This window comes from Burkholderia pyrrocinia (assembly GCF_001028665.1).
Lineage (GTDB): Bacteria > Pseudomonadota > Gammaproteobacteria > Burkholderiales > Burkholderiaceae > Burkholderia > Burkholderia pyrrocinia.
The window spans coordinates 807,064-864,502 of the sequence record NZ_CP011504.1 but is presented as its reverse complement, the minus strand read 5'-3'; the positions used below and the strand labels follow the sequence as shown (position 1 = coordinate 864,502).

The window sequence follows — 57,439 nt, the reverse complement described above, 5'->3', positions numbered from 1 at the left end:
GCGTGATGGTGGCCGACGATCATCCGGCGTCCGCACTCGGCATGTCGCAGTCGCTGCAAGGCAACAGCACGATCAAGCTTGTGGGCACCGTTTCGAACTCCACGGACCTGGTCGCGGCGCTCGACGCGCAACAGAGCGACGTGCTCGTGCTCGACTACGTGATGCCGGGCGGCAAGTACGGCGACGGGCTCGTGCTGCTGTCGTTCCTGCAGCGCCGCTATCCCGCGCTGCATATCGTGACGATCACGATGATCGACAATCCGAGCGTGCTGCGCGCGATCCACAAGCAGGGCGTGAGCTGCATCCTCAGCAAGTCGGACGCGATCTCGCACCTGATCGGCGCCGTGCATGCCGCATACGTCGGTGCGAACTACATGTCTCCGTACATCAAGCAACTCCTGCAGGACATCGAATCCGAGCCCGTCGCCCGCGCACTGACGACGCGCGAGATCGAGGTTGTCCGGTTGTTCGGCGCGGGCTACACGGTGGGAGAGATCGCCGCACAGCTCCATCGCAGCAAGCAAACCATCAGTTCGCAGAAGTCGAGCGCGATGAAGAAACTCGGGATCGTTCGCGACGCGGATCTGATCCGTTACAACGATGAGCAAAAGCTCGCCGGCGCGTCCGACGACGAGGCTTAGTCGACGTGACGCGCGAGGGCCGGCTGCCGCTCCGGCCGGCTTCGGGGCAGACGCCACCGAAGTGACGCATTGCGTGTGCGCACAGGCACGCCACGCGACACGGCTACCCTGTTTCCCAGGGAGACGATGCGCCGGCATCGGCGAATGATGCGGTATGCCCGGCCACGAGCAACGAGATCGATACGACATGCCCGCAAAGCTGAAAAGACTTGTTTCGCACGCCACGGTGGCCGTTCGCAAGCCATTCGAACCGGGGCGCGTCCGGCGGCAGCAGCAGTTCCTGCTGTACGGAAGCGGCGTGGCGATCTCGGTGTTCATTCTGGTGTGCGCGACGCTCGTTTTGCTGCTTGACGTGCAGGAGTCGCTCGAGCGCTTTCGCGTCGAGTTCACGGGGCGCAGGGCCGAACTCGTTGCCGAGGTGGAGATCATGAGGGCGCTCCGGAATCGCTATGTCGAGGACATGGAGCTGCAGTGGGCCAGCGTCGCCGAAGATTCGCCGGGCCTGCCCGGGTTGCTCGCCGGCAAGCACGGCAAGCAGACGTTCGTAGGGCGCAAAGGGCGAATTGCGATCGCCGCATTCGCCGACATCCCGCCGGCCGCATCGGCGAACAGTCGCTTGCCTTACCTCGCGCGCTATCTCGACGGGGTCGAGGTGACGGGCGTCCTGCCGCCGCCGCAACCGGCCGATCCGGGCGGATCTGCCTATCTGATCGATCCGAACGGCGATTTCATCGTTGCGGCGGGGCATCCGCTGGTAAAGCGAGCGCTTGCACTGCCAGCCGGTTTCGACGTGAGGGCACTGGTCGAGCAACTGCTGCCGACGACGAACGATACGGCCGTATCGACGGCGGATGCGGCTGTATCGACCGCGCCCGCCGTTCGTCGAAACGCGATTGCGCTGGACCGGCGATTCGATCCGGTGCTCGGACGCTCCGTGCTGCGGATGGTGCAATGGGTGCGTGGCGCGAACGGCAGGCCGGTCGTCTGGTTCGTCATCAACAGCCTGCCGCTGATAGAGGGGATACTGCGCTCGCCGGGCGCCGGCAGGGAATACGCGCTCGTCGATTCAGGCGGCAATCTCCTGCTCGGCGGGCAACCCGACAGCGCGATGGTGTCCCGTGCGCTCGAGCATGCGCGCCACGACGCCGGCGAGCGAGCGGCCGCACATCGCGTCGGCATGAACTTCGTCGTCAGCGACCGCGTACCGAGATCGGACGAGGTGGTGATGGCGACCATCTCATGGCGTGCCGTTCTGAGCGACGTAGCCTTGCGCGCGAGCTTGACGGTCGCACCCGCGCTCTTCGCGATCGCGCTGCTGTGGATTGCAATCGTGATGTTCGACAGGCGAGCGCTGCGTCCCGCGAATCGGCGAGCGATTCGCCTGATCGAAAGCGAGGCGCTCAACCGGACGCTGATCCGCACGGCGCCTGCCGGGCTCGTGCTGCTGTCGTTCGCCGACGGCGAAGCGATCGTGCGCAACGACGCGATGATCGCGTATGAGCGGGACGTGGAAGGGGAGCCGCTCGGCAAGCGGCTGTGGCACGCTTACCGGGACGACACGCCCGCCGGCAACGCACGTAAGCGCGTCACGCGAGAGCTGGCCGTCGAGCGCGCGGGGTACGGCACCGTCTATCTCGACGCACACATCGCGCGCACCAAGTATCGCGGCATCGACGTGCTGCTGTGCACGCTGCTCGACATCACGGCCCGCAAGCAGGCGGAGGAGAAACTGCGCGAGGCGCGCGAAGCCGCCGAACTCGCGAACAAGGCGAAGTCGACGTTCCTCGCAACGATGAGCCACGAGATCCGCACGCCGCTCAACGCGATCATCGGTAACCTGGAGCTGATGGAGCGCGCGCAGATGGCGGCGCCGTTGCGGCGCAGGCTGGGGACGATCATGTCGTCGTCCGATGCGCTGCTGCGCGTGATCAATGATGTGCTCGACCTGTCCAAGGCCGAGTCGAACCAGATGGCGCTGGAAAGCATTCCGTTCGACCTGCATCGTGTCGTGAACGACGTGGCCGCGATCTTCCGCCCGCTCGCGGATGCGAAAAACCTCACGCTTGCATGCCGCATTGCCCCGGATCTCGCCGACGGTTACGTGGGCGATTCGACACGGCTGCGGCAACTGGTCTCGAACCTCGTCAGCAATGCGATCAAGTTTACGAAGCGCGGCGGCGTGACGATCGACGTGCGGCTTGCACAGGCGGGCGCGGCCGGACGTGGCGTCGAAATCGCCGTCAGCGATACGGGCATCGGCATTCCCGAAGACAGCATGCCGACCCTGTTCGACGTCTATATCCAGACCGACGCGTCGATCTACCGGCGCTTCGGCGGTACGGGGCTCGGGCTGCCGCTGTGCAGGCGCATCGTGACGCTGATGGGTGGCGAGTTGAGTGTCGACAGCCGTCTGGGCGAAGGCACGGTTTTCGTGGCTGCGTTGCCGCTGCCCGAAGCGCCGGCCGGTTGGCGAGACGATGCGCCGGAACCTGGGGCGTTCGAGGGTACTGCGCGCACGTATGAAGCGGAGGCGGCATCCGAAGTGGGCGCGGAGACCGACGCGCACGCTGAGGCCGACGACGAAGAACCGCTGCAAGTGCTCGTCGCCGAGGATCATCCGGCAAGCCGGGCGTTGCTGCGCGACCAGCTCGACGCGTTGGGCTACGACGCGACGATCGTTTCCAACGGCATCGAGGCGATGCGTGCCTTCTTCGAGCGGCCGTACGACGTCGTGCTGACTGATCTCGGCATGCCGGAACTCGACGGCTTCGCGCTCGCGAACTTCCTGCGCGAGCAGGGTGCCCGCGTGCCCGTGATCGCGATGACGGCACACGCGACCGACGAGGATCGCCGGCGCTGCGAACAGGCCGGCGCGGTGGAGGTCGTGCTCAAGCCGCTGTCGATCGAGACGCTCGACGCGGCGTTGCGGCGGCATGCGGGACGTAATACGGTGTCGTCAGCGCCCGGGCAACCGCCCATCGCGCTCGCGATGACCGACGAGGTGCGGCGCGCGCTGCGTGACGCAACACTGAATTCGCTTGCAGCGATCGGCGACGCACTCGCGAGCGGCGACGCCGATACGCTTCGCATCGAACTGCATTCGATGCGCGGCGGCTTCGCGTTGGCGGGTGACGTCGAGGCGCGCGACGCATGCGCACGCGCCGAGCACGCGATGCGGGATGGCGGTCCGGAAGCATTGGAACGCATCTGGCATTCGATCGAAGATGCCGTCCGGCTTGCACTCGGACGGCTGTCGACGGATGATGAGCCGGGCTCGCGCGTGTGACCGGCCACCAATATGAAAATGTAGAGGTCGCCCCGGGCGTTCACTTCATCCGGTGTGATTTTGGGTTCAGTCTTGACGTATTTCGCGACGAACGGAATAGTTCGGCTTGATCCGCGCGCCGCGTTGCCGGACGGACGCAGTTGTACTGGAGCACGTACGTCAGCGTGGCATCGGTCTTCCCTGCCTTGATCTCACCGCCGCTGGCAATCCAGTCGATTCTTCTGCCCCATCGAGCGCGGGTCGTACGGACCACAAGGCCGAAAAATTGAGCATTGTGACTGCGCCGGGCACCGTATCGACAGCGTCCGTCCGAGCCCTGCGTCCATTCCCGCCCGGCTACTGGTACGAGAAAGTAAACGTGGCGCTGGCGTCGAGCGAGCCCGGTGTGAACGTCTGCGCCGTTTTCACATACCGCGCCACCAGCGGGATAGACAGACTGCCGTCCGTGACCTGACCCGCGAGCCATTGATTCGTATTGCCCTTCACAGCCGAATCCGGCCCGAAGTGGAGCGGCGTCTCGCTACCCTGCTTGTAGATCTGGAGCCCGACGCCACGCGAGGTCGAACCAGGATGCGCACTCAGGATCGTGCCTTCGTTCGCCGGATTCGCCGCATCGGTCAGCGTCGTATAGACATTCACGGCGCCCTGGCAATTGACGCGCAGCGTCACCGGCGCGGATTCGTCCGATACGGCGCCGACCGCCTTCAGCTTGTTGCCGACGAGTTGCGGAAGTTTGACATTCGTCTGCGCGCCCGATGTCAGCGTGCACCCGCTCGCAGTGACCTTGATCGTCATCGCGCCCAGATCGGTGATGGCCGAAAAAGCGACTGCCCCGTTGGGGGCGTAAGCCGTCGTAGTTGCGACTCGACGCTGTGGAATCGTGTAAGTGCCGGTGGCGAGCGAACCGGTAAACACGAGCGCTGCTTGATAACGGACGTAATAGAAATAGGTTATCTGACTTTCCCTGTCGGACACCAGAGTCTCTTCCGGGCGGACGGCTTTCCAATCCGCACCCACAACTGAATGATCCGAAAGAGGAACTGCCATCAGCGCAAATCCGATTCCCGGAACGCCCGTCTCGTAGACAGGAAAAGACTTCCCTTCCGAATCGTAAGTAACGTTGGGGACCAGTGTTCCCATTGCCTTCACGCCAACCTTGCCGACCTTTCCACTAAGACTGCATTGGAAGAGGGACATGCCTCTTTCATTGGCTATGGCACCCGGGCCGATAAGTGTACCGGGTTGCCCTGAATCGCGTGCGCTCGTGATCGTCGCGGGAACGCTCGGGCGGATGATGCCAGCCCAAAACAACATCTGACAGGCATGGGCCGACTCAAACGCCGTCAGCAGCATGATTCCGCTTATTACGATCCGTGCGACGGACCACATCCCTCGTTGCGAGGATCGATTCCATTCCGAATTTCTTTTCACTCAATACTCCTGATTTGGTATGAATTTCATTTTCCGTTCTCCGAGATCGTTGACAGTGCCTGCTCTTTAAAAAACAGTCACGCGAAGCGCTTTCCGGACGCCTGTCACTTGGCGCCGACCACCGTGCCCGCGCGCATGCACATCGCCGCCCGACGCTCGTACGCCAGTTCCTTGTTCAGCGTCGGCAATTGATAGGACACCTTGCAGCTGTTGTTACCCCACTGCACATCGATGCTTCCCTTGTCCTCGATGCCGAACACCAGCAGGCGCGACTGGTTGTCCACCATGCCGAGCAGCTTGCCCTTCGCGTCGTACGCCTGCGCGCCGAACGGCACCTTGCCGCCTGCGTCCTGGCTCAGCTCGAACTGCACGCGCCGGCCCGACTCCGCTTCGAAGCGGGTCTTCACGATCGCTCCGCGCGTGGGCACCACCATCTTCGCGTTGTCGGTGATCTCCGTATGCGTGCCGACGCTCGACGGATCGATGTTCAGCCAATTCTGACGGTACGGCTGCAGATACGGCACGATCGCGTAGCCGCGCCGGTCGGTACGCACCGTCGGCGCTCCACCGAACGTTACGTCGCGCACCTTCGGCACCTGGACCACCGCGAACGTCTCGCCGATCGGCTGGCCGAGCGTGACACCGCCGCCATGCACGACGACCGAGCCCGATGCGCCCGCATCGAAATGCCGGCCCGAGCGGTCCTGCGTGAAGTTGCCGGTCAGCTTCGCGTTCGGCGTATCCCAGCCCGCGCTGACGCCGCCAGAGCCGCCGCCGTCGCGGCTGTAGCCGGCCTGCACGCCGTAGTTGACGGTGTTGCTGTCGTTCAGGTAACCCGACACGCCGGTCTGCACGTTGAAGTCACCGCGTGTCGACGACACCGCGTTCGCGTACAGGCGATGCGAACTCGACGCCTTGCCCAGCGGAATGCTCACGGACACGCTGAACTGCGTGTCCGGGCGCCCGAACGGCCCCGACTCCTGGATGTGCGATGCCGACACGCTGTAGCTGACGTTCCTGTAGCTGTTGCTGTAGCCGACCTGAAAGCGCCGGCTGCGCCCTTCGCCGTTCCAGTAGGTCGTGTCGCCAACGCCGGCGAACATCGAGCCGCTGCCGAGCGGCTGGTTGACGTTCACGTCCAGGCGGCTTTTCTGACGCGCGATGCGCGGCCCGTACTTACTGTCCGTGTCCTCCACGTGCTGACTCAACGTACGGTAGCCGTCCGTCGAATAGCGGTAGCCGACCATCGTGAACGTCGTGTTGGTCGGATACAGCGTCTTCGAATACAGGAACCGCAAGCTCTGCCCTTGCCGGGTGCCCGCCGACGTGCGTGACCGGCTCGTCGTGACGTCCAGCGACATGCCGCCGATACGTGTGTTCATGCCGATACCGAGGGCGGCCGCCACGTAGTTGTCGGCGGCAATAATCCCGCCGTAGCCGGTGAAGTTGTCGGACACGCCGTACACCAGCGTGCCTTGCGTGAACTTCGGGCTCGACTGGCCCTGCACGCGATACTGGCCGGCGGCAAACGCGTACCGCAGGCTGCCGCGCCGCACCATCACCGGCAGGTACGAGTACGGCTGGGTGAACCGGCGCACGCGTCCGTCGGCCTCGGTGATCCTGATTTCGAGGTCGCCGTTCGAGCCGCTCGGATAGATGTCGGTGATCTCGAACGCGCCCGGCGGCACCGGCGTCGAATAGATCACGTAGCCGTTCTGCCGCACTTCCACCACTGCATTGCTCTCGGCAATCCCGCGCACGACTGGCGCGAAGCCGACTTCGCTGTCCGGCAGCATGCCGAGGTCGGTGCCGATCTGCGCACCGACGAAACGCACGCTGTCGAAGATGTCGCCCGACGTATACAGTTCGCCGGCCGCCACCTTGCTGCGCAGGCGGCGGATATCGCGCTCGACGTAAGTGCGGTTGCTGGTGAAGCGGCTGCCCGCACCCGTGGTGCCGGTGAGCGTCGATTCGTTGCGGAAACGCCAGCCGCCGGCATTGAAGCCGTTGCGCAAACCGACGAAGTAGTACTCGTTGTTGTGGCCGTGGCTATCGTTGCGGCTGTAGCTGACCTGATAGTCGCTGTACAGCGCGGGCATGCCGTCGTCCCACAGCGACTGGTCCACGTAACCGCGCGAGGTACGCGACACATACAATTGCGGAAAGCTGATGTTCAGCGACAGCGTATTGGCCTCGAACTCCACCGCAGCACCGTCGGCCACGGCGGGCAGGTCCACGATCGTCGTGTCGTCCGCGCCCGCGGCGATGCGCCCGTCCTTCTCCAGCCGCGCGACGTTGACGCCGGCGGTACGCAACAGCCCGAGGGTCACCGCCGGCTTGACGGCGCCGTCGGCGTCCGCGCGGAACACGACGTCCTGGCGCTTGACGAGGGTGTGGTTCAGGTAGACATCGACGTCATAGCTGCCGGGCAGCACCGAACTGCCCTTCTCGAAGTAGCTCAGCTCGACGGGCCCTTCGCCCTTGCGCAGAAAGGATTCGTTGAATTCGACCGCGTGGCCCTGCGCCGGCAACACCAGGCCGAGCAATGCAAGGCACGGCGCGCCGATCTGCGCGGCCGTCCAGATATCCACTTCCTTTCTGACGTTCTCCATACCCTTTCTCTAAGTTGATTCACCTCCCGCGCGGAATCGCAAGCGCGAACACGCCCCGCCCCGCGGCACGAGCCCGGGGATAACGAAGATGAAGAGGAATACGATGTATCGCGCTGGTCGCGTCAACCAGCGGTGGTGCCGTCGTGCGGTTCGACGGCGCCGTAGTCGTTGATCGACTCGAAGTGAACCTTGACGCCCGCCGCGGCAGCGCCGGCCGGCAGATCCTTGACGGCAAAATGGCGGGTGGCGGACGGCGGCACCATCTCGGCGGCCGCGGCATAGTCCCGGCCGCCAGTTTTCACGTTGACCGACGCCAGCGAGACGAAGTAAGCCGACGGATTGCTGACTTCGAGCTGCGCCTGGCCGTCGCGTTGCACGAGCTTCCAGCGGAGTTGGGCAGGCGCCTCCTCGACCTTGCCGGACAGGCCGGCGGGCCGGTAGAAGAACTTGATGCGCTGACGCACGGCGATCTGCAGCGTGTTGTCACCCTGGGCTTTCTGCGGGATCTCCTGCACGTTGAGCCAGAATACCGACTCGCGATCGACCGGCAGGCCCTGACCGTAGTAGAGGACGCGCAGCGTCTGCTGCTTCTCCGCACCGAGGCGGCCGAGCGCCGGCGTGATCGCGAACGGCACGTCCGCCGTCCCGTCGCTCGCGTCCATCCACGACTGGATCATCACGTCGGCCGGCGCGCGGTTGCGGACCAGAATCGACGCCTCCTTGCTCGGTGCGGCCAGCACGACGCGGGTTCCGTCGAGCGTGACGCCAGCGAGCGAAGCGCCCGAAGACAACAACAGCGAGCCGGCCAGGGCCAGCCCGGCAAAGTGGAATCGTTTCATGTCGAATGTGATCCTGTTGGTCGGGCGGGGGCGCTCCCCCGCCCGGAGGTGGATTACTCGTAGGTCAGCGTGAACGGCAGCGTGCCGTTGGCGGTACCGGCCTCGACGTCGGTGCCTGCCTTCACGTAGCCTGCGCGCAGCGCCAGGTTGGCCGTGTAGGTCGGCGCTGCTTCCGTGCCGCCCTTGACCAGCGGTGCGTCGAACGTCTCGTTGGCGTTCAGGTTCAGCAGCGTGCCCGCGGTGTTGTAGATACCGATGCCCACGCCCTTGGCCGTGCCGGTGGTCTTCAGCAGCTTGTTGTTGGTGCCGTCCACGCCCGAACCGCTGGCCGGGTCGAAACGCACCTTGACCGTGTTCAGGCCGTTGCCGGTCGCACCGCAATCGAGGTTGAGGTTGATCGCCGTACCGGCCGCGATGCCGCCGCCGGCAGTGCTGCCCAGCGCGTCCACGCTGACCTTGCCCATCTTGACGTCGATCGACTGGTCACCCTTGCCGCCGGTCACCGACGTGCCGTTGCCGCCCGTGATGCTGCACGACGCAGCGACGATCTCGCCCGTGAAGTTGATCGTGCCATCCGCGGCGTGGGCAGCGTTCATCGCTGCGAATGCCAACCCGGCTACCGACATCATCATTGCAATTTTTTTCATTTCTAGTTCACTCGTTGAAAGAGAATTTTCAGCGGCGCTCGTCCGGTCGGATTCATGCCGCCACATTTTTTGTACAACTAAACAACTGCGTATCTATGTGTTATGCGAAACCTCTCCAAACTGAAATTAATGGAATCCCCACCAGTTTGGCAGGGCCAAAAAACTCGACTGGACGACTACTTGATATCGAACTTGCGGATCCCTGTCTTGTCTGCCAGATCAAGGCACCCCGAAAACTTGAACGGCTCGATATCGTTCATGATCGCGTTGCCGAGGCGAACACGAGACGATCTCAACTGCGTGCATCTCGATACGTATTTTCCAGATATGCGACATCGCAATAAATGGGACGAACGCTAAATTCGGGTTCTTTTGAGTAGTACAAGTACTAATCTCACGGGGGGCGAGGATTGTTATGCAACCCGCATGATTTGTTAAATTTCGGGGGCGCGACGGGGCGGAAATCGGATTTGACGACGACGGCCTTCGGAGATTGCTGCTCTCGAAGCCGTCCGGAGCTAGCAGCACGTTGGCGCCCATCGTCTGCGACATCCGCATGTTTCAGACGCCGTCGTACACGGCGTCGCAGTCGTTCACCCGGCTTTCCTGCGCTAGTACGCGCGTCATCCCGAAATGCGTGACGATCGTCTTGACCTGCGAGTCTGATTCGACTGGATGTCGCCGGTCGCCACGCGCGTATCCGCGCGCTGAAAATCGCCCCGATGTGTCGAACATCGACGGGTTCAGCATGTATCCGGGCGTGCCGCGTTCGTTGACGGGGCGCGTCGTGAAGAATCCGGGCCAGCTCGCGCGCGTCGGCCGGGCAGATTCGCCGGTGACGGATATCGATCGATAGTTTGAGTATTGGCCCGATCTGTCGCCGCGACAGCCGGGGCGGCAAGCCAGGCCCGGCCTTGTCGCGTCCTGCTTGCGATCGCGGCGCCGATTCAGCCGCGCCGCGCGCGCAGGAATCTCAGGTTCAACGCCTTCAACATCGGTCTCTCGATCCATACGTGACAGACGTAACCGCAGACGCAGGCCACGCCGAGGACCGCACACGCGGCGCCAAGGCCCGCCCCCGTGCGCGGATCGCCGCGCAGTCCGGCGAGCTTGCCGGCCACGCCGATCACGTAGGGATGGATCAGATAGATCGAATAGCTGGCAGCACCGAGCGCGGCCGCTGTGCGGCTCGCGATCGTCCAACCTCGGCTGTCGAGCTTGACCAGCGCGACGATCAGCACGAACGCGGGGCCACCCCACAGCACGACCCGCGCGAACCCATCCGGTGTGCCGTAGTGCATCTGCAGCAACGGAATCGCCGCGATGGCGGCGACGGCGACGGCAGCCCATACGGGCGCGGCGACCCACTTCGCGATGCCGGCTTGCAGCACGCCGTGCGCGACGACACCGAGACCGAATTCCAGCACGAACGGCTGTCCGAGATGGCCGACGACGGTAGTGCCAGACGGGTCGACAGCGGCCACGCATGCGCACAGCAACGCAAGCGTCAGCGCGGCGGACACGGTCGCATGACGCGCGCGCGCGCAGCCGAGCGCGGCCGCGACGACGAGATAGAACAGCATCTCGTATTCGAGCGTCCAGCCGTTGAGATTCAGCGGCCCCCAATGGCCGTTTTCCTTCACGTACGGGATGAACAACAACGACTTGACGAGATAGTCGGGCGCTGCCGTCGTTGTGTTCAGCCAGTGAGGACGCAACAGCGCTTCGCTCGACAAGTGGCGCGTATAACTGCCGAGATCGGGCTCGAACAGCATCGACACGGCGACATGGCCGATGACGAGCGAAGCGAGCACGTCGCGGGCCAGTTGGCCGTCGCCGGGCGCGCGCCGCCATGCGGCGGCCAGCGCGATCCAGACAAAACCCTGCATCATGTCGTCGTCCAATGCGCTGCTGCGCGTGATCAACGACGTGCTCGACCTGTCGAAGGCCGAGTCGAACCAGATGGCGCTGGAAAGCATTCCGTTTGACCTGCATCGTGTCGTGAACGACGTGGCCGCGATCTTTCGCCCGCTCGCGGATGCGAAAAACCTCACGCTTACATGCCGCATCGCCCCGGATCTCGCCGATGGTTACGTGGGCGACCCGACACGGCTGCGGCAACTGGTCTCGAACCTCGCCAGCAACGCGATCAAGTTTACGAATCACTGCTGCGCGACCAGCTCGACGCGTTGGGCTACGACGCCACGATCGTTTCGAACGGCATCGAGGCGATGCGTGCCTTCTTCGAGCGTCCGTACGACGTCGTGCTGACCGATCTCGGCATGCCGGAACTCGACGGCTTCGCGCTCGCGAACTTCCTGCGCGAGCAGGTGATCGCGATGACGGCACACGCGACCGACGAGGATCGCCGGCGCTGCGAACAGGCCGGCGCGGTGGAGGTCGTGCTCAAGCTGCTGTCGATCGAGGCGCTCGACGCGGCGTTGCCCGCGCCGGTGCACGGGCGAGGGCCTGTCGCGCCCGCGATGGCCGACGAAGTGCGGCGCACGCTTCACGAAGCGACGCTGTATTCGCTCGCGGCGATCGGCGACGCGCTCGCGAGCGGCGACGCCGATACGCTTCGCATCGAACTGCATTCGATGCGCGGCGGCTTCGCGCTAGCGGGTGATGTAGATGCACGTGATGCGTGTGCGCGTGCCGAACACGCGATGCGGGACGGTGGTCCGAAAGCATTGAAACGCGTGTGGGATTCGACCGAGGAGGCCGTCCGGCTAGCGCTCGGACGGCTGTCGACGGATGACGGACCGGGCTCGCGCATGGCGGGAAAATAATCCGGAGTATTGATCGTCGGCCGGGGATGATGGCCGCTGTGCCGTGCATAGCTGTTAAACATCCCGATACACGCCTCGCAGACACTGATGCGCTTCTGCCTGCCCATGCCGAAACGAGGTGGATGCCGCGCTGACTCGCGCTGCGCGAGCCCCGCACGCTTTTTTCGTCGATGGCGACCGACTTCATCGACCAGCGCCTGACAGAGCCCTCGCATCCAGCGAACGAAACAGGCTTCGAACTCCAGCGGATCGAGCGCTGCGAATACCCGACCGAACGTATCGTGCGATGAAATCCCGCGCCCCAGCGGCACGTATCGGCGCATCCGGTCGAGCCTTGATTCGCCCTGGTCTGGATGGCGACCCAGCAATCCGCTTCCGACGGTATTCGGCTCTAGCTACATGTATGCCGTCGTATTCCGAGCGTACGTAGCTGGCATAAGAACGCCGGCACGACGCCGGTCATTTGAAACAGGCACGGCAGGTCCGGGCGCAGGGTGATTGGCCCAAAAGGCCTGCACAGGCGGCCTGGCGAGCGGCCGAAGCGAGGGCTTGGTCGCCATCTCGATCGAAAATTGTCATATCCATCTAACAATCAACGGTTTAAAAAGACAGATTTCGTATTTTCGTACAAGTACGAACACATTTAGCCGGTTGATTAAAATTCGTCCTATATCACGCCCGGTACGAGTCATCGAAAATAGCGTTAGTGGAATTGATCTTCCACGCATCGAATTCCGATTAATTCATCGCAATTCGATTCCTGAAACGCAATTTTTAAATAGAGATCATTCGATGAAACTCAGCAAACTCGTTCTGGCACTGGGCGTAACTGGCGCACTGTTCGGCATGGCACATACGGCACAAGCCGATCCCGTGTCGAAGAAAATCACGCTGACCGCGCAGATCAACGACGGCATCTTCGTGTCGAAGCCGGACGGCTCGACCTGGTACAGCACGGAAGAACTCGACGCCAACGACTACACGCAGACGAAGTTCTCGAAGACGCTGCCGGTTCGCGTGTGGACGAAGAACCCTGAATTCAACATTTCGCTGGCGCAGCCGCTGAAGCTGTCGAGCGGCTACTACGAAATGAAGAACGCCAAGGTTCAACTGACCAGCCAGGCAGGCGACTCCGAAGTCAAGTTCGGCGCGCAGCAGAAGATCACGCAAACGACCGCGGGCAACGGCGGCTTCGACGAAATTCACAACCTGAAGATCAACGTCGATTCGCCCACGCAAGTCGGCACCCAGACCACCAACGGCAGCTACAGCGGCGATCTCGTGATGGTGTTCGAGCCGGTCGCGGCAGCGGCTCCGTAAGCCAGGTAAGCGGGCTGATGAGAAGCCCCGTCAGGGGCTTCTTTTTTAACGCCGTGTCAAGAAGAAATCGCGTGTCCATCCTTCCAAATCCGCCATAAGAGATAACGTGTTCGCCGATCAAGTTCCCTTCCGATTCAACAAGCTGTGGCTGGGTGCGTTTCTTTTTGTTTCGTCGCACTCATTCGCAGAACTTAAGGTCTCTTACGGAGTACCTGAAGGGTTCAGCGCGGCTGAAATGGATGACAGCGCGAACTACGTGGCGACGTTCAAAGGACGGACGTTGCCGGGGTTCATTGGCTATTCGCAGGCGGACGGCGTTCTCACGTTCGATGCGAGCAAATATGAGGAAAACGGCGTTTCTGCGGAGGACATCCGCACCTTGACGAACGTCGTTTCACAGCTGGATTACAAGCGTTGCAGCAAGGGCTGCGACGTCGAGGTCGACGGTTACTATGTCACCGTCGACAAGATGAAGCGGTCGATTTCGATTCGCGACAAGCGCGAAGATTATGTCGCGCCGCCGACGAGCCTGGGCATCGTCAACAACCAGTCGCTGGACTTGCGCGCCGCGTCCGATGGCTATCGGGCCGCGAACTTCAACGGCAACACCTGGGTCGGTCTCCCGTCGCAGAGCTTCGGCTACGTGAGCTGGTACGCGAACCAGACGTCGTCGCGCTACGGCAGCGGCGGTACGCGCGGCGTATCGTCGTATTACCTGCAGAAGAACTTTGCCAACACGTATGTGCGGGCAGGCAAGCAGAACAGCATCGACTATGCGTCGGGGTCGGTCAGCACGCTGCTTTCGCCGAGCTTCGACCAGTTCGTGACGGTTGGCAGCCAGACACACCTGCAGGTCAACAACAATGCCGGGTCGCTGATTCTCTATGCGACCGCGGAAGGGAATTACGAGTTTTACCGCAGTGGCCGCCTGATCATGAAGCGGCCGGCGGCGATCGGCCGCAACGAGATCAGCTTCGCTGATCTTCCCGGCGGCTATTACTCGGTGGAAGTGCGTCTCGTCGACCGCAACGGCAATGTGGTCGCCCGCGAAAACCGCGAAATCAACAACCTCAATTTCGGGGCAACGGGCGGCGGCAATTCGTGGCATGTGACGGCCGGCAAGGACATGGACGAAGGCGGGCTTCTGGTCGAGGCCGGCCTGAGCCGAAACCTGAAGCAGTTCTATGTGAACGCGTCGATGCTTGCGGGGCACGACGGGAAATGGGCCGCGGAAGTGAACGTCACGCGCCCGACGCAGATCGCCGGCATCGACGTCGCGCCCACGCTCGGCGTGCTGAGCGGGGAGAGGGGCGTCGGCGGTTACGTGAACATTTCGCTGGCGAGCGAAGCGCTCGGCAGCCTGATGGTGAGCCGTTACCAGAACACCGACGTGTCGCGCTTCTATCGGGGGCAGCCGAGCACGGCCGTGTCCTATAGCCGCACCATCCGCAAGGCGACTGTCGGCTACAACTACCAGAAGTCGAATTCCGGTGCGGCCCATCAGGCGGAAGTGCGCTGGAACTATCGCCCGAACGGCCTGTGGGGCACCTTCGCGCTGGGCGTGCAGAAGGGCGGCTTCCAGCGCGGCAACGGCGGTTATGGCGTGTACTTCAACATGACCATGATGCTGGACAAGGTGCAGGCGAGCTTCAGCGCCGCGCATTCCGGCGGGCAGACGCAGTTGAGCGGCGATGTCCGCAAGGATTTCCAGGACAGCTTCGGCACGTCGTCCGTCGGGTTGAACGCGAACCGCATCGGCAACGACTACGGCGTCAACGTCTACGGCAGCCGTTCCGGCACGCGTGGCGACGCGTCGCTGAACCTCGGCCACAGCAGCGCGGGCAGCAACGTCGACTTCAACTACCGCGGCATGGTGGCGGCGAACAAGGACGGCGTCGCGTTCGGGCGCTACAGCCCGAGCGGCAGCGCGATGTTGCTGAAGACGCCGAAGATCGACGGCATGAAGTACGGCTTCAACGTCGAAGGTGCCCCGGTTGCTGGCGACAGCACCTATGCGGTGCCGCTGAACGCATACAACGATGTCGCGTTCGCCCGCGTGCTGAGCAACAGCCAGGATCTCGACATGAACATCGAGGTGCCGGCGAACATCGTCCGCGCGCATCCGGGGCAGGTGTATTCGGCAAAGGCGCGGGTCGACATCAACATGATCTACAGCGGCTTTCTGACGGACGGCGACGGCAAGCCCATCGACGGGAAAGTGGTGGAAACCGGCGATACGGTCCACCGGAACGGGCTGTTCTCGATCGTCAGCAAGAAGATGCTGAGCATGGTTACCGTGCAGCGCGACGATCGCCGTTATAGCTGCGACTTGAAGGACGCGAAGGGCAGCAATTACAGCTGCAAACTCACGACCGATACGAATGCAGGAGAGGAAACGAAATGAACATGAATGTGCGAACCCTGCTTCCCGCGCTGTGCGGGTTGCTGCTGGCGACGATCCAGCCGGCCCATGCCGAAGGCGAGCTGATGGTGATGCCCGCGACGACCAAGGTGTTCAACGCGCACGAGCAAAAGGTGACGGTCAAGAACATGGGCGATGCGCCGCTCTATCTGAACGTGTCGGTGCAGAAGGTCACTAACCCGGGCATGACACCGGAAAACAAGGTCGCGCTGGGCGATCTCGAGCGCCCCGGCCTGCTGGCCAGCCCGGACAAGTTGACGCTCGGCCCGGGCCAGACGCGCGCAATCGTCCTGAAGTCGCTCGCGGAGCCGGAGCAGGAAGCGCTGTACCGCTTGTACATCCTGCCGGTGCGGTCGCTCAAGGTCGATGACGCGCCGCAAGACAAGATTACGGCGCCGATGTCGGTCGCGATCGGTTATGGCGTGCTCGTGCGGCACATGCCGCCGCCGGGCAAGCAGCAGCCGGGCTGGACGCACCGCTGCGAGGGTGGCGGGATGACGCTGGAGGGCACGGGCAATATTCGCCAGATTTTCAACGACGTGAAGGTCGGCCAGTCGGCTTCCCCGCAGACGATTGCCGTGTTCCCCGGCACGCCGCAGCGTTTTGAGACCAAGCGGATGTCGTTGCGCGTCGACGAAAAGCCGATGACGCTGGAATGCCCGTGATGACGCACAAGCGGCGCTGGGCGCTGGGCATGCTCGTGGCGCTGTGCTGCACCAGCAGCATGGCGGCGGGAATTCTGAAGTTGTCCCGCACGGAACTGACGCTGTCGCCGGACAAGCCGGTGCCTGAACTATGGGCCGAAAACGTCGGGGATACGCCGTTGTACCTCGATGTGACTCAACAACTGGTCACGAATCCGGGAGAAAGCCCGGAACGTTTGTTGCCCGTCGCTGAAGCGCCGAGCCCAACGCTGCTGGTATCTCCAAACCGTCTTACCTTGGCGCCAGGACAGAAATATCGAGTGATGCTGAAAGAGTTCGGCACGCCGACGCAGACGAAAGTATGGCGCGTGACCTTCAGGCCCAGGGAGCGAATCGTCGTCGAAATGAGAGCGGCGGATGGTGCACCGGCGCCGCTGTTCGTCAGTGTGGGTTACGGCGTTGTGATCTATCAACTGGGGAGCCAGGCGCAATAGCGATGTCGTTCTCCGATAGCGACGTAATGCTAACGGCGGTAACGATCCCGGACGGCAACGCGGGGCAGTTGGTCCGGTTGTTCCGAGCCGACACGAATAATTGGAGTATTCAATGGTATTCGAAAACATCGAAAGGCGAATATATCTTCATGGGTTCAGGTGCATGCTGCTGATGCTCGCCATTTTATTTTCAGGCGCGGCATTTTCCCAATCTACAAGTGATCTTAGTAACGGGTACAGCGGATGTAAATGGAGAGACAATGGAAACGGAACCACCACACTCAGTTTGACGATCCACTACAAGGAGGCGTTGGGGCACGTAGGACGCTGGGATTTCTTGACGCGCGGGATAGCGATATATACGTATGATAAAAATGGGAAATTGAAGCCGAGTACTGACGCAGCCTCGGCCGTGTATATGAACGAATATAGGCATTTAAGAGCTTGGTACAATAACGCCTATGTCATGTACTACGGCCCGACCCAAGGGGTGAAATCCCCCTGGTCAATTGCTGATCCATTTTCCGCAAACGTCAATATCTTGCTCAATAACAATTACGTCAGCGATTGGCCTGCCGTAAGCGTTCGGGCGGGGAACTTCACAAATGGGGATGACTTCGTGGAAATCACGGGTGGGGCCTATATCACTCCATACGGCGATGGTGTTTGCCAGGTCGTTGATCCGGAGCGGCCGCCGCCGCCATCGATTGGGATCAACATCGCTGTGCCGGACTGGAACCTCGGTGAATTGCCGCGAGGCGATGGCGAGAAAATCTTCGCCAATAGCGCGGAGCAATTGTGCTTTACCTACGTGGGCGCATTGGTCAGCGGCAGGAGGTTCGTCGTCAATGCCAGCAACGCCAACGGCGTGGTGAACAACCGTTACCTGCTCAAGAACCTGACCGACGTGTCGCAGACGGTGCCGTACAGCGTGACGCTGAACAGCAGCACCGGCGCCATGACTCTGCCGAACTCCGGCAATATCTCGGCTTCCTTCAGCACCACGGGTAAAACCTGTTTCGTGCCGACGTTCAAGACCTCGGTGAGCAACCTCGTGAAGGAAGGCAACTACAGCGACGTGCTGACGTTTACGGTCGTGACCAAGTCCTAGGAGGCGTGATGAAAAAATGCATCGTCGGTTGCTTGTGGGCCGCGTCGGTTTTCCTGCCGACGCTCGCGTCGGCACAAGGCATTATTCTTACCGGCAAGACTACCAGCCGGATCACTGCAACGGTAACGCCGCTGAACAAGTTCGAGGTCACTGACGACAAAGGCGGGTGGTTCGAGCAGGGGCTGACAATGCAGCAGCTCGGCGGCTGGGACACACCCTATGAGGTGAAGGCGCGGTTGCGCGTGTTATCGACCAGCCGCGATTTTCAGGTCCGCCTGGACGAGCCGCTGCAGATTCGTAATCAGACGAATCTCACGCAGGTTTTCCGGCGGCCGGCGGTCAGCCTCGGTGCGGACGATGGCGCATCGAAGCCGCTCGCGGTGGGGCAGAGCACCGGGTTTCAGAATCCCGCAGCGTCGGTGCCCGGGAGCGATTCGGTGGGTTATTACAATCTGACCGTCTCCGCGTATCCGCCGGAAGGCGATTTCAAAAGCACGGTGGGTACATACTCCGGTGTATTGTCGATGACGTTCGAGCCGGTCATCAAGGCGCCTTGACGAACGATCGTCATGCCGGGCATCACCCTCATCTTCCATTGATTGATACATGCACATGAAGCAGCTTTCTTCCGTATTCTTCGGCGTTTGCGCGGCGGCCTGTCTGTCCGTGTCGACGCCATCGCTTTCCGCAATCGACCTGATGCCGAAAGAAGTGAAGGTCGACGCGAAGGCGACGACCGTGCAAGTGGTCAACAACAGCGATCGGCCCGAATACGTGAGCATTTCGCTGTCGCGTCTGCTCAATCCGGGAGTGCCGCTGGAAGACGAGCGGCTCGAGCCGGTCGGCGAATCGACGCATCCGTCCATCTATGCGTATCCGTTCCGCATGACGCTTTCGCCTGGCCAAACGAAGACGATTACGCTCAAGCCATTGCGCGCGGTCGAGACGGAGACCGTTTACCGGCTCGACGTCAAGCCGGTCGTCAAGGTACTGGCGGCAGAGAAAAAGGCGGCGACCGCCAATATCGTCGTCAATCTCAGATTCAGCGGGTTGGTTCGCCAGTTGCCCGAGAAGGAGCGCCAGACGCTTTCCGTCACGTGTGAAGCCGACGGTGCGCGCGTAACCGCGACAGGTACCGTGCGCTACCCCGTAACGGGTGCCGAGGCGGACGGCCATAAGCTCGACGATTTCAATGTCTATCCGGGTGTGCCGCTGCCCGTGCATGGGCGCGTGGTGAAGATTCCGGGATATCCGGTGTGTGACGGCCACGCGGGATAATCCGGCGTTTCGATGCGACATGGACAACCGCTCCATTCGCATATCGCCTGCATTCCCCCGAATGGCTTGGCGTGTACCTTTAGACGCTGATGTGCGAGCCGACCGACAGGCTCGGATCGTTGCCGAGCGTGGTATGGAGATCCGGTTTCCTGACGGTTCAGAAACCTGGTGATACTTCCACGCGTCTCTCCTTTATCGAGTCCCCCTTTCTCTTGCGGCAGCCGCCGAATCCGGCGATGTTGCCCGCTTGTGCTCTCGCAACGGCGTGACGCTGACCGGCGAGGCGAATCCCGGTTCCTGCGATACGCAATACAGCAATTCGAGCGCGACCCATCCCATCTCGCACGGTGCATGCTACCTCCGGCCCGCCATTACGCTGACGGCCCAACCGCACCGCGTGCACGCCGGAACCCTCGGTTCAGCACCGTCAGCATCGGCTTTTCGATCCAGACATGACAGACGTAGCCCGACAGGCAGACCGCGCCCAGGACGGCACACGTGGCGGCGAAGCCCGCCCACGTGTGGAGACTGGCGCGTAGCCCGATGATCTTGCCCGCCACGCCGATGACATAAGGGTGAATCAGATAGATCGAATAGCTGGCAGCACCGAGCGCGGCCGCTGTGCGGCTCGCGATCGTCCAACCTCGGCTGTCGAGCTTGACCAGCGCGACGATCAGCACGAACGCGGGGCCACCCCACAGCACGACCCGCGCGAACCCATCCGGCGTGCCGTAGTGCATCTGCAGCAACGGAATCGCCGCGATGGCGGCGACGGCGACGGCAGCCCATACGGGCGCGGCGACCCACTTCGCGATGCCGGCTTGCAGCACGCCGTGCGCGACGACACCGAGACCGAATTCCAGCACGAACGGCTGTCCGAGATGGCCGACGACGGTAGCGCCAGACGGGTCGACAGCGGCCACGCATGCGCACAGCAACGCAAGCGACAGCGCGGCGGACACGGTCGCATGACGCGCGCACACGCAGCCGAGCGCGGCCGCGACGACGAGATAGAACAGCATCTCGTACTCGAGCGTCCAGCCGTTGAGATTCAGCGGTCCCCAATGGCCGTTTTCCTTCACGTACGGGATGAACAACAACGACTTGACGAGATAGTCGGGCGCCGCCGTCGTCGTGTTCAGCCAGTGGGGACGCAGCAGCGCGATCGCGTAGATGCCGAGCGTCGTCACCCAGTAGAGCGGCACGATCCGGATCAGGCGCTTGACGAGGAACTCGCGCCCCTCGTACGGCGCGACGCACGACATGATGAATCCGCTGATCACGAAGAAGACGTCGACGCCGGCCTGCCCGGACGGCAGCACGTGCAGGTGATAGGCGACAACCGCGAGCGCGGCGAGCGCCCGCGCGGACTGGATGTTCAGGTAGATGGGCTGGTGTCGCGTGTTCGCGCTCATATGCTCCCCCGGATCGCGCGCTGCGAAGGCGGGATTGCGGACGCAGACGCGTGCGCTTCGACGTCGCTTGCGGCGACCGCGTCGGCGCCCGGCATGGACGCCGGGCGACCCGGCCGGCGTACCTGGCGCGCGAAGCCGGCGAACTGCATCGCGCACAGCAGCGACACGCTCGACAAATGGCGCGTGTAACTGCCGAGATCGGGCTCGAACAGCATCGACACGGCGACATGCCCGATGACGAGCGACGCGAGCACGTCGCGGGCCAACTGGCCGTTGCCGGGCGTGCGCCGCCACACGGCGGCCAGCGCGATCCAGACAAACCCCTGCATGGCGATTTCCTTCGGCCCGGGCGAGAACAGCACCGGCAGATTCAGCCGCAGCATCGCGTACAGATAATCGACGCAGAACGCGAAAAACGACGTCGGGGCGACCGGGTTGTGGAAGCTGGTGCGCGCGCCATACGGCGAACCGTATGCGAGGTAGTCCGCGGCCACGTCGCGCGGATGCAGCAGCAGGTAATACACGTCGTTCGGCAACAGCACGAGCACGAGCGGCGCGGCGAGCATCAGCAGCGTCCTGCGGCGCCATGTGCCGCGCCGGAACAGCAGCACGGCGAGCGCGACCCCGATAATCAGCGCGAAATAGCTGCGCACGATTGCCGCGTAGGCGCTGTACAGCACGACGGCCGCCGCGATCGCGACGAGCGCCGGGCGGCGTTGCGCGACCCTGGCCAGCACGATCGCGATCAGCACGACGAGCGTGTCCTTGCTCGCGACGAACAGGTTGAAGAACACGCAGGGCACGAGCAGCACGAGGCTCGCCGCGAGCGAACCGATGCGGCGCCCCTGCGCGATCGTCAGGCAGATGAACAGCGCGCCGACCGCGGCGGTGAACGCGTGGGTGCCGCCGACGCCCAGCATCGAGTAGAACTTCGCGACGGCATCGAACGAGGTGCCGTCGTAGTTGCCCGATCCGCCGATCTGGCTCTGGATCTTCTCCGCGTCGCGGAACACGTATTCCGGCAGGAACGCACCGGCCTTCGCATAGACGATCCAGTAGAGCAACACGGCCAGCGCCGCGATCGCGCGGGTCAATCCGCGGCTGAGGACCGGCCCTGCGCCAATCAGCTTATGCAGCATCGGATACGCTCCTCCGGATCGTGCCGGCCGCGTGGATTCGCTCGCCGCGCAGGACGATCGCCGCCAGCGCGGCGACGATCGCGATGCTGGCCGTCAGATGCGCGAGCGCCGCGCCGGTCGTGCCGAAACCCGCGATCAGGTACCACGCGGCCGGCATGCAAACCAGCGCGACGCCGGCCATCGACAGCGTGACGACGGCGCCGGCCCGCAACGCGATCGCGGCCGCCCACAGCACGTCGGCGGCCGCGCGCAGCACGAACGACGCGAGCAGCACCGCCAGCAACACGACCTCGTGCGCGCCGGGCCGTTCGCTTGCGAGCCGGAAAAGGTCGTCGTGCACGGTGAGGATCGCGACGGAAAGCAATGTCGCCAGCCCCGCGCTTGCCGCCACTGCACGGCGCAGCCGACGACGGAAGTCGGCGGGGTCGTCCGTGAGCACACGCACGAAACCTGGCGCGGCCGTGGCGACGACCGTCGCCAAGGCAACCGCCTGCACGGCGTTGGCGACCGACCACGCGAAAACATAGCGGCCGAGCGAGTCGGCACTTGCGTGGTCATTGGCGATGAAGCGCTCGACGTACTGCAGGATCGACAGCAGCCCGCCTGCTGCGTAGAACGGCAGGCCACGCAGCCAGACCTCGATCATGTCGCGGGCCGCCGGCATGCGCGCGGCCCGCCGCGCGTGGCTGGCCCGGCGCGCAAGCACGCCGATGCGATGCCACGACACGGCCACGACGCACGCATTGCACGCGAACCACAGCGCGAATACGGCTTCGATCGAGCGCACTGCACCGGCGAGCAAGCCGGCGCATGCGATGGCGGCCCATGTACCGGTGCGGACGAACAGCAACAACGAGCCCGCGCGGGGGCGGTGCAGCGAAAACATCCATGCGTTCGTTTCGAATGCCGCATGCTCGGAGAGCGCAACGAGCAGGACGCACCAAAGCATGCGCGTCGACAGGCCGAATTCGTCGACTGAACAACCGGCGAGCGATGCGATCGCGAGCGACGTGCAGATCAGCAGATAAAGCCCGACGAACGCGGTGCCCAGCCTGCGCGCCTCGCCGATCGCGGGCAGCGGGTCGCTCGCGCTCAGCCGGCGGTTGAGTTCCGTGCTGAAGCCGAGCCCGAGCAGCTTCGACGCGACGACGGACGCGGCGACCGCGAGCCCGTAGACGGCGACCGCATCGAAGCCGAGCGTGCGCGCAATGACGATCGTCAGGCCGAATTTCAGGCCGAGCGCGGTGAATCTGAGAGCGAGTCGAATGAGCATCGGTGGCCTCCAGGTCGTCATGCGTATCGAGCCGCGCGCAATGCGTCGATCACGTGTTCGCGTGCTGTGCGAATCCGGTCGAGCCCGGTGCGGGCTGATTGCCAGAACGCGGTTGCCGAGCCGTCGGCGAGGATCCGGTCGGCGACGGCGTCCGGATCGAACGCAGCGCCGTTGACGACCCAGTCGTCGAGATGCAGGTCCGCATACGCGCCGAAGCCCTTGCGCTCGTAGCTGACGTGGAACGCCGGCACACCTTGCAGCACCGATTCCAGCGCGCCGTGCAGGCGTACCGAGACGACCCAGTCGGGCGCATCGTGCGCGAGCAGCGTCTTGAGCGGCACGAGCGCGTCCTGGATGCCCAAGCTGCGGTAGTACGCGGCGTCGTCGTTGCCGCGGCAGGCGCTCTGCACCGCGAATGAGATACGGCAGTGCGGGCGGACACGCTCGATCAGCCGTGCAATCGACGTGCCGTAACGCGCGCGCTGCGAGCGGCTCCATGCCGGCGGGTGACGCAGCACGAATGCGACGTGATGCACGCCGTCGCCGGAGCGTGCGGCCCGCTGCAGGATCGTGCCGCTGCGGCGCTCGAAATCCAGCACGGCGAGATCGGGCGCGCGGCGCGTGTTCGCATTGGCGGCAAGGAACGCGGACGAGCGGTCGTCACGCACGAATACCGTGTCGAACGACGCAAGCAGGCGGCGCAGGTGCGCGCCCGCCGGCCACACCGGCCGCACGGGGCCGATGCTTTGCGGCAGGTACACGGCCGGCTTGCCCGAGGCCTTCGCCGCGCGCATCTGCAGCAGATGGCCGGCCTCCAGCTTCAGGGCCTCGAAGCAATTGAGCGCGCGCAGATAGCCGCCGCCGACGCCGACGATCAGATCGACGCGATCGAGCAGGCGTCGCAAGTCGTGCAGCCGCCCGTTCGCGCGCACGGGCAGCACGAAGCGGGCCGCGCCCGTCACCCGGCTCGCGCCGTGGTCGGCCAGCACGGGCGCCGCGCCGACGTCGTCGTATGCGGGAAACGAAGCCGGATCGGCCGCGACGATCGAGATCCGGGTCGCATCGCCGAATGCGTCGCGCAGCAGCCGGACGGACAGATCGACCAGCAGGCCGTCTCCGGAATTGCGCGCGCTGTACGCATGCAGCAGCGCAACGTGGGTGGTCGGGGTCATTTCGGCTCCTGGTGAACGACATTGCGGTAGAGCGCGAGCGTGTTCCGGACCATCGCGACGGCTGAATAGTGTTCGAGTGCGTGCGCGCAGTTCGCGCGCATGCCGTGCCGCAACGCTGCGTCGTCGGCAAGCGTGACGACGGCGTGCATGAAGTCGGTCGTATCGTCGTCGTTCGGCACCACGAGGCCGATGTCGTGCGAGCGAATCAGTTCGGCTGCACCGGCCACGTTCGATGCGACGATCGGCACGCGCGCGGCCAGTGCCTCGAGGCAGACGTACGGAAAGCCTTCATAGCGGCTCGGCAGCGCAAAGAGGTCGAACGCGGAGAAGTAGCGATTCGCGCTTCCCACGGCGCCGACGACGCGCAGGTTCGGCGGCACGTCGTCGGCGTCGGGGCCGGCTGCCGCATCGAAATCGCCGGGGCCGATCACGACGAACTGCACCGCGTTGCCGCACCGGCGATGGACGCCGCGCGCGATGCGCACGAGCCGGTCGACGCCCTTCTGGTGCTCGAGGCGGCCGACGAAACCGACCACCACTGCATCGCTCGGCAGGCCGAGCGCGCGTCTCGCGTCGTCGCGCGGCATCAGCCGCGGCGGTGTCACGCCGTTGACGATCGTGTCGATGCGGTGGTCCGGAATGCCGAGCGCGTCGTGCAGATGCGCCGCCTCGTCGCGCGAGACCGCGACGATCCGGCTCGAGCGCAGGCAGCCGAGCACGCGTTCGACCGTGCCGTAGAAGCGGCGGCGCCAGCCGCGCAGCGACGGGTTCAGCGTATACACCGCGTGCGGCGTATACACCTGCCGCCACGGGCCGATGCACAGGCGCGCGATCGCGCCGGCCTTCGAACTGTGGCTGTGCACGATGTCGGGACCGATGCGCAGCAGATGCCGGTAGAGCCGCGCGACGGCAAGCGCGTCGCGCCAGCCGACCGCGCGCCGCATCGGCACCGCGTGAACGGACCGGCAATGCGCGAGCACGCTCGCATCGAGAATCGATGCGTCGAAACGCGCGCCTTGCGGAACGATCAGATGCAGCTCGATGCCGTCGTGCGCGCTCAGGCCGCGGATCAGGTCGGCGAGATGAACGGCGACGCCGCCGCCCGCCGCTTCGACGACAAGCGCGATGCGAAGGCGCGGATGCGGGCCGGGCACCGTGCGTGCGGGGTGGAGCGGTGCGGAGAGGGCGCTCGCTCGGGATGTGTCGGTGGCGGGGCGCGCGTTGCGCCCGAGATCGATCGTGTCGCTCATCGCGAGCCTCCTTGGCGAAGCCGTGCCGTCAGCGCACGCAGTGCGCGGCGTGCCGGCGATGAATGGGTGTCGCGACGCGGCGCGTTGCCGTATCGCGTATAGCGGTAGGCGCCGTAGCGGCCGCCGTAACGGCCCGCGCGCGGGATGACGCCGTTGAGCAGCACGCCGGCTGTCGCGATGCCGTTGTGCGTGAGTTGTCGTGCGGCTTCGCCCAGCTCGGCGAGCCGCGTTGCGCCGGCGCGGGCGACCAGCAGCACGGCGCCGGCATGCCGGCCGAGCACGACCGCATCGGCGACCGCGAGAATCGGCGCGGAGTCGATGACCACCGCGTCGTAGCGCGCCGACCATTCGCCGAGCAGCGCGGCGATCCGCTCGTCGGCGAGCAGCGCGTCGGGGTTCGGCTGCAACGCGCCGGTCGCGACGAAGTCGAGGTTCGGCACGACGCTCGCGTGAATCGCGTCGTGCGGCGCGAGGTCGCCCGACACGATCTCGGCGAAGCCGCGCTCGCGCGCGACGCCGAAATAGTCGTGCAGATAACCTTTGCGCAGGTCGCCGTCGACGAGCAGCACGCGTGCGCCATTCGCGGCGAGCAGCGCCGCGAAGTTCGCGGACACGAACGACTTGCCCGCACCCGGCGCCGGGCCGCTCAGCAGCAGCACGTTGTTGCGTGCGCCCTGCATCGCGTAGCGCAGCGCGGTGCGCAGGCTGCGCAGGCTTTCGATCGCCGCATCGTGCGGTTCGCGCACGCTCAGCAGATGCGGGCCCGGCGCGTGGGTGGCCATCCGGCGTGCGACATGCCGCTGCTCCGGCGAATCGGGAATCGTCGCGTAGACGTTGATGCCGAGGTGGCGCTCGATTTCGTCGGCGCTGTCGACGCCGCCGAACAGGAAATCGCGCGCGAACGCGAGCCCGACGCCCAGCACGAGCCCGAACAGCGCGGCCGCGCCGATCACGATGGTCCGCTTCGGGCGGACGGGCTCGTCGGGCACGGTCGGCGCGTCGACGAGCCGCACGCTGCCGGTCCGGCCCGCCTTCACCAGCTCGAGCTGCTGCGCGTTGCCGAGCAGCGCGGTATACAGATCCGTGTCGACCTTCACGTCGAGCATCAGCCGCAACGCGTTCTGCTGGAGATCGGGCAGGCGCTTCACGTGCTGCTCGACGTCCTGCTGCTGGCGTCGCAGCGTGCCGATCTGCGCGTCGATCGCGATCATGTCGGGATGGCCGGGTGCGAAACGCGTGGCCATCTCGTCGCGCTTCTGCTGCAGTTCCAGCAGGCGCGTTTTTGCGTCGGCGGTCTGCTGCAGCACCAGCTTCGCTTCCTCGGTCAGGTCGACTGCGCCGTGCGCGTTGCGCATGTCCGTATAGCGCTGCTCGGCTTGCTGAAGCTGCTTCTTGAGGATCGGCAGTTGAGTGTTGAGGAACGCCAGCGACTGCGCGGCGTCGGCGGACCGGCGCTCGATGTGCTGTCGGACATAGTGGTTCGCGATGGCTTGCAGCGTGGCCTGCACGCGCTGCGGATCGGGGCCGCGCAGCGTCGCGACGATCACGCCCGACTGCTTGACCTTCTCCTGAACGTCGAGCGTGCGGCGCAGCGTGTCGATCGTCTCCGCGCGCGACTGGCGCACGACCGTGAAGCGCGTGCCGGGCTGCGCGTCGACGCGCGTGAGCTCGACGACGAGCGGGCCGTCCGCCGTCCGGAACGTTTCCGTCCGGCCATGCTGCCCGACGACGGGCGCAGACAGGCCCGGCCCCGACAGCCGGTAGCGGCCGCCGTCGAGCACCGTCAGTTCGAAACGGTCGCCTTCGAGCGGTTTCGGCACGTCGAAGCGGGGGAGTTCGGCGCGCTCGTTGCCCCATGCATAACCGCCGATGCCCAGCACGCCGGGGCGCGCCACGTCCGGGTTGAAACGCGAGATGAAATCGCCGACGACCGGAAAGCGCTTCGGCCGCACGTCGATATAGCTGCGCAGATCGTCGACGGCGCGCGTGACGACGAGCCGCGACGCGAGGATCTGCGCTTCGGCCGCAGCAGTCGACTTGACGTCGAACAGCGACGACACGTCGCCGAGCAGGCTCTTCGCGGCGGATGCGTCGCCGCTGTCCTCGATCTGCAGCAGGATGTCGGCCTGGTATTGCGGATGACTGAGGAATGCGTACAGCGTGCCGGCGCCGACGCATGCGGCAGTGACGCACGCGATCAGCCAGCGATGGGAGACGAACGTGTCGATCACGCCGGCCAGCGTGATCTCGTCGGCATGCTCGGGCATGCGCGGAGGGGGAGAGGTTGGCATCATCGGGTCAGTCCGGAAGTCGGGAGGAAGCGGCAGGCGGCTGCGGGGCCGCGTCTGCCGAGGTGATGGGCTGCGTGGCCGGTGCGAGACGCGCGCACCAGTCGTCGACGCCGTGCTCGATGAGCCGCAGGCTCTGCTCGAACAACGGGCGCGTGCCGCAATACGGATCGGGTACGTCGAAGCCCGGACGTGCGTGGCCGGGCGCCGCGCAGAATTCGCCGAGCGTGAACACGCGGCCCAGCAGCGACGGATGACGGCGTTCGAGCGCGCGCTTCTGTTGGCGCTCCATCGTCAGGATCAGGTCGGCTTGCGCGCAGAGCGGCGGCGTGAGCAGACGCGCGCGATGCGCGGCGATGTCGAGGCCGCGTTCGCGCATCAGCGCGACGGCGAAAGGCTCGGCCGGATGCCCGACGAGCGCGCCGAGGCCGGCCGACTGCACGTCGACGCCCGGCAGGCGCGCGCGGAACAGCGCCTGCGCCATCGGGCTGCGGCAGATGTTGCCGACGCACACGACGAGCAAGGTGGCGAGCGCGCTCATTTGATGGCGAGCGCCGCGGCCATGGCGCTGGAGTTGACACCGGGCAGCAGCAGGCTCAGCACGCGGCTGAAGCGCACGAGGCTGTTGCCGTCGACATAGACGATGTCTTTCGGCTGCAACTCGAACTCGTTCGCGAGGACCATCGACACGGGCGAGCGCGCGTCGAGGTGGAACACCTGCGGGCTGTCGGTCTGCGAGCCGCGGATCACGAACAGTTGAGCGGCGTCGGCCGTGTTCGGATTCACGCTGCCGGCCTGCGACAGCGCGTCGGACAGCGTCAGCCGGCCGTCGCGCAGCGGCAGCGCGAGCGACGGCTTGTTCACCTCGCCCATCACGTAGACGCCGTAATCGCTGCGGCTCGGCACATGCAGCAGATCGCCGGTGGCGAGCACGATGTCGGCCGGGTTGCGGCCCTGGCGCAGCAACTGCGTCAGGTCGAGCGAATGCGACACGCCGTCGCGCACGAGTGTCATCCGGCTCTGGTCGGCGGCCGGATTCAGGCCGCCCGCGCGGCCTAGCGCTTCATAGAGCGTCATCGGCACGTCGTTGACGGGCTGGTTGCCCGGCGCGCGAACTTCGCCGTCGATGTAGACCTGCTTCGAACGGAACGACGCGACGCGCAGCGTGACCTGCGGATTGCGGTAGGCACGCGCGAGCGCATCGGCGACGCGCGTCCGCGCGGCGTCGGCGGTGAGGCCTGCGACGCGCACCCGGCCGGCGAACGGGAACGCCAGGTCGCCGTTCTGATCGACGACGAAGCCGCTGACGGGATCGGCGGCGTGCGGTGCGTTCGGCGTCGCCGCGCCTTGCGCGGCCGCCAGCTCGGGGTGATCCCATACGGTGATCTGCAGCACGTCGCCCGGGCCGATCCGGTACGCGCCGGGCGATGTCGTCAGCAGGTCTACTTGCGCGGCCAGTTGCTGCGCCGCCTGTGCCTTCAGTTGGCGAATCACGTCGGGGCCGATCTTCCGGATCTGGTAATGCGGCGCTTCACCGTCGGGCCGGGCATCCGTCGCGGATGGCGGCGGCGGCTCGACCATCCGCATGCCGGGGGCGAGTGCACAGGCGGACAGCGCGACGCTGAGCGTCGCGATCGACAGTATCGGTAACAGGCGGGCGGCGCGCGGGCGCGCGGCTCCGGTCCGCGCGTTTGCGACGGATTCCATAGGCATGGCTTTCTCCAGGAATGAGCGCCGCGCGGCGGCGCCCCGTGCGTGATCAATACGCGTTGTGATGTGTCCAGCCGCGCGTGATCGTCGCGGCGACGATGCGCATGTCGAGTGCGAACGACCAGTTGCGCAGGTAATGCAGATCGGCTTCCACGCGGCGTTGCATCTTCTCGATGCGATCCGTTTCGCCGCGCAGGCCGTTGATTTGCGCCCAGCCGGTGATGCCGGGCTTGACGCGGTAGCGATGGATGTAGCCGTCGACGATCGTCTGGTACAGGTCGTCGTGTTCGAGCGCGTGCGGACGCGGGCCGACGACGGACATCTCGCCGCGCAGCACGTTGATGAACTGCGGCATCTCGTCGAGGCTCGTGCGGCGCAGGAATGCACCGATGCGGGTCACGCGCGGATCGTCGGGCGTCGCTTGCCGCACGCTGCCGTCGGCAGCGGCATGCATCCGCATCGTGCGGAACTTGTAGATCGCGAACGCCTTGCCGTCCGCGCCCTTGCGTAGCTGACGGAACAGCACGGGGCCGGGCGAAGACAGCCGGACGGCCGCCGCGATCGCGAGCAGCAGCGGGGCCGTGCCGACCAGCACCGCAGCCGCGAACAGCCGATCGAAGATCGCTTTCTGAACCAGTGCGCGAGGCGAGAGCGGAGACGCGACGAGGTTGATCGCCGGCGCACCGACCAGGTCGACCATTTCGCCGTCGAACATCGCGAGCTGGCTGACGTCGGGCACGAGGCGGACGTTCACGAGGTCGTGCCGGAATGCATCGAGCACGCGAACGATGGCGCCGGTTTCGGTGATCGGCAGCGCGATCCAGACTTCCGGGATCGCATGCGCCTGCACGTGCGCGGCGAATGCATCCAGCGTGTGAAAGACTTCGATGCCGTTAGCGCTGCCTTGCGCGGAACGATCCGGATCGAGCACGGCTGCCGGGCGATAGCTCGCCGACGGCGAGTGCGCGATCCGTTCGAGCACGGCGGCGCAATGCGCGCCGCCGCCGACGATCGCGACTTGCCTGATGCGTTCGCCCTGGTGGACGATCCGTTCGAGCGTCGCGCATGCGACGAGCCGAAACGCGACGAGTGCGATGCCGCTTGCCACTGCCCAGAGCAGGAACCCGTTCAGCGGCACGGGCAACGCGCCACGCATCGCGAACATGACGATTGCCGATCCTGCGAGCGCGAGCAGCCATGCAGCGACGGTGAGGAGTGCGATGCGACAGGTCGCGTGATGGAGCGGTGTGCGTGCCACGCCGAATGCCGGGAACAGGACCATCGTGAACGCCGCCGTGGTCGCGACGATTGCGACGTTGTCGGACGGATCGATGCCGTCGCCGGGAAAAAACCACGCTGCCGCCGCGGCGCCGACCGCGATCAGCGCGATGTCGACGATGCGCGTGAGGAACCCATGGACCGCCGACGGAGCGGCGGCGCGCTGCTGTTCGAGTGCCGTGTGCATATACCCTTCGCTACCGTTTTATTTGATGCGGCGCCCGTCGCCTCGCGCACGGCGCAACGCGCCGCGCCGGGACAAGACCGGGCGGTGCAGTTGCTTCCGTTTCACGGGAGTGGTTGACGAGGAGAGAGGCGCTGCGTGCCTTGGAGGTCGATCGCTTGCATCGTGTTGGCCGGACTTTTAAATACGGTCAGATCCGGGCCTGGGAGGGTGATGCGTTGGATTCGACTCAACCCAGGGCAATTTTCGGCAACATGGGAGGTGAATTAAATGGGACGCGTATTAAATGACCCTATAGGCAACTGGTACATGTACGAATGAGGTGTGGCGGGGTTTCCGAGATACGTGTGCCGCGAGAGACGGGGTGTCGATTGCTCCAGTCGTCGGCGCAGGATTCGGAGAAGCGCGTCGGCCTGGGCGAGGGGGGACGGTAGCGGGCGATGCCGGGACGGCATGCGGTTTCGGGGGCGGGCGATTTGCGATGCGTCGCAAGTAATTCGGCGCCGACGCGTGATGGATGAGGTGATGCGCCGGCGGCGTCGTGGGCGATCCGCGCCGGGTTGTGTCTAAATCAGGATAGCCAATCGCGAAAATGATGAATGGCCTGCGACGCCGTCATCGATAGTGTCGATGCGGGCGTCTGTGTTACGGCATGGGCGGGGGCCATGCCTTTCGTCAAATCGGCCCGACACGCGGCGGACAACTGCATGTGCTCGACGAAAGCGATGCGTCTTTGCTGACGCTTGCATGCGCTCGATCAGGCATGACTGAATTGCTGCGGTTTCGCCGGCGGGACGATGATGCGGCTGCAGTGGTGTCCATCGAAGAGACGCATGAGCGTGCCATGCACGCATGGACGGCATCATTGTCCCGCCTGTTGCTCAGCCCTTCGCGACGACGTCGATGCGCAGCGCTTCGCCGCCGGCGACGATTGCGAGCAGGCGATCGACGTTCGGGTGCGCGCCGGGGCGGTTGCGTGCGTCGGCGGTGTGTTCCGCGAATACCGCGAGGCCATGCTCGGCAGCCTTTGCGTCGAGCGCGCCGAATGCCTGCTTCAGGTAGTTGTACACCGCGAGCGAACCTTGCTTGCCGGGCTGGTTCTCGATGCTGGCGACCACGTCGCCGTTCGCGCCGACGAGATCGATGCGCGCGATGCCGTCGATGGTCGGCAATTGTGCGAGGTTGTCCTTGAATACTGCGGTAGCTTGAATCACTGAAAACACTCCGTCGGTTCGGTCCTGGGCCAATGAGGGGGCCGGCCGTATCTTATCCGATCGGCCTCGGTGCACCGGCCAGCGCGGCCGCGTCGCGCGAGCGCTCGATGTCGGGGCTGCGATACGCGCGCTCGGGAATCTCTGCAAGCCGCGACGCGTGCACCTGCTGCGGCTCCAGGCCGTAGAACTTCTGAAAGCTCATTATCAGCGGCGACCATTTGTCCGGGTCGATGCGATCCGGATACGCGTCCATCAGCAGGTCCGGATGCACGTGCACGCGCTGGATGCGGACCTCGAACAGCGTGATCTTCCCGCGCAGGTCGGGTGTTTCATCGGCGAGGCCGTGCGTGGCCGCGACGACCGCTTCCAGGTGAATCGGGCATTCGAGCGCCCGCGGCGGCGACACGGTTTGCGATGCCGCCTCGGTGAGCCCGGCCGTACCGAACTTGTCGGGTTCGTACACGTAGCCCCTCGCGCGCTTGCCGTCGGGCACCGGATACGTGCCGGTCGTGCGCGCGATCCGGTCGACCGCGGGCGCTTGCGCCGGCGACGGCAGGTTCAGCACGCATTCGCCGGTGCGCAGCAGGTTGCGGGTGGTCTGCGAACTGGCGGCGATGCCGATCACGCCGCGCCAGCCGAGCCAGAACGCGGACGAGATCGGCGCAAGATTTGCTGTGCCGTCCTCGTTCAGCGTGCTGACCAGCACGACGGGCGTGCCGAAATAGAGGATGTTCGGTTCGGTGACGCGATGCGGAGCGTTCATGGTCGGAGCCTTCGTTTCGTTGAGGGATCAGTCCGCATGCTGATCCCGTCGCGGCCGCGCGGCGCTCCGATTCTTGTCGTGTCATCCGGAGGGCGGCGACGCGATGGAGGAACGGGAATTGCGCGTCATGCGCAGGTGGTGCCCGGAAGGCGGCGGGCCGTTGCGGCGGCCGGTTTCCCGCGTCCGCACGCGCCGGCATCGTGCCGGCTTTTCCGCTACAGTAAGACATCGCCGACCGCACCCGCCGACCCGACGCGGTCACGTTCCAGCATTCCACACGAGGGCCCCGATGCATACCCCGCAACGCTATTCCGAAGAAGCGCCCACGCGCGCGGAAGTCGACGCACTCGCCGGCGCGACTGTCATCGAATTCGGCGCGAACTGGTGCGGCATCTGCGCGGGCGCGCAACCTGCGATCGTGGCGTCGTTCGCCGCGCATCCCGCCGTGCGCCACCTGAAGATCGAGGACGGGCCGGGCCGCCCGCTCGGCCGCTCGTTCCGCGTGAAGCTGTGGCCGACGCTGGTATTCCTGCGCGATGGCGTCGAAGTCGCGCGCGTCGTGCGCCCCGCCGATGCGCAGCAGATCGAAGCCGACGGCTTCGCCGCGTTGGCCTGAGGTCATCGCCATGCAACAGGCCATCACACACATCGCCGTCGACACACACGGCAGCGGCCTCGTCGAATTCACGTCGCAGGTGCGCGCTTTCGTCGACCAGCAGTCGATCCGCACGGGCCTGCTCACCGTGTTCTGCCGGCATACGTCGGCATCGCTGCTGATCCAGGAGAACGCGGATCCATCGGTGCGGCGCGATCTCGAACGCTACTTCGCGACGCTCGCGCCGGAAGACGACACGCGCTACGAACACGACACCGAAGGCTCCGACGACATGCCGGCGCATCTGCGCACGGCGCTCACGCAGGTGCAGTTGTCGATTCCGGTCGAGCATGGACGCATGGTGCTCGGCACCTGGCAGGGGATCTACCTGTTCGAGCATCGACGCGGCGCGCATCGGCGCGACATCGTGCTGCATTTGATCGGCGAATGGACGGGAACGTGAGCGCGAACGCGTGACGCAGCGCTGGCGCGCGATGCCGTGCGCGTTTGCACGTGGCGCACCGATTCAGCCGAGCAGCTTTTCGACAAGGGCGCCGAGTTCGCGCAGGTGCACGGGCTTCGGCAGGAACTCGTCGAACACCTGCTTGTTCTCATGCAGAGCTACCGATTCATAGGCGCTGACGCCGAGGATCGCCGGATGCCGACCGTCGTCGTCCGGCTGCGCGACGGCGCGCATGCGCCGCGCGACCTCGAAGCCGCTCAGGTCCGGCAGTTCGAGATCGAGCACCACGATGTTGTAGCGGCCCGTGCCGAAGCGTGCGACGCCTTCCTGGCCGGTGCCGCACAGATCGGCGTCGATGCCGAGCGCCGACAGCATCGCGCCAAGCGTTTCGCGCGCGTTGTCGTTGTCGTCGACGACCAGCGCGCGCCGGTCGCGATACGCGGCGGCCGCCGACAACGCGGGCGCTTCGCCGGCGGCCTCGACGAAGTCGGGCACTTCGACGGGCAGCGTCACGACGAATTCGCTGCCTTCGCCGACCACGCTGCGCACTTCCACATGCCCGCGCAGCGTCGTGACGATTTCGCGCACGACGGCGAGCCCCATGCCGATCCCGTCCACGTGCAGCCCGACCGCGTCGTTCGCGCGATAGAACGGCTCGAAAATCTTCGGCAGATGCTGCTTCGCGATGCCGGCGCCCGTGTCGCGCACGGCGAGCTTCAATTGCTGGCCGGCCGGCGCGTCGGCGAGTGTGATCGATACCTTGATCGACCCGCCGAGCGTGTACTTGACGGAATTCTCGATCAGGTTCGACAGCACCTGTCGCAACAGCTTGCGGTCCGAGCGGATCGCGAGATCGTGCGGCGCGACCTGCTGCGTGACCGCGATCTGCTTGGCCTCGATCTTCTCGCGCAGCGGCTCGATGACTTCGGCGAGCAGCGACGCCATGCCGACCGTTTCCAGTTCGGCGAGGCGCTTCGTCGAGCGCAGCTTGATGTAGTCGGTGAGGTCCTTGACGAGCGCTTCGAGCGACAGCGCGGAATTCTGCAGCCGCCGGATCGTTTTCAGGTTCGCGTCGGACTGCGGACGCGCGAGCAGGATCTCGATCGACCCGCAGATCGCCTGCAGCGGCGTGCGCAGCTCGTGGCTGACCATCCCGAGGAACGCGTTCTTCGCCTCGATCATCTCGAACGCGCGATCCGACGCCTTGCGCTCCGCGTCGAGCGCCGCGTTCTGCCGTTCGAGCAGGTCGTCGCGCGTGCGCATCGTATAGAACAGCAGCAGGAACAGTGCGCACAGGATCACGCCGAGCACGATGCCGAGGATCAGGATCGCGCGCTGCTTTTCCTTCAGCTGATGGAACGTGAAATCGCGCTGCGCCATCTCGATTGCGCGGAAGTAGTTCGCGAGGCCGTTGACCTTCGGCCAGTACGCATTGACCTCGTCGATCACCTGCTGCGCGCGCTTCGGCGCACCGCGCAGCAACGGCACGTCGCGCTTCAGGCGCGTCATGAATTCACCGAGCGCGTCGATCTCGTTGCGCGCGCGCGGAATGCGCAGCCAGTATCTGGATACCTCGGACGGCCGCTGGAGGAACCCGAACGACACCGACAGGCTGTCGAGCTGCATTTGCACGTGATCGAAGTCGTCGTCCTCGTGCGTCGCGTAGAGGATCAGTTGCCGATCGAACCGCGTATAGACGTTCCGGTATTGCGCGGCCGTCCAGAACACGCCTTCGCGCGGCCCTTCGAGCACGCCCTCGTTGACCGATGTCGCAAGCAGATCCCACAGCAGGAACGCCCACGCGGCGAATCCCATGATCCACAGCGACCCGAGGACCAGGATGATTTTTCTGTTTTTCCGCCGCCGCCGCGTCATTTCACTTCACGGTCAGGCCGATGATCTGCCACGCGAACTTGGCTTCGCCGAGCGGCGTCTTCAGCTCGTCGGGATACTGGTCGCGCGGATACATGATCCACAGCGGGCCGTAGTTGTCGTTGCCGAGCACCTTGCCGTTCATCGTTCGCGCGAGGATCACGCCGTATCGGTCGGCGTCGGACACGGGGATCGTGAACGTGTATTCGTCGATACAGCGGAATTCGATCTGCGTGCCGTGCGCGCCGACGGCCTTCAGCACGTCGGACAGGCGCGGGCCGGTGAAGGTCGCCTTCGGCGTCCAGCTCGTCGACGTGACTATCGTGTGCTGCGGCAGCGCCATCAGCGCCTGCTCGGAAAACACGTACGCCGTCTTGCCCTGCTGGTTGCTCTTGTCGATCTTGCCGTCGACGGTGAACGTAAACGACGAAGCGGCCCAGGCCGCGGCAGCCATGCCGAGCAGGCAGGCCGACAGCAGGCTCTTGGTCCAGATGGTCGCAACTCGCATGTCTTGCCCTCGCTCGTGTCGTTGTGATGTCTCGTTGTGGTCTCAGCTCGCGGCGGCCACGGCCGGCAGCGCGATCTTCAGTTCGCGTGCCACTTCGGCGAACAGGATCGGCAGGCGCACCGGCTTTTCCTCGCAGCGCGCGTTGTAGTGCGACACGATGTGCGCGATTTCGTCTTCGCTGGCTTCCCCGGTCGAGATCTTGCCGGTCAGCAGGAAGATCGGCGCGCCGCTGTTCTCGCTCGAACGGATGCCGCGCACGAGATCGGCGGCGGTCTCGTCGCCGAGCATCCAGTCGAGGATGTAGCCGTCGAAATCCTCGACTTCCAGCGCCTTGCGGAACGCGGCGCCGTCGAAGTACGGGATCGCGTTCACGCCTTTTTCGATGAAGTATTCACATACCGTTTCGGCGACGTCCCGCGAATCGTCGACCACGGCGATCCGCGCCGCGTACACGTTCGGCTGGGTCGAGCGCAGTTCGATGACGTCGACCGGATACGTGCGCCCCTCGCGTGCGTGCTGACGCTCGGTGACAAGCCATTCGCCTTGCCACTGCAGCGCGACGAAATCCGTTTCGATCTGGCTGCTGGCCTTCGTCGAGATTGCGGCCCGGCAGCGAAAGCGCCGCGACTCGATCACGAGCGTCGCGTCGACCATCTCGGCGGCGGCCGGCTGCGTGCCTTTGTCGTCGAGCAGGATCGCGGGCGGCACGCCGAAGTGCGTCGCGATGTCCTGCAACTGCGACAGGTTCCACGGGATCAGGCCTTTCATCTTGCGCGTGACGACCGAGAAACTGAGGCCGAGCACGTTCGCGATCGTCGTGTTGTGACTGCGCGGCGGGATGCCGTTCCGGTTCAGTAGGTCGCGCACCTTGTTGGCGGTGATGAGATCGACGTTGGCCTGCTCGCTATTGGACATCTCGATGGGGTCTCCAGGGGTTTTGGCGAGGGAGAGCATATCAAAAGTGACGCGTCACGCAAACTTTGAAAACGCGAAGGACCTTGACATGCCATTTTTCTCCATTATTATTGCTCACCACGTCACTATTGTTTGTCGCGTCATGTTTGGAGATCGGTGCCGGCCACAGTCGGTACCGCAAAAAGCGGCAGCAATGAAGCAGTGACTGAACGATTCGAAGAGAGAGCCTGAGAGAGCCTTGGATAGCGTGTCGGCGTTGGCGGATTTTATCCGCTGCGCCGCGCGCAGCCGGGTGCGAGCTCACGGGGGTGAAAAGCTCGAAGAATTGCGGCGCAAATAAAACTTGAGGGAAGTACCAAAATGTACCGCCGTTTACTCGCACCGGGGCTGCTGTTGCTGTTGGCCGCGTGCGCGCAGGACCCGTCCGTGACCAGCAACACGGTGCGGATCTGCGACGACACCGGCTGTTCCTATCGACCTAAAGATCAGGTCTCCTACCCAAATAAGGACGATGCGGAAGATCGCGAAGACCCGCGCATCGTCGCGCTGAAGCAGGCCGCGAAGGCCCAGCCGAAGGCGGCCTACGATCTCGGCCTGCGTTATTTCCGCGGCGACGGCGTGCGCCAGGACAGCTACCAGGCACTCAAGTGGATGCGCGACGCCGCCGAGCGCGGCAACTTGCAGGCGCAGAAGGCGCTCGGCAGTTTCTACCTGTTCGGCCTCGAGGAGATGGGCTCCGATCCGCGCGAAGCGGACAAGTGGCTGTCGATCGCGGCCAGCCGCGGCGACAAGGAATCGAAGAAGCTGCTCGAGCTCGCGCGCAAGGCGAAGAAGGAAGACGAAGAAGACTGGAAATGGCGCACGCAATGGCGTGACGTCTATTACGGCTACTGGTACTCGGGCTATCCGTACTACGGCGTCTGGAATCAGACGTACTGGTACTACTGACCCGGCCGGAAGCAACGGGGGCGGCAGCGGGGAGACCACCAACGCGCCATGCCCGGGGGGCTTACGAAGTTCGCACGAACACATAAGCCGAACAACGACTCTATCGATCGATAACGACATGAAGACCATCCTTTCCCATCGTCTTACTCAAGGTGCGCTGGTCGCAGCGCTTTGCGCGTCCGTCGCGGGGTGCGGCGGCGTGGTGACGCCCGGCGGCCAGAACGCCGGCGTGACGGGCGCCGCGGCAGGCGGCACGAGCGCGGGCGCCGATTCGGGGCTGCAGCGCTGCGCGTCGCCGCTCGGCACGATCGCGGTCGACGACGGCCGCAACGCCGACTGGTGGGGCCCGTTCGGCAGCGCGACCAAGATGACGACGATCGACCCGCTGCTGCGGCTGGCGGTCCAGCAGTCGAACTGCTTCGTGATCACGTCGATCGGCAACCAGAAGAGCGACGCGCGGCTGTCGCGCATCACGCAGCTGCAGCGCGGCTCGGGCGAATATCGTGCGGGCTCGAAGCAGCAGAAGGGCCAGCGTGTGGCGGCCGACTACTACATGGAACCGCAGATCGTCATCAACGATTCGCCGATCGGCGGCATCGGCAGCATGATCGGCGGGCTGATCGGCAACGGCGCGGTGGCGGCGGTGGCCGGCCATCTGCAGACGAAGGCGTCGGTCGTGACGCTGACGCTGTTCGACGTGCGCTCGGCCGTGCAGATCGCGGCGTCGGAAGGCAGCTCGACGGCGACCAACTACGGCGCGGCGCTGGGCGGCTTCGGCGGCGGCGTGGGCGGCGCGCTTGCCGGCTTCTCGTCGACGCCGGAAGGCAAGGCGACGGTCGTTGCGTTCATCGACGCGTACAACAAGATGGTCGTCGCGCTGCGCAGCTACAAGGCGCAGGACGTCAAGGGCGGCCTTGGCCGCGGTGGCCAGTTGCAGGTCAACTGACGTCCCCGGGCCGGCGGCTGATTCCTGATTCGCGACTGTCCGTGCGCGCGGCGTTTCCGCGCCGGTGATGGTGTTGCTCTACTTCAAGCCGGCGAACTGCACGGGCTTCCTGTGCGCGACGCCGAATCCGCTCACGCAGAACTGAGCGGGCGCCTCTGGCGCGGCAGCGTCGCGCGGGTCATTCACCGCTGAATGACCCGCGCTCGCTGAATCGAGTGCCTCAGATGCGCCACGTCATCCGTGGACGCATCTTTTGCCGCCGGCTTGCCGGCGGCGTTTCGTTTACGCGTGCGTCCCGGAACGTCGCGTGCCGACTACCGACGGAAATCTCGTTACCCGTTGCGGAAAATCTCCGCATACGCGCTCAACGCCGGCACGCCACCGAGGTGCGCATACAGCACCTTCGACCCCGGCTCGAATTCCCCGCGCCGCACCTTGTCGATCATCCCGTGCATCGACTTGCCTTCATAGACCGGATCGGTCAGCACGCCCTCGAGCCGTGCACACAGCCGAATCGCCTCGAGCGTGCCGTCGTTCGGCAGCCCGTATTCGGGGCCCGCGTAGCGCGTGTCGAGCACGACGTCCTGCTCGTCGATGCGACGTCCGAGCTCGACGATTTCAGCCGTATGCCGCGCGATGCGCGTGATCTGCGCATGCGTCTTCTCCGGCGTCGCGGATGCGTCGATCCCGATCACGCGATCCGCGCGCCCGTCCGCCGCGAAGCCGACGACCATCCCCGCCTGCGTGCTGCCCGTCACCGAGCACACGACGATGTAGTCGAACTTGAAGCCGAGTTCGGCTTCCTGCTGCCGCACTTCCTCGGCGAAGCCGACGAACCCGAGCCCGCCGAGCGGATGCTCGGAGCATCCGGCCGGAATCGGATACGGCTTGCCGCCCGCCTGCCGCACGCCCTCCATCGCTTCTTCCCAGCTACGGCGGATGCCGATGTCGAAGCCGTCGGCAACGAGCCGCACGTCGGCGCCCATCATCCGCGACAGCTGGATATTGCCGACCCGGTCGTACACGGGGTCTTCATAGTTGACCCAGTGCTCCTGCACGAGCACGCATTTCATCCCGAGATGCGCGGCGACGGCCGCGACCTGCCGCGTCTGGTTCGACTGGACGCCGCCGATCGACACGAGCGTGTCCGCGCCCTGTGCGAGCGCGTCGGGGATCAGGTATTCGAGCTTGCGGGTCTTGTTGCCGCCGAATGCGAGGCCGCTGTTGCAGTCCTCGCGCTTCGCATACAGCTCGACCTTGCCGCCGAGGTGCGCACTCAGGCGCTTGAGCGGCTGGATGGGCGTGGGGCCGAACGTCAGCGGATAACGGGGGAAGCGTTGCAGGTTCATTGAATCTTGTCTCCGGAAAGGCGGGTTGGCGCGTGCATCGGTGCGCTCGGGAAGAGCCGGCACGACGTCTCCCGATGGAAAAATGATAGGCAAGCATGCGAGAAATGAGCTTGCGAAATAAATATCGTCGGCCTACGTTGATAACGAATCGAGTGTTGATCAAGCAATTCGAGTTCGAAAAATTCGAGGAAGACGCAATGAAATTAAGTGGAAGACCGGCGGCGCCGGCCGATGCCGCGCCCGCGCTCGATCGCATCGATCGCGCGATCCTCAGGCAGCTTCAGCAGGACGCGTCGATCTCGAACGTGAGCCTCGCCGCGAAGGTGAAGCTGAGCGCGCCGGCGTGCCTGCGGCGCGTCGAGCGGCTCAAGGAGATGGGGATGATTCGCGGGATCGTCGCGCTGCTCGACCCGAAGCCGCTCGGGGCCGGCATGCTCGTCGTGATCGGCTTCGTGCTCGACCGCTCGACGCCGGAAGCGTTCGCCGCGTTCGAGAAGGCCGCGCAGAAGGTGTCGGGGTGTGTCGAATGCCATGTCGTGACCGGCGAATTCGACTATTTCATGCTGGTGCGCACGCGCGACAACGAGAGCTTCAACCGGCTGCATGCGGAACAACTGATCTACCTGCCCGGCGTGCGGCAGGTGCGGTCGTTCATGGTGCTCAAGGAGATCCTGTCGACGCACGCGTTGCCGGTGTAGCGGAGCGCGCCGGCGGTTCCCGGCGATCACGGCTATGCCATTTGGTCGATTGAAAATTCTCGATTGGTTGTATACAATGGGAATTCAAATTAACCCATTTGGGAGTCGCGATGACAGCAACCACACCTGCGGCCCGTCAGTCTGCCAAGCGGGCTGACGCGCCCCGCGCCGCGACGCCGGGGGGCGGCTCGAACGGTTTGGGAGCCGGCAAGGGCGATTTCGACACCTTTCGCCGGTTGGCACCGATGTCGCAGCGACGCGCGATCGCGGAGGGTTTCGATGCGGTCATCATCGAGCGCGTCGCGCGCGAGTTGCTCGGCGTGCCGGTTCAGTCCCTCTTGAGTGCGCTGAGCCTTCCCAGCTCGACCATTCTGCGGAAAATCGCCAAACACGACCGGTTGTCGCAAGGCGAGTCCGATCGCGTTGCGCGCGTGCTCTATGTGCTGGATCTCGCTACCGATCTGTTTGAAGACCGCGAGCGCGCAGCGGTGTGGATGAGCCGGGCGAACGCGGAACTCGACGGGTTGAAGCCGCTCGAAGTGCTCGACGTACAGCCCGGCTACGACCGGGTGCGCGACATTCTGAATCGTGCCCAGTTCGGGGTCGCCGCGTGAGGTTGTATCGTCTCGCGAAAGAACGAAAGGGGCACTACCTGGCCGACGACCTGAGCGGGAACGGCGCGGCGATCGCAGGTGGCCGCTGGAATCCTCGCGGCATGCGTGTGCTGTACACCTGCTGCCATGCGTCGACGTCGTTGCTCGAGGCGCTCGTCCATATGTCCGGCTTGCTTCCCGCTGGCGGATTTTTTTTGGTGACGCTGGAAGTGCCCGACACCGTCCATGACAACGCGTACCAGCCGGACCTGCCGGACGATTGGGCGGTACTGTCGCGGGATCCGGAGTCGACCGCCCGGATCGGGCAGGTCTGGCTGGAAGCGGGCGAGCCGTTGGCGATGCGCGTACCGTCAGTCGTTTGCCCGACCGACTTCAACTTGTTGCTGAACCCGCTGCATGCGGAATTTGCGTCGAGTGTGAAAGTGATCAGCAAAGAAGCGTTCGCGCTGGATCCTCGCCTCTTTGGCTAATCGGTTGTATTTTTTTTGATCGACGAATCGTCGTTGGCTGCTGCGTGGTCGCGTCGCCCGATCAGCGCTGCCATGGCGCGACGCCTGGCTGCACAGACTTGCCAAGACGCTCTCGCGCGTCGCGCACGATAGTCGCATCGAGTTCCCCGTCATCCACCAGCGCCTTCAGCGCGGCGAGCACGATGCTCGCGCGGTCGACCTCGAAGAACGCGCGCAGCGCGTCGCGCGTGTCGCTGCGCCCGAACCCGTCGGTGCCCAGCGTCACGTAGCGGCGCGGCACGTATGCGCGGATCAGTTCGGGCACCGCGCGCACGTAGTCGGTTGCGGCGACGACGGGCCCGCGCGTCGTGGTGAGCGCGGCGGTGACGTACGGTGTCGAGTGCGCGTCGTCGTCGAGCCGCGTGCGCCGCTCGGCTTCCATCCCGTCGCGTTGCAGTTCACTGAAGCTCGTGACGCTCCACACAGCCGCGTCGATGCCCCAGTCGTCCTTCAGCATCCGCTGCGCGGCGAGCACTTCGCCGAGGATCGCGCCCGAGCCGAGCAACTGCACGCGTGCCGTTGCGTTCGAACCGGACGGCAGCAGGTGCATGCCCTTCAGGATGCCCTCGCGCCGCGCGGCCGGTTCATCGTCGGGCATCGACGGCTGCGCGTAGTTCTCGTTCATGACGGTCACGTAATAGAACACGTCGCGCTGCTGCTCGACCATCTCGCGCATGCCCGCATCGACGATCGTCGCGACTTCGTACGCGAACGCCGGATCGTATGCGCGGCAGTTCGGGATCGTCGACGCGGCGAGGTGGCTGCTGCCGTCCTGGTGCTGCAACCCCTCGCCGCCGAGCGTCGTGCGCCCGGACGTCGCGCCGATGAGGAAACCGCGCGAGCGCTGGTCGGCGGCGGCCCAGATCAGGTCGCCGATGCGCTGGAAGCCGAACATCGAGTAGTAGATGTAGAACGGCAGCATCGGCAGGTCGTGCACGCTGTACGACGTCGCGGCGGCGATCCACGACGAGATCGCACCCGCTTCCGAAATGCCTTCCTCGAGGATCTGGCCACGCGTGTCCTCGCGGTAGTAGAGCATCGAACCGAGGTCTTCCGGTTCGTAGCGCTGGCCGAGCGGCGAATAGATGCCGACCTGCCGGAACAGGCTGGCCATGCCGAACGTGCGCGCTTCGTCGGCGACGATCGGCACGACGCGCGAGCCGATGTCGCGATCCTTGATCAGCGCGGCGAGCATGCGCACGAGCGCCATCGTCGTCGACATCTCGCGGCCGGCCGCATCCAGCGCGAACGCTCCCCAGGCCGGCATCGAAGGGACGGTCAGCCCCTTCGATGCCGCCATCCGCCTTCTGGGCAGATAGCCTCCCAGGGCAGCCCGGCGGGCATGCAGGTAACGCATCTCCGGGCTGTCTTCCGCTGGCTTGTAAAACTTCAACTGTTCGACGTCGCTGTCCGACAGCGGCAACCGGAAGCGGTCGCGGAACGCCTTCAGATCGTCGACGTCGAGTTTCTTCTGCTGATGGGTCGTCATCCGGCCCTGGCCGGCCGCGCCCATCCCGTACCCCTTCATCGTCTTCGCGAGAATCACGGTCGGCTGGCCGCGGTGCGCGAGCGCGCGCGCATACGCGGCGTGCAGCTTGCGCGCGTCGTGGCCGCCGCGGCGCAGGCGGTCGATCTCCGCGTCGGTGAGCTGCGCGGCGAGCGCTTCGAGCGCAGGGTCCTGGCTGAAGAAGCGCGCGCGGTTGTATGCGCCGTCGTTCGCGGAGAAGGTCTGGAACTGCCCGTCGACCGTATTGGCGAATGCGCGTGCGAGTGCGCCCGCGTGGTCGCGCGCGAACAGCGGATCCCAGTCGGAGCCCCACAACACCTTGATCGTGTTCCAGCCTGCGCCCGCGAACTGCGCTTCGAGTTCGTCGATCACGCGGCCGTTGCCGCGCACCGGGCCGTCGAGCCGCTGCAGGTTGCAGTTGATCACGAACACGAGGTTGTCGAGCCCCTCGCGCGCGGCGAGCGACAGCGCGCCGAGCGATTCGGGTTCGTCCATCTCGCCGTCGCCGAAGAAGCCCCACACGGTGCGGCCCGCGGTGTTCGCGAGGCCGCGGTGCTGCAGGTAGCGCATGAAGCGCGCCTGGTAGATCGCGTTGATCGGGCCGATGCCCATCGAGCCGGTCGGGAACTGCCAGAAATCGGGCATCAGCCACGGGTGCGGATACGAGCACAGGCCCGGGCCGGCGATTTCGCGGCGGTAATGCTTCAGGTGATCCTCGGTGAGGAAGCCTTCGAGATACGCGCGCGCATAGACGCCCGGCGACGAATGCGGCTGGAAGTAGACGAGATCGCCGCCGGCCGTGCCGGGCGCGTCGCCGGCCGCGGGCGATGCCGCGCGGAAGAAGTGGTTGAAGCCGGTCTCGAACAGGTCGGACGCAGACGCATAGCTCGCGATGTGGCCGCCGAGCTCGCCGTAAGCGCGGTTCGCGCGCACGACCATCGCGAGCGCATTCCAGCGCAGCGCGGCCGACAGCCGCTCCTCGAGGTCGAGGTCGCCCGGATACGGCGGCTGTTCGGCGAGCGGAATCGTGTTCAGGTAGCGCGTGACGGGCGTGCGCGGCGACGCGAGGCCGGTTGCGCGCGCATGCTCGGCGAGCCGGTCGAACAGGTATTGCGCGCGGTCGCGGCCGACGTGCGCGACCACCGCGTCGAGCGCCTCGAGCCATTCGGCGGTTTCTTCCGGGTCCGCATCGACGCGCGCGAGGGCCGCGCGCTGCGCGTGTTCGATACCGTTCGACAGATCCGTCATGAGAGTCTCCCGCGCGCCGGCGGCGGCACGCATCAATGGGACTCATGCTACGCGCCGATCCCCAGAATATGCGTCTGATTTCATTCAGAATTTGTCGTTGTATAGTGTAAATATTCTGGAATCGTCGCGAGAAAAGGAATATTCAGACCATGAGCACCTCCCCCAAGCGGCTCGACCGCATCGACATCGGCATCCTGAACCAGCTTCAGCAGAACGCGCGGATCACGAACGCGGAACTGGCGCGCGCGGTGAACCTGTCGACGACGCCGTGCTTCAACCGTGTGCGCGCGCTGGAGAAGCTCGGGCTGTTCCGGCAGCAGGTCACGCTGCTCGATCCCGAGCCGCTCGGGCTGCGGATCAACGTGTTCATCCAGGTCAGCCTCGAGAAGCAGGTCGAGGACGCGCTGCAGCGTTTCGAGGAAGCGATCTCGCAGCGGCCCGAGGTGATGGAGTGCTACCTGATGTCGGGCGACGCCGACTACCTGCTGCGCGTCGTGATGCCCGACATGCGCACGCTCGAGCGTTTCATCATCGAGCGGCTGACGACGATTCCCGGCGTGTCGAACATCCGGTCGAGCTTCGCGCTGAAACAGGTGCGCTACAAGACCGCGCTGCCGCTGCCGGCGGCGGGGCTCACGCTCGTCGATCCGGACGAGTCGGCGTCCGACTGGAGCTGAGCGCGGCGCCTGCCGGCCGGTCCGTTCGCCGACGCGACGGCGACGAAACGATGACCGCCGCCGCGCTGCGCGGCGACGGATCGAGCCAGTCGCGTGCCTGCGCGTCATACGGCGGTCGGCCCGGTTGCACCGTCGCGACACGGCGCGAATCAATCGCGTATGCTCGTCCGGCCTGCGATGCGTGCGAACGCGCAGACGGTTCATGCATGTCTCGATCAATCAACGAGTGAGGGCGTGATGGCAAGACAGACGATGGCGGAATACCTGGCGAAGACGCTCGCGGCAGCGGGCGTCGAGCGTATCTGGGGCGTGACGGGCGACAGCCTGAACGGCCTGTCGTTCAGCCTGGCCCAGATCGGGTCGATCCGCTGGATGCATACGCGGCACGAGGAAAGCGCCGCGTTCGCGGCCGGCGCGGACGCCGCGTCGACCGGGCGGCTCGCGGTGTGCGCGGGCAGCTGCGGCCCCGGCAACCTGCACCTGATCAACGGGCTGTACGACTGCCACCGCAATCACCAGCCGGTGCTCGCGATCGCCGCGCACATCCCGTCGACCGAAATCGGGCTCGGCTACTTCCAGGAAACCCATCCGCAGGAACTGTTCCGCGAGTGCAGTCACTTCGCGGAGCTCGTGACCAATGCGTCGCAGTTCCCGCGCGTGCTCGCGCGCGCGATGCGCACCGCGATCGAGGAGCGCGGCGTCGCGGTGATCGTGCTGCCGGGCGACATCGCACTCGGCGACGGCCCGGAAGAGGCGCCGGCGTGGAGCGAATCGGCGCCGCCGTCGATCCTGCCGGCCGATGCCGATCTCGACCGGCTCGCGGCGCTGCTCGATGCGTCCGACGCGGTCACGCTGCTGTGCGGCAGCGGCACGCAGGGCGCGCACGACGAAGTGGTCGCGCTGGCCGATACGCTCGGCGCGCCGGTCGTGCATGCGCTGCGCGGCAAGCAGTTCGTCGAATGGGATAACCCGTTCGACGTCGGGATGACGGGGCTGATCGGCTTCAGCTCCGGCTATCACGCGATGGAATCGTGCGACACGCTGCTGATGCTCGGCACGGATTTCCCGTACCGGCCGTTCTATCCGTCGAACGCGAAGGTCGCGCAGATCGACTGGAAGGGCTCGCAGCTCGGCCACCGCGCGCCGCTCGCGCTCGGCCTCGTCGGCACCGTGAAGGAAACGATCGCCGCGCTGCTGCCGCGGCTGACGCGCAAGACGCAGCGGCGCTTCCTCGAGAATGCGCTGAAGCATTACGCGGCCGCGCGCAAGGGGCTCGACGATCTCGCGGTGGCCGAGCCGCCGGGCCGCGCGATCCACCCGCAATACCTGACGAAGATCGTCGACGAAGTCGCGGCCGACGACGCGATCTTCACGGCCGACGTCGGCACACCGACGCTGTGGGCCGCGCGCTACCTGACGATGAACGGCAAGCGGCAACTGCACGGCTCGTTCAACCACGGCTCGATGGCGAACGCGATGCCGCAGGCGCTCGGCGCGCAGGGTGCGCATCCGGGGCGGCAGGTGGTGTCGCTGTCCGGCGACGGCGGGCTGTCGATGCTGCTCGGCGATCTGCTGAGCGCGCGCCAGCTCAAGCTGCCGATCAAGATCGTCGTGTACAACAACAGCCTGCTCGGCTTCGTGTCGATGGAGCTGAAGGCGGCCGGCTATCTCGATACCAACGTCGACCTGAGCCCGACCGATTTCGCGGCGATCGCGAAGGGTGCGGGCATCTTCAGCGTGCGCGTCGAGCATTCGGAGAACGTCGAGGAGGCGCTGCGCATGGCGTTCGCGCATGACGGGCCGGCGGTGGTCGACGTCGTCACGTCGAAGTACGAGCTCGCGATGCCGCCGAAGATCGAGATCGCGCATGCGAAGGGCTTCAGCCTGTTCATGCTGCGCGCGATCTTGAGCGGGCGCGGCGACGAGATCGTCGAGCTGGCGAGAACCAACCTGCGGTGACGCGGTGCCGCGCGCGATGCGGCGGGCCGTTCGTTCCCGATCGGTTGCGCTGCTTCGCGCCCGTCGGCGGCCCACCCACGGATGTGGCGGCGCGGGCTATTAGGGACAATCTTCACGTCGCCTTAAGATTGCATTTCCTAGAATCGATTTGATCGTCGCTCTTCCTGCGACGGACCGATTCGTCCAGGAGGATGCACGTGAAAGAGCCCCGTGTCGCCGTAGCCCTGTTCCACGAAGTCATCGGCACGTCGAAGCCGACAGCGCAACCGCTCAAGGCCGGCCAATGATCTGGCCAAACGCGTGGCGTGTCTCGGCACTGTTCGTGCGCGAGTGGGTCGGCCGCCCGGCCGCGGTGGGCGCGTTGTGCCCGAGTTCGCGGCATCTGGCGCGCGAGATGGCCGACGCGGTGCCGGACGGCGACGGGCTGGTCGTCGAACTCGGCGGCGGCACCGGCGCGATCACCGCGGCGTTGCTCGAACGCGGCGTCGCGCCACGGCGCCTCGTCGTGGTCGAGCGTTCGCCGGCGTTCGTGCAGCACCTGCGGCGACGCTTTCCGGATGTGTCGATCGTGTGGGGCGATGCGCGGCAGCTCGAACGGCTGCTGCCGCCCGCCGCGCGGGTCGATGCGATCGTGTCGTGCCTGCCGTTGCGCACGCTGCCGCGCGAGGACGTGACGGCCATCGTCGATCAATGCCGTCGGGTGCTGTCGGCCGACGGCGTGATGATTCAATTCACGTACGACTTGCGCACGCCCCGCCGTCATCCGCTGGGCGATTCGGCATTTGTTGCCTGCGGCAGTCGTATCGTCTGGGCAAATATTCCGCCTGCGCGCATCGTGACCGTGCGCAGCGCCGCCGCCGAACACACCGGTTGACGCAGCCGTGCGCAGGGCGCCCGCACCCGGCGCCGCGCCGGTTTCTTTCATAAGTCATACCGATCCTTCCAATTTCCATTCATATTGCCGTCACATCAGGTTCCTACCATCGCCTTTCATTTCGAAAGGCTAAACACCGGGGGGGAATCGGCGACATGAATCGAATCAAAATGGCGGCGCTGCTGTGTGCCGGCGCCTTTGCGCTTGCCGGATGCAACAGCGACGACGGCCCGACCAGCACGTCGCCCGTACAGCCACCCGTGCAGGCGGCGGCGCGCAACGTGATCTTTTTCCTCGGCGACGGCATGGGGATGACGACGCTGACGGCCGCACGCATCTATGCGGTCGGTGAAGACGGCGCGCTCACGATCGACACGCTGCCCGAATCCGCGTTCGTGAAGACCTATTCCAACGATGCGCAGGTGACGGACAGCGCGCCGTCGATGTCGGCGTACATGACCGGCGTCAAGACCAACAACGAAGTGATCTCGATGTCGCCCGACACGAAGGCGATCGAGCCGAGCGCCGGCCTCACCGGCAACTGCGGCGCGAACAACGGCAAATCGGTGTCGACGCTGCTCGAGATCGCGAAGGCGAAAGGGATGGCCACCGGTGTCGTGACGACCACGCGCGTCACGCACGCGACGCCGGCCGCGACGTATGCACACGTGTGTCATCGCGATGCCGAGAACGACATCGCGGCCCAGCTCGTGCCGGGCGGCGCGGGCTACAACGGCGCGCTCGGCGACGGCGTCGACGTCGTGCTCGGCGGCGGCACGCAATTCTTCGTACCGAAGGACGGCGGCGGCAAGCGCACCGACGGCCGCAACCTCATCAACGAACTGAAGGCCAAGGGCTACGCGTTCGCGCAGAACCGCGACGACCTGCTTGCCGCCGATGCGACGAAGAGCGGCAAGCTGGTCGGCCTGTTTTCGTCGAGCCACATGAGCTACGACCTCGATCGCGGCGCGACGAAGGAACCGAGCCTGTCCGACATGGCGACGCGCGCGCTCGACGTGCTGCAGAACAACCCGAACGGCTATTTCCTGATGGTCGAGGGCGGCCGGATCGATCACGCGCTGCACGACACCAATGCGAAGCGCGCGCTGCAGGACACGGTCGCGTTCGACAACGCGATCAAGGCGACGCTCGACAAGGTGCGCAGGACCGATCCCGACCTGAAGAACACGCTGATCGTCGTCACCGCCGATCACGATCACACGCTGGTGCTGAACGGTTATGCGGCGCGCACCGGCAAGACCGAGGCGGGCAAGCCCGGCGTGCTGGGCGTGCTGCGCAGCTATCAGACGGGCGCGGTCGCGAAGGACGCGGACGGCGCGCCGTACACGATCATCGGCTTCGGCAACGGCGAGAACCGCGTGCAGGGCAGCCGCGCGGGCACCGCGCTCACCGACGCGGTGACGGGCGCCGACGATTATCGCCAGGAGGCGGCCGTGCGGATGGACAAGGGCAGCGAGACGCACGGCGGCACGGATGTGTTCCTCGGTGCGATCGGCCGCGGCGCGGATGCGTTCCACGGCGTGATCGAGAACAACAAGGTCTTCGAGCTGGTGCGCAACGCGGTGCAGCTTTGAGCGCCGACCACACGGGTACAGGGGAATACAGGATGTCGACCATCAAGTGCATCGCGGCGGCGCTGGCCGTCGTGGGTTTCGCATGCGGCCCGGCGCACGCCGCCGGCCAGGCGAAGAACGTGATTTTCTTTCTCGGCGACGGCATGGGGCCGACGACCGTGACGGCGAGCCGGATCTACAAGGTCGGCGAGTCAGGACAACTGACGATGGAGAAGCTGGCTCGCACCGCGCGCGTCAAGACCTTCTCGAACGACGCGCAGACCACCGACAGCGCACCGTCGATGGCCGCGTACATGACCGGCGTGAAGATGAACAACGAAGTGCTGTCGATGTCGTCCGACACGCGCGCGGTCGCGCCGGGCAGCGACGTCAACGGCAACAAGACCGTCAACAACTGCGCGCCGGGCAACGGCCAGCCGGTCGCGACGCTGCTTGAACTGGCGAAGGCGCGCGGCAAGGCGGTCGGCGCGATCACGACGACCGAGCTCACGCACGCGACGCCCGCCGCGACCTATTCGCACATCTGCCATCGCGACGCGCAGTACGACATCGCCGCGCAGGCGGCGCCGGGCGGGGCCGGCTACAACGCGGCGCTCGGCGACGGCGTGGACGTGCTGATGGGCGGCGGCCGCAATCACTGGACGCCGTTCGATCCGGTCGCGAACAAGCGCGGCCGCGCGGACGGGCGCAACCTGCTCGACGAGATGAAGACGAAGGGCTACACGGTCGTGGCCACCAAGGACCAGCTCGCGCAGGCCGGCAACGGCAAGCTGGTCGGCCTGTTCAGTTCGACGAGCCATCTCGAATACGAACTCGATCGTGTCGCGGGCAAGGGCGAAGGGCCGACGCAGCCGAGCCTCGCGGACATGACGTCGAAGGCGATCGACGTGCTGTCGAAGAACTCGAACGGCTATTTCCTGATGGTCGAAGGCGGCCGGATCGATCATGCGCTGCACGGCACCAACGCGAAGCGCGCGCTCGAGGATACGGCGGCGTTCGACGAAGCGATCCGCGTCGCGCTGTCGAAGGTCGACCTGTCGAATACGCTGATCGTCGTGACGGCCGACCACGACCACACGATGACGATCAACGGCTATTCGAAGCGCGGCAATCCGATTCTCGACATCAGCCGCAACTATCGCGACGGCCAGCCGAGCAAGGATGCCGACGGCAATACCTACACGACGCTGGTGTTCGGCAACGGCGCGAACCGGCCGAACGTGCGCGCGTCGGTCGATTCGGCCACCGCGATGAACGACGCGTACCTGCAGGAAGTCGGCGTGCGGATGGGCAGCGCGGGCTCGGAGACGCACGGCGGCGGCGACGTGATGCTGTTTGCCGACGGCGCGGATGCGAAGGCGTTCAAGGGCACGATCGACAACACGAAGGTGTTCGGTCTCGTGCGCTCGGCGTTCGGTTTCTGAGGCCGGCGACTTCATGATGAACGGAAACCTCCGATGAAACGCCACTTCCTCTACGCGCTCGCGTGCGGGCTGGCCGCGCTCCCGGCCTTTGCGGCGGCGGATCTCGACGCCGTGCTGCTGCACGAAAGCCGCACGGTGGCGGCCGACGGCGTGACGCGCACGACGATGTACCGCGAACGGATGGTTCGGCGCGATGGCCACGTGTGGGTCGAGCGCGTGCTGCCCGTCGCGGCGGCGGGCGGCGGGCATGACGACGATCACGACCATGACCACGACGTTGGCCGTGTGCGTCAGGACCCGCCGCGCGCCGGTGTGCAGCCGGCCGCCGCCCATGCCGGACACAAGCATTTCAACTTCCAGGCAGCGGCGCGACACGTCACCTACGACGGCAAGGCGGCGCGCATCGAGTATGTGGACGCGGCGAACCGGACGGTCGTCAGCGTGCCGCCGGCCGAGTACGAAACCACGGGCTTCGACGGCTCGTGGGACAACGCGTACTACGTCACGCCGCCGTCGCAACTGAAGCGGCTCGGAGCGGCGAAGCCCGGCGACGCGCCCGGTACCCGCTGGTACGAGCAGGCGGTCGAGTCGCCCGGTGCGCGCGGCGTGAACCGGATCCTGTGGAGCGAACGGCTGCAGGCGCCGCTGTCGGTCGAATACCGGAGTGCCGACGGCCGCGTGGTGCGCAAGCTGACGCTGACGCAGGTGCCGGCGGCGCGGCGTGAGCCGTTGCCGTGGCAGGCGCTCGGCGGCTACGCGCACAAGGAATACGCGGACTATCTGGATTGACCGACGCGCGACCGATGACGCGGTCGCGCGGTCGATCGACGTTTCGTAAGCGGGGCTTGCGGTCAGGCCGGCCGGTATCGTTGTGCGATACCGGCCGGGCCCTGGCCGGTTTTTTCTGTCCCGCCGCCACCCGGCGGGGATTGCCGACGAGGCGCTAGAAGCGCGCGCCGTCCGGCACGCGTGCCGCAGGCCGCGACGCGACCCGTTTGATGAAGCGGTCGAGCGGCGTTGCATAGCCGCGCGCGATGATCGCGCTCAAACCGGCCGACAGCACCAGATACGCGACGAGCAACGCCAGCTTGCCGTCGCCGTGCGTACCCGACGGCGGCCAGAACGTGCGCAGCGCGCCGAGCACGATCAGGTGGAACAGATACAGCTCGTAGCTGAGGCGGCCGCTCCAGCGCAGCGGCGCGAGTACGCGGCCGTGCGCGGGTTCGCGTTCCGCATGCGCGCCGATCAGCAGCACGCCGGTGCCGAGCGCCATCGCCGATACACCGATCACATGGCTTTGCGCGATCGGCCACGCGAGGTAGAGCGCGGTCATCGCCGCTGAGGCGAGCCATTGCACGGGCGCCGCCGCGAGCACCTGCCAGCGCGCGCGTTCGGCGAGCAACGCGGTGCAGCAGCCGATCGCGATGCCGTCGAAGCACGCGAAGTACGAATAGAGGAACCCGCCTTCGTCACCCGGATGCGTGAAGCGGTACACGGGACCGATCGCGGCAATCAGCAGCCAGAACGCGAACAGCCGCGAGTCGCGGCGCAGCGCGATGCACAGCAGCGGAAACGACAGGTAGAACACCTCCTCGACCGACAGCGACCACAGCACGCCGAGCGCGTAGTTGACCCAGCCGTATGCGCCGATCAGCACGTTCATCCAGAACGTGAGCGACGCGAGATTCACGAGCCAGAACGACACGGCGATGCCTTGCGGTGCATGGTTCGTGAAGATCGGCACGCCGGCCGCCGCGAGGCCGTTGACGAGCGCGAGCAGCAGGAGCAGGCACGGGACGATGCGCGCGACGCGCGACACGTAGAACGCGCGCACGTCGAGCGCGCCGAGGCTGCCCCAGCGGCGGCGCGCATTCGACGTGATCAGGTAGCCCGAGATCGCGAAGAACATCGTCACGCCATAGTTGCCGTTGCGCACGATCGCATGGACCGTGTCCCAGCCGAGCACGCGCGCAAGCGCCGTGTCGCGCAGCGGATACGCGATGTTGAAGTGATGCAGCAGGACGAGCACGATCGACACGCCGCGCAGCAGGTCGATTCGCGCGTTGCGCGGGCCGGTGCTCATTGCGGCCGGGCCGGTCGCGCGAGCGCAGGCAGTGCGTCGAGGAACGTGTCGCGCGCACGCAGGCCGGCGTTCGGTGCCTGCCGCTGGTCGTCCTGGATCAGGTACGCGAACGCGAGCTTGCGCGGCCCCTTCGCCGCCCAGCCGACGAACCAGCCGTACGCGCGCGACGCGTCGTACTTGAGCCCCGGCGATCCCGTGCCGGTCTTGCCATGCACGATCCAGCCGTCCGGCTGCCTGTCGATCAGCGTGATCCGCTCGGTCATGTCATACGCGTGCGCGCTGACCGGCAGCGTCCGGTTCGCGACCCTGCGCATGAAGCCGACCTGCTCGAGCGGCGAGATCCGCAACGACGAATTGACCCAGGCGCCCATCACGCCGCTCAATTTGCCCTGCTGGCGGGTGACGTCCGCGTTGCCGTAGCCGAATGCGCTGGTGTACTGCTGGAAACGCGCTTGTCCGAGCGCCTGTGCGACCTGCTGCGAATACCAGAAGATCGACAGCGTCATCCAGCGTGCCGGGTCGGTCGGTTCGCGCCAGGGCGCACCGCCCCAGTCGGGGTAGCCGGCGTGGAAGTCGAGCGTCGGCGTGTGTTCGTCCTTCAGGATGCCCGCATCGAAGCCCATCAGGCTGATCGCGACCTTGAACGTCGACGCGGGCGTGACGCGGGTCGCACAATCGCCTTGCTGTACGAGCACCTGGCCGGTGGTCGCATCGGCGACCACGGTACAGACGGGGCGGGCATGCGCGGATGCTGCGGCCAGGAGGGCGGTGGTGAATGCAAGCAGCGTGCGGCGCCAGTGTTTCAAGCGGGACTCCATTGGATCGGGATGCGCGCCACGCGGACCGACCACTGGATCATGACGACAGGGCGCGCTCAATGGGACAGGAGGATAGACGGTGATTGCAGGAGCGGACCGTTGAGGCGGCACACAGTGTATCGGCTGCGCGGCGAATGTCGACCGGTCATGGTTGCCGGACGCTGTGATCTTGTCGACGCTATGACGTCGCTGTTGTCCGGGGTAAGGCGTGCTCAGGAGCATGCTTGCGGACAGTTGTGGCAACAGAAGATTGATCGTGTTGTGTCTATCCCCTCGTCAAATCGACGCCCTTACCGGTATCGGTTCGAGTTAAATCGGGCTCGGATAAATCATCGGATATCCGTCCAAGCCTAGTACCGACACTCGGTATGGCTGAACTCGGTTGTTGATCCGGGTGTGAGCTACGGCGCTGCCTCACCCAGGATTTTCAGTGCATAAGCTATTTTCAGCGCGTGCTGAAAGTGGTGATTTTGGTGAAATTCATGCTCGCTGTTTCAGAGAATGTGGTACTTTCAAGGAATGCTGAAAGGGCCATATTCAATGAAAGAAGAAACTCGAGCTGGTGAGGCGCTACGCGGGTTGCTTGAGAAGATTCCGATCCTTCAGGTCGAAGGCATCGATACCGAAGCCGTGTCCGGCGATTGGGAGCCGGACTTGATCGCCCGGCTGCTCGTGGACGGTCGGCAGCACATACTCATCTGCGAGTGCAAGTCGAGCGGGCAACCGCGGTACGCCCGATCGGCGCTGCTGGAGTTGCAGAATTACGTTGTGCACCGGGCTCCCGAGGCGACGCCTGTCTTCATTGCCCCCTATATCTCGCCGGCAGTGAGGCAGTTGTGCGAAGAGAAGGGCGTCGGCTATCTCGACATGCAGGGAAACGCCCGAATCGCTTTCGGTGGCGTGTTCATCGAACGCGTGGTAGCGGACAAGCCCGCGTCCGAACAACGCGAACTCAAGTCGCTGTTCAAGCCGAAATCTGCGCAAGTGCTGCGCGTCATGTTGCGCGAACCCGGCCGTGCATGGCGAGTCACAGAGTTGTCGGACATCTCCGGGGTCAGTCTCGGACACGTCAGCAACGTGCGCACCGGCTTGATTGATCGGGAATGGGCGCGTGTGTCGGACGGCGGTCTCGTCCTATCGGAGCCCGACGCACTACTGGACGCATGGCGCGACAGCTACACGGCACCGCCTGGTGAGCGGTTGAGGTTCTACACGCCGCTGCATGGCAGCGCGTTCGAACACGCTGCCCGAAGCGCACTGCGCGTCGAAGAGGGGCCAGGCCGTGCTGCCTTCGCATCATTCTCGGCAGCGCAGTGGCTTTCTCCTTACGGGCGCACCAGTACGCACTACTTCTTCGCCGACCAGGAAGGTCTGGGCAAGCTCCAGACCGCGCTGAAGCTCGCGGCCGCATCGAAGGGCGAGAACGTGGTTGTTAGCGTTCCTAAGGACTTGGGTCTGCTCGCCGACGCAGTCGAACCTGCACCGGGCGCGGTCTGCACGAGTCCGGTTCAGACCTACCTCGACCTCTCCATTGCCGGTGAACGCGGCGCCGAGGCCGCCGATCACTTACGCCAGGAAAAGCTCTCATGGCCCAAATGACACCATCCCAGGAACCACAGTCGGCCGCCGAATACGACGACCGCACGACCGCGGCCGTGAAGTCTGTGCTAATTGAGATCGGCCAGATCCTTGGCAGCTTCAAGGGCAAGTTCGCCATCATCGGCGGCGCGGTTCCCTGGCTGCTGCTGGCCAACGAGGACATGCCCCACGTCGGCACGCTCGACTTGGACGTCGGGCTGGATGCGGAAGCACTCGGCGACGGCGAGTACGCGACCTTGATCGGAGCGCTTCAAGACCATGGATACGCCCAGCGCGAGGGGCTTCGGCGCTTTCAATTGGTTCGCAAGGTTCCGGCGCGAGATGGCGGGGAAGCGATCGACGTCATAGTCGATTTCTTGATGCCGCGCGACGCGGAAATCGTCAAGAACGATCCGCCCTTGATCAGCGACTTCGCCGTGCAACGGGCGGATGGTGCAGACCTGGCGATGCGGTTCTATCAATTCGTGGCGGTGGCCGGGGCGATGCCGGACGGAGGGACGAACCGCGTGGAGATCGCGGTGTGCTCGATTCCTGCTTTGCTGGCGATGAAAGGCCATGCGCTGGCAGGCCGCTACAAGCAGAAGGACGCTTATGACATCTACTACTGCGTGCGGAACTACCCTGGTGAGATCGAGGCGCTTGCACAAGAATGTCTCCCACTCCTGGGGCATGCAAGCGGCAAACGCGGCTTTCGGCACATCGCCGAGAAATTCGATACCTTCGAGGGATACGGCCCCACCTGCGTGAGGCGCTTCGTCGAAGACACGCGGGCGCTGGGTGATCGCACGCCCGAACAGTGGCAGCAGGATGCGTTCGGGCAGATCGATGCGCTGCTGCGCGCCATGGCGCTGCGAGACTGAGTCGCGCCCGATGGACTACGCGCAACTTCGCAAACTGCCCGATTGCTGGATGCACGAAAAAGCCCGCCGGCAGGCTTGCGCTTGCGGGCGGGCAAAGACACCCCGGCAGACCGGCGCGGGTGTCGCGTGAAGAACGGAGAACCGGGTTGCGTCAGAACTTGTGGCGCAGCGCGAGCCG

At 65.3% G+C, this 57,439-nt stretch carries 49 protein-coding genes and 2 pseudogenes (2 of these 51 running past the window's edge); 26 read left to right on the top strand and 25 right to left on the bottom strand.

Going from position 1 to position 57,439, the window contains the following annotated elements; translation table 11 throughout:
• Positions 1-641, top strand: the 3' portion of a protein-coding gene (locus ABD05_RS20105) for a response regulator (RefSeq protein ID WP_047901885.1). It extends 19 nt beyond the left edge of the window; only the last 641 of its 660 coding nucleotides appear in the window; its start codon lies off the left edge, out of view; it ends in the stop codon at positions 639-641.
• Between the two features lie 187 nt (positions 642-828).
• Entirely contained in the window at positions 829-3,927 is a 3,099-nt protein-coding gene (locus ABD05_RS20100; RefSeq protein WP_047901884.1) for a hybrid sensor histidine kinase/response regulator, read from the top strand.
• Between the two features lie 336 nt (positions 3,928-4,263).
• Here ABD05_RS20100 and ABD05_RS36430 read toward each other — a convergent pair whose 3' ends face one another.
• The 4 genes from ABD05_RS36430 to ABD05_RS20080 form a co-directional block, all read right to left on the bottom strand.
• Positions 4,264-5,280: a fimbrial protein gene (locus ABD05_RS36430; RefSeq protein ID WP_158361631.1), complete on the bottom strand. Its 1,017-nt coding sequence runs from the start codon at positions 5,278-5,280 to the stop codon at positions 4,264-4,266.
• 182 nt (positions 5,281-5,462) lie between these two features.
• Positions 5,463-7,970: a fimbria/pilus outer membrane usher protein gene (locus tag ABD05_RS20090; protein WP_047901883.1), complete on the bottom strand. Its 2,508-nt coding sequence runs from the start codon at positions 7,968-7,970 to the stop codon at positions 5,463-5,465.
• Between the two features lie 122 nt (positions 7,971-8,092).
• Entirely contained in the window at positions 8,093-8,809 is a 717-nt protein-coding gene (locus ABD05_RS20085) for a fimbrial biogenesis chaperone (protein ID WP_047901882.1), read from the bottom strand.
• A gap of 53 nt (positions 8,810-8,862) precedes the next feature.
• Positions 8,863-9,405 carry a fimbrial protein gene (locus ABD05_RS20080; protein ID WP_238594174.1) on the bottom strand — a complete coding sequence of 181 codons (543 nt, stop codon included), beginning with the start codon at positions 9,403-9,405 and terminating at the stop codon, positions 8,863-8,865.
• A gap of 580 nt (positions 9,406-9,985) precedes the next feature.
• On the opposite strand from ABD05_RS20080, the gene ABD05_RS37755 reads away from it, so the two are divergent.
• A complete protein-coding gene (locus ABD05_RS37755; RefSeq protein ID WP_148669121.1) occupies positions 9,986-10,312 on the top strand; it encodes a hypothetical protein in 327 nt (108 codons plus the stop codon).
• A 91-nt stretch (positions 10,313-10,403) separates the two neighbouring features.
• Here ABD05_RS37755 and ABD05_RS20070 read toward each other — a convergent pair whose 3' ends face one another.
• Entirely contained in the window at positions 10,404-11,099 is a 696-nt protein-coding gene (locus tag ABD05_RS20070) for an acyltransferase family protein (protein ID WP_338012465.1), read from the bottom strand.
• Positions 11,100-11,298: 199 nt separating this feature from the next.
• Between ABD05_RS20070 and ABD05_RS36425 the strand changes: the two are divergent.
• Positions 11,299-12,245: pseudogene (locus ABD05_RS36425) on the top strand (response regulator); the annotation flags it as partial.
• A gap of 272 nt (positions 12,246-12,517) precedes the next feature.
• On the opposite strand, the pseudogene ABD05_RS38985 reads toward ABD05_RS36425, so the two are convergent.
• Positions 12,518-12,568: pseudogene (locus ABD05_RS38985) on the bottom strand (hypothetical protein); the annotation flags it as partial.
• Positions 12,569-13,037: 469 nt separating this feature from the next.
• On the opposite strand from ABD05_RS38985, the gene ABD05_RS20055 reads away from it, so the two are divergent.
• The 7 genes from ABD05_RS20055 (at position 13,038) to ABD05_RS20025 (ending at position 19,514) form a co-directional block, all read left to right on the top strand.
• Positions 13,038-13,565 carry a CS1 type fimbrial major subunit gene (locus tag ABD05_RS20055; protein WP_047901877.1) on the top strand — a complete coding sequence of 176 codons (528 nt, stop codon included), beginning with the start codon at positions 13,038-13,040 and terminating at the stop codon, positions 13,563-13,565.
• Positions 13,566-13,800: 235 nt separating this feature from the next.
• Positions 13,801-15,969, top strand: a complete 2,169-nt coding sequence (locus tag ABD05_RS20050) for a TcfC E-set like domain-containing protein (protein WP_047901876.1) — start codon at positions 13,801-13,803, stop codon at positions 15,967-15,969.
• Positions 15,970-15,971: 2 nt separating this feature from the next.
• A complete protein-coding gene (locus ABD05_RS20045; protein WP_047903671.1) occupies positions 15,972-16,652 on the top strand; it encodes a pilus assembly protein in 681 nt (226 codons plus the stop codon).
• On the top strand, positions 16,643-17,125 hold the full coding sequence (locus ABD05_RS20040) for a fimbrial biogenesis chaperone (RefSeq protein WP_082146171.1): 483 nt from the start codon (positions 16,643-16,645) through the stop codon (positions 17,123-17,125). Before ABD05_RS20045 ends, ABD05_RS20040 begins: the two co-directional genes overlap by 10 nt.
• Positions 17,126-17,288: 163 nt before the next feature.
• Positions 17,289-18,236: a hypothetical protein gene (locus tag ABD05_RS37750; protein WP_047901875.1), complete on the top strand. Its 948-nt coding sequence runs from the start codon at positions 17,289-17,291 to the stop codon at positions 18,234-18,236.
• An 8-nt stretch (positions 18,237-18,244) separates the two neighbouring features.
• Positions 18,245-18,793 carry a hypothetical protein gene (locus ABD05_RS20030; RefSeq protein ID WP_047901874.1) on the top strand — a complete coding sequence of 183 codons (549 nt, stop codon included), beginning with the start codon at positions 18,245-18,247 and terminating at the stop codon, positions 18,791-18,793.
• 55 nt (positions 18,794-18,848) lie between these two features.
• Complete coding sequence (locus tag ABD05_RS20025) at positions 18,849-19,514, top strand: hypothetical protein (RefSeq protein WP_420796367.1); 666 nt, start codon at positions 18,849-18,851, stop codon at positions 19,512-19,514.
• 371 nt (positions 19,515-19,885) lie between these two features.
• Here ABD05_RS20025 and ABD05_RS20020 read toward each other — a convergent pair whose 3' ends face one another.
• The 11 genes from ABD05_RS20020 to ABD05_RS19970 all read right to left on the bottom strand — a co-directional run bounded on the left by ABD05_RS20020 (position 19,886) and on the right by ABD05_RS19970 (position 33,200).
• The gene (locus ABD05_RS20020) at positions 19,886-20,929 is read right to left on the bottom strand and encodes an acyltransferase family protein (protein WP_047901872.1); all 1,044 of its coding nucleotides are present in this window, start codon (positions 20,927-20,929) and stop codon (positions 19,886-19,888) included.
• Positions 20,926-22,068, bottom strand: coding sequence for a hypothetical protein (locus ABD05_RS20015; RefSeq protein ID WP_047901871.1), 1,143 nt, complete (start codon positions 22,066-22,068; stop codon positions 20,926-20,928). The genes ABD05_RS20020 and ABD05_RS20015 overlap by 4 nt, the downstream gene beginning before the upstream one ends.
• On the bottom strand, positions 22,058-23,341 hold the full coding sequence (locus tag ABD05_RS20010; protein ID WP_047901870.1) for a polysaccharide biosynthesis protein: 1,284 nt from the start codon (positions 23,339-23,341) through the stop codon (positions 22,058-22,060). The genes ABD05_RS20015 and ABD05_RS20010 overlap by 11 nt, the downstream gene beginning before the upstream one ends.
• Before the next feature lie 17 nt (positions 23,342-23,358).
• Positions 23,359-24,513 (bottom strand): polysaccharide pyruvyl transferase family protein, encoded by a 1,155-nt coding sequence (locus ABD05_RS20005; protein WP_047901869.1) that lies wholly within the window; start codon positions 24,511-24,513, stop codon positions 23,359-23,361.
• Positions 24,510-25,763: a glycosyltransferase family 4 protein gene (locus ABD05_RS20000; protein WP_047901868.1), complete on the bottom strand. Its 1,254-nt coding sequence runs from the start codon at positions 25,761-25,763 to the stop codon at positions 24,510-24,512. Before ABD05_RS20000 ends, ABD05_RS20005 begins: the two co-directional genes overlap by 4 nt.
• On the bottom strand, positions 25,760-28,057 hold the full coding sequence (locus ABD05_RS19995) for a polysaccharide biosynthesis tyrosine autokinase (RefSeq protein WP_082146169.1): 2,298 nt from the start codon (positions 28,055-28,057) through the stop codon (positions 25,760-25,762). Before ABD05_RS19995 ends, ABD05_RS20000 begins: the two co-directional genes overlap by 4 nt.
• Before the next feature lie 4 nt (positions 28,058-28,061).
• Positions 28,062-28,592 carry a low molecular weight protein-tyrosine-phosphatase gene (locus ABD05_RS19990; RefSeq protein WP_047901867.1) on the bottom strand — a complete coding sequence of 177 codons (531 nt, stop codon included), beginning with the start codon at positions 28,590-28,592 and terminating at the stop codon, positions 28,062-28,064.
• Positions 28,589-29,764 carry a polysaccharide biosynthesis/export family protein gene (locus ABD05_RS19985; RefSeq protein ID WP_148669118.1) on the bottom strand — a complete coding sequence of 392 codons (1,176 nt, stop codon included), beginning with the start codon at positions 29,762-29,764 and terminating at the stop codon, positions 28,589-28,591. The genes ABD05_RS19990 and ABD05_RS19985 overlap by 4 nt, the downstream gene beginning before the upstream one ends.
• Positions 29,765-29,810: 46 nt before the next feature.
• On the bottom strand, positions 29,811-31,226 hold the full coding sequence (locus tag ABD05_RS19980) for an undecaprenyl-phosphate glucose phosphotransferase (protein ID WP_047901865.1): 1,416 nt from the start codon (positions 31,224-31,226) through the stop codon (positions 29,811-29,813).
• An 878-nt stretch (positions 31,227-32,104) separates the two neighbouring features.
• The gene (locus tag ABD05_RS19975) at positions 32,105-32,437 is read right to left on the bottom strand and encodes a DUF2322 family protein (protein WP_047901864.1); all 333 of its coding nucleotides are present in this window, start codon (positions 32,435-32,437) and stop codon (positions 32,105-32,107) included.
• A gap of 52 nt (positions 32,438-32,489) precedes the next feature.
• Positions 32,490-33,200, bottom strand: coding sequence for a flavin reductase family protein (locus ABD05_RS19970; RefSeq protein ID WP_047901863.1), 711 nt, complete (start codon positions 33,198-33,200; stop codon positions 32,490-32,492).
• Between the two features lie 289 nt (positions 33,201-33,489).
• On the opposite strand from ABD05_RS19970, the gene ABD05_RS19965 reads away from it, so the two are divergent.
• Positions 33,490-33,816, top strand: a complete 327-nt coding sequence (locus ABD05_RS19965; RefSeq protein ID WP_047901862.1) for a thioredoxin family protein — start codon at positions 33,490-33,492, stop codon at positions 33,814-33,816.
• A gap of 10 nt (positions 33,817-33,826) precedes the next feature.
• Positions 33,827-34,258, top strand: a complete 432-nt coding sequence (locus ABD05_RS19960; RefSeq protein WP_047901861.1) for a secondary thiamine-phosphate synthase enzyme YjbQ — start codon at positions 33,827-33,829, stop codon at positions 34,256-34,258.
• 63 nt (positions 34,259-34,321) lie between these two features.
• Here the strand turns inward: ABD05_RS19960 and atsR are convergent, their stop codons facing one another.
• Genes atsR through ABD05_RS19945 form a run of 3 tightly spaced genes read right to left on the bottom strand, consistent with a single transcriptional unit; the run spans position 34,322 to position 37,553 of the window.
• Positions 34,322-36,133, bottom strand: a complete 1,812-nt coding sequence (gene atsR / locus ABD05_RS19955) for a hybrid sensor histidine kinase/response regulator AtsR (RefSeq protein ID WP_047901860.1) — start codon at positions 36,131-36,133, stop codon at positions 34,322-34,324.
• 1 nt (position 36,134) lies between these two features.
• On the bottom strand, positions 36,135-36,638 hold the full coding sequence (locus ABD05_RS19950) for a putative pterin-binding protein (RefSeq protein WP_047901859.1): 504 nt from the start codon (positions 36,636-36,638) through the stop codon (positions 36,135-36,137).
• Between the two features lie 42 nt (positions 36,639-36,680).
• Positions 36,681-37,553: a response regulator gene (locus ABD05_RS19945; protein ID WP_047901858.1), complete on the bottom strand. Its 873-nt coding sequence runs from the start codon at positions 37,551-37,553 to the stop codon at positions 36,681-36,683.
• Between the two features lie 360 nt (positions 37,554-37,913).
• Here ABD05_RS19945 and ABD05_RS19940 point away from each other — a divergent pair, with 360 nt between their 5' ends.
• Positions 37,914-38,501 (top strand): tetratricopeptide repeat protein, encoded by a 588-nt coding sequence (locus ABD05_RS19940; RefSeq protein WP_047901857.1) that lies wholly within the window; start codon positions 37,914-37,916, stop codon positions 38,499-38,501.
• A gap of 118 nt (positions 38,502-38,619) precedes the next feature.
• On the top strand, positions 38,620-39,447 hold the full coding sequence (locus tag ABD05_RS19935) for a hypothetical protein (protein WP_047901856.1): 828 nt from the start codon (positions 38,620-38,622) through the stop codon (positions 39,445-39,447).
• A 332-nt stretch (positions 39,448-39,779) separates the two neighbouring features.
• On the opposite strand, the gene ABD05_RS19930 is transcribed toward ABD05_RS19935, so the two are convergent.
• Positions 39,780-40,796 carry a 1-aminocyclopropane-1-carboxylate deaminase gene (locus tag ABD05_RS19930; RefSeq protein ID WP_047901855.1) on the bottom strand — a complete coding sequence of 339 codons (1,017 nt, stop codon included), beginning with the start codon at positions 40,794-40,796 and terminating at the stop codon, positions 39,780-39,782.
• Between the two features lie 197 nt (positions 40,797-40,993).
• Between ABD05_RS19930 and ABD05_RS19925 the strand changes: the two genes are divergently transcribed.
• From ABD05_RS19925 to ABD05_RS19915, 3 genes are all read left to right on the top strand, one after another.
• Entirely contained in the window at positions 40,994-41,494 is a 501-nt protein-coding gene (locus ABD05_RS19925; protein WP_047903668.1) for an Lrp/AsnC family transcriptional regulator, read from the top strand.
• A gap of 110 nt (positions 41,495-41,604) precedes the next feature.
• Positions 41,605-42,108 carry a type II RES/Xre toxin-antitoxin system antitoxin gene (parS, locus tag ABD05_RS19920; RefSeq protein WP_238594173.1) on the top strand — a complete coding sequence of 168 codons (504 nt, stop codon included), beginning with the start codon at positions 41,605-41,607 and terminating at the stop codon, positions 42,106-42,108.
• Positions 42,105-42,578 carry an RES family NAD+ phosphorylase gene (locus ABD05_RS19915; RefSeq protein ID WP_047901853.1) on the top strand — a complete coding sequence of 158 codons (474 nt, stop codon included), beginning with the start codon at positions 42,105-42,107 and terminating at the stop codon, positions 42,576-42,578. Before parS ends, ABD05_RS19915 begins: the two co-directional genes overlap by 4 nt.
• Before the next feature lie 61 nt (positions 42,579-42,639).
• On the opposite strand, the gene mdeB is transcribed toward ABD05_RS19915, so the two are convergent.
• On the bottom strand, positions 42,640-45,372 hold the full coding sequence (gene mdeB / locus ABD05_RS19910; protein ID WP_047901852.1) for an alpha-ketoglutarate dehydrogenase: 2,733 nt from the start codon (positions 45,370-45,372) through the stop codon (positions 42,640-42,642).
• 149 nt (positions 45,373-45,521) lie between these two features.
• On the opposite strand from mdeB, the gene ABD05_RS19905 reads away from it, so the two are divergent.
• The 6 genes from ABD05_RS19905 to ABD05_RS19880 all read left to right on the top strand — a co-directional run bounded on the left by ABD05_RS19905 (position 45,522) and on the right by ABD05_RS19880 (position 52,690).
• Entirely contained in the window at positions 45,522-46,049 is a 528-nt protein-coding gene (locus tag ABD05_RS19905) for an Lrp/AsnC family transcriptional regulator (RefSeq protein WP_047901851.1), read from the top strand.
• Between the two features lie 237 nt (positions 46,050-46,286).
• Complete coding sequence (gene poxB / locus ABD05_RS19900) at positions 46,287-48,008, top strand: ubiquinone-dependent pyruvate dehydrogenase (RefSeq protein WP_047901850.1); 1,722 nt, start codon at positions 46,287-46,289, stop codon at positions 48,006-48,008.
• Positions 48,009-48,291: 283 nt separating this feature from the next.
• Positions 48,292-48,882, top strand: a complete 591-nt coding sequence (locus ABD05_RS19895; protein ID WP_047901849.1) for a class I SAM-dependent methyltransferase — start codon at positions 48,292-48,294, stop codon at positions 48,880-48,882.
• 155 nt (positions 48,883-49,037) lie between these two features.
• Positions 49,038-50,477 carry an alkaline phosphatase gene (locus ABD05_RS19890; protein ID WP_047901848.1) on the top strand — a complete coding sequence of 480 codons (1,440 nt, stop codon included), beginning with the start codon at positions 49,038-49,040 and terminating at the stop codon, positions 50,475-50,477.
• 32 nt (positions 50,478-50,509) lie between these two features.
• Positions 50,510-51,901: an alkaline phosphatase gene (locus tag ABD05_RS19885; RefSeq protein ID WP_047901847.1), complete on the top strand. Its 1,392-nt coding sequence runs from the start codon at positions 50,510-50,512 to the stop codon at positions 51,899-51,901.
• A 33-nt stretch (positions 51,902-51,934) separates the two neighbouring features.
• Entirely contained in the window at positions 51,935-52,690 is a 756-nt protein-coding gene (locus tag ABD05_RS19880) for a hypothetical protein (RefSeq protein WP_047901846.1), read from the top strand.
• A gap of 154 nt (positions 52,691-52,844) precedes the next feature.
• Here the strand turns inward: ABD05_RS19880 and ABD05_RS19875 are convergent, their stop codons facing one another.
• Entirely contained in the window at positions 52,845-53,984 is a 1,140-nt protein-coding gene (locus ABD05_RS19875; RefSeq protein WP_047901845.1) for an acyltransferase family protein, read from the bottom strand.
• Positions 53,981-54,802, bottom strand: a complete 822-nt coding sequence (blaOXA, locus tag ABD05_RS19870; protein ID WP_047901844.1) for an OXA-1043 family class D beta-lactamase — start codon at positions 54,800-54,802, stop codon at positions 53,981-53,983. Before blaOXA ends, ABD05_RS19875 begins: the two co-directional genes overlap by 4 nt.
• Positions 54,803-55,342: 540 nt before the next feature.
• On the opposite strand from blaOXA, the gene ABD05_RS19865 reads away from it, so the two are divergent.
• Together ABD05_RS19865 and ABD05_RS19860 are read left to right on the top strand one after the other, a co-directional pair.
• Positions 55,343-56,401 carry a type IV toxin-antitoxin system AbiEi family antitoxin gene (locus tag ABD05_RS19865; protein WP_238594172.1) on the top strand — a complete coding sequence of 353 codons (1,059 nt, stop codon included), beginning with the start codon at positions 55,343-55,345 and terminating at the stop codon, positions 56,399-56,401.
• Positions 56,389-57,261, top strand: a complete 873-nt coding sequence (locus ABD05_RS19860; RefSeq protein WP_175804831.1) for a nucleotidyl transferase AbiEii/AbiGii toxin family protein — start codon at positions 56,389-56,391, stop codon at positions 57,259-57,261. Before ABD05_RS19865 ends, ABD05_RS19860 begins: the two co-directional genes overlap by 13 nt.
• Positions 57,262-57,412: 151 nt before the next feature.
• Here ABD05_RS19860 and ABD05_RS19855 read toward each other — a convergent pair whose 3' ends face one another.
• Positions 57,413-57,439: the 3' portion of a porin gene (locus ABD05_RS19855; protein ID WP_047901843.1), read on the bottom strand. Its footprint extends 1,125 nt past the window's final position; the window shows 27 of its 1,152 coding nt (coding positions 1,126-1,152); its start codon lies beyond the right edge, outside the window; the stop codon is at positions 57,413-57,415.

Bases quoted from the DNA above. Each gene is read 5' to 3' on its own strand.
- ABD05_RS19905 (WP_047901851.1), top strand. From the start codon at position 45,522: ATGAGCACCTCCCCCAAGCGGCTCGACCGCATCGACATCGGCATCCTG.
- ABD05_RS19960 (WP_047901861.1), top strand. From the start codon at position 33,827: ATGCAACAGGCCATCACACACATCGCCGTCGACACACACGGCAGCGGC.
- ABD05_RS37750 (WP_047901875.1), top strand. From the start codon at position 17,289: ATGCTGCTGATGCTCGCCATTTTATTTTCAGGCGCGGCATTTTCCCAA.
- ABD05_RS20085 (WP_047901882.1), bottom strand. From the start codon at position 8,809: ATGAAACGATTCCACTTTGCCGGGCTGGCCCTGGCCGGCTCGCTGTTG.
- ABD05_RS19890 (WP_047901848.1), top strand. From the start codon at position 49,038: ATGAATCGAATCAAAATGGCGGCGCTGCTGTGTGCCGGCGCCTTTGCG.
- mdeB (WP_047901852.1), bottom strand. From the start codon at position 45,372: ATGACGGATCTGTCGAACGGTATCGAACACGCGCAGCGCGCGGCCCTC.
- ABD05_RS20010 (WP_047901870.1), bottom strand. From the start codon at position 23,341: ATGCTCATTCGACTCGCTCTCAGATTCACCGCGCTCGGCCTGAAATTC.
- parS (WP_238594173.1), top strand. From the start codon at position 41,605: ATGACAGCAACCACACCTGCGGCCCGTCAGTCTGCCAAGCGGGCTGAC.
- ABD05_RS19880 (WP_047901846.1), top strand. From the start codon at position 51,935: ATGAAACGCCACTTCCTCTACGCGCTCGCGTGCGGGCTGGCCGCGCTC.
- ABD05_RS19935 (WP_047901856.1), top strand. From the start codon at position 38,620: ATGAAGACCATCCTTTCCCATCGTCTTACTCAAGGTGCGCTGGTCGCA.
- ABD05_RS19885 (WP_047901847.1), top strand. From the start codon at position 50,510: ATGTCGACCATCAAGTGCATCGCGGCGGCGCTGGCCGTCGTGGGTTTC.
- ABD05_RS19945 (WP_047901858.1), bottom strand. From the start codon at position 37,553: ATGTCCAATAGCGAGCAGGCCAACGTCGATCTCATCACCGCCAACAAG.
- ABD05_RS19985 (WP_148669118.1), bottom strand. From the start codon at position 29,764: ATGCCTATGGAATCCGTCGCAAACGCGCGGACCGGAGCCGCGCGCCCG.
- ABD05_RS20080 (WP_238594174.1), bottom strand. From the start codon at position 9,405: ATGAACGCTGCCCACGCCGCGGATGGCACGATCAACTTCACGGGCGAG.
- ABD05_RS20040 (WP_082146171.1), top strand. From the start codon at position 16,643: ATGCCCGTGATGACGCACAAGCGGCGCTGGGCGCTGGGCATGCTCGTG.
- blaOXA (WP_047901844.1), bottom strand. From the start codon at position 54,802: ATGGAGTCCCGCTTGAAACACTGGCGCCGCACGCTGCTTGCATTCACC.
- ABD05_RS20000 (WP_047901868.1), bottom strand. From the start codon at position 25,763: ATGAGCGACACGATCGATCTCGGGCGCAACGCGCGCCCCGCCACCGAC.
- ABD05_RS20025 (WP_420796367.1), top strand. From the start codon at position 18,849: ATGAAGCAGCTTTCTTCCGTATTCTTCGGCGTTTGCGCGGCGGCCTGT.
- ABD05_RS19950 (WP_047901859.1), bottom strand. From the start codon at position 36,638: ATGCGAGTTGCGACCATCTGGACCAAGAGCCTGCTGTCGGCCTGCCTG.
- ABD05_RS20090 (WP_047901883.1), bottom strand. From the start codon at position 7,970: ATGGAGAACGTCAGAAAGGAAGTGGATATCTGGACGGCCGCGCAGATC.
- ABD05_RS20100 (WP_047901884.1), top strand. From the start codon at position 829: ATGCCCGCAAAGCTGAAAAGACTTGTTTCGCACGCCACGGTGGCCGTT.
- ABD05_RS19940 (WP_047901857.1), top strand. From the start codon at position 37,914: ATGTACCGCCGTTTACTCGCACCGGGGCTGCTGTTGCTGTTGGCCGCG.
- ABD05_RS19860 (WP_175804831.1), top strand. From the start codon at position 56,389: ATGGCCCAAATGACACCATCCCAGGAACCACAGTCGGCCGCCGAATAC.
- ABD05_RS19990 (WP_047901867.1), bottom strand. From the start codon at position 28,592: ATGAGCGCGCTCGCCACCTTGCTCGTCGTGTGCGTCGGCAACATCTGC.
- ABD05_RS19865 (WP_238594172.1), top strand. From the start codon at position 55,343: ATGAAAGAAGAAACTCGAGCTGGTGAGGCGCTACGCGGGTTGCTTGAG.
- ABD05_RS20020 (WP_047901872.1), bottom strand. From the start codon at position 20,929: ATGAGCGCGAACACGCGACACCAGCCCATCTACCTGAACATCCAGTCC.
- ABD05_RS19875 (WP_047901845.1), bottom strand. From the start codon at position 53,984: ATGAGCACCGGCCCGCGCAACGCGCGAATCGACCTGCTGCGCGGCGTG.
- ABD05_RS20045 (WP_047903671.1), top strand. From the start codon at position 15,972: ATGAATGTGCGAACCCTGCTTCCCGCGCTGTGCGGGTTGCTGCTGGCG.
- poxB (WP_047901850.1), top strand. From the start codon at position 46,287: ATGGCAAGACAGACGATGGCGGAATACCTGGCGAAGACGCTCGCGGCA.
- ABD05_RS19970 (WP_047901863.1), bottom strand. From the start codon at position 33,200: ATGAACGCTCCGCATCGCGTCACCGAACCGAACATCCTCTATTTCGGC.
- ABD05_RS19965 (WP_047901862.1), top strand. From the start codon at position 33,490: ATGCATACCCCGCAACGCTATTCCGAAGAAGCGCCCACGCGCGCGGAA.
- ABD05_RS20055 (WP_047901877.1), top strand. From the start codon at position 13,038: ATGAAACTCAGCAAACTCGTTCTGGCACTGGGCGTAACTGGCGCACTG.
- ABD05_RS19930 (WP_047901855.1), bottom strand. From the start codon at position 40,796: ATGAACCTGCAACGCTTCCCCCGTTATCCGCTGACGTTCGGCCCCACG.
- ABD05_RS20050 (WP_047901876.1), top strand. From the start codon at position 13,801: ATGGATGACAGCGCGAACTACGTGGCGACGTTCAAAGGACGGACGTTG.
- ABD05_RS19995 (WP_082146169.1), bottom strand. From the start codon at position 28,057: ATGATGCCAACCTCTCCCCCTCCGCGCATGCCCGAGCATGCCGACGAG.
- ABD05_RS20015 (WP_047901871.1), bottom strand. From the start codon at position 22,068: ATGCTGCATAAGCTGATTGGCGCAGGGCCGGTCCTCAGCCGCGGATTG.
- ABD05_RS20005 (WP_047901869.1), bottom strand. From the start codon at position 24,513: ATGACCCCGACCACCCACGTTGCGCTGCTGCATGCGTACAGCGCGCGC.
- ABD05_RS20030 (WP_047901874.1), top strand. From the start codon at position 18,245: ATGAAAAAATGCATCGTCGGTTGCTTGTGGGCCGCGTCGGTTTTCCTG.
- ABD05_RS19980 (WP_047901865.1), bottom strand. From the start codon at position 31,226: ATGCACACGGCACTCGAACAGCAGCGCGCCGCCGCTCCGTCGGCGGTC.
- ABD05_RS19895 (WP_047901849.1), top strand. From the start codon at position 48,292: ATGATCTGGCCAAACGCGTGGCGTGTCTCGGCACTGTTCGTGCGCGAG.
- ABD05_RS19925 (WP_047903668.1), top strand. From the start codon at position 40,994: ATGAAATTAAGTGGAAGACCGGCGGCGCCGGCCGATGCCGCGCCCGCG.
- ABD05_RS36430 (WP_158361631.1), bottom strand. From the start codon at position 5,280: ATGCTGCTGACGGCGTTTGAGTCGGCCCATGCCTGTCAGATGTTGTTT.
- atsR (WP_047901860.1), bottom strand. From the start codon at position 36,133: ATGACGCGGCGGCGGCGGAAAAACAGAAAAATCATCCTGGTCCTCGGG.